This window comes from Terrabacter ginsenosidimutans (assembly GCF_039539425.1).
Lineage (GTDB): Bacteria > Actinomycetota > Actinomycetes > Actinomycetales > Dermatophilaceae > Terrabacter > Terrabacter ginsenosidimutans.
In genome coordinates, this window is record NZ_BAABDC010000006.1 from 168433 (window position 1) to 224855 (window position 56423).

The window sequence follows — 56423 nt, forward strand, 5'->3', positions numbered from 1 at the left end:
GGGTCGCGGCTCAAGGAATCGGCAGCATGCAGGTAGGCCCGCAGCCTGGGCCAGCTGGCGAAGCCGATGCTGCGCGCCACGACGAGCTGCGCATCGGAGAGGGCGAAGGTCGCCGGTTCCTCGGGAGCACCCTCTGGATGGTGCCGAGCCACGTGACCGAGCGCCTCGGGCTGCTGGGAGCGGACGGCCCGCTGGAGCCGACGGGCATCGCGCCGCAGGTGCTCGAGGTCGGGGTTGGCGGGCAGGGACAGGGCCATGACGGCCTCCTCTCGTCGTGCCCGCGTGCGCTGGTCGGGCCGAAAGGAGGTCGGACCGCGTGCTGCCGTGCCCCAGGGAGGCTGAGCCCCTTCCCGCGCACCGGAGGCGACCTGGACGCCACCGTCAGCGTACGCCCGCGGGCCGCGCCGGTGGGAGCACACCGCATACGCAGGCAGTGCCCGGTCCGTGCGGTGGCATCCACGGGCTGGGCGTCGTCGGCGTGGCGGAAAGGTCGGCGGCATAAGGTGAGCCGGTGGCTGAAGCACCTCTGGACCTCCCCCGCGTCTGGGTCGAGTTCACCGACCCCGCCGACACGAACCAGCGCTACCGCTGTGACCTGACGTGGCTCACGAGCAGCTGGACGTGCATCTTCGGCAGCGGCTGCCAGGGCATCTACGCCGGGCGGCCCGACGACGGCTGCTGCACGCTCGGGGCGCACTTCACCGAGAAGGCAGACTGGAAGCGCGTCGAGAAGGCCGTCGAGGAGCTCGGCGAGGACGAGTGGCAGTACCACCCCGTCGGCCGCGCCACGGGCAGCAAGGACGACTGGACCGAGAAGGAGGACGGGGCGCGCAAGACCAAGGTCGTGGACGGCGCCTGCATCTTCCTCAACCGCCCGGGCTTCCCCGCGGGCGCCGGCTGCGCACTGCACCAGCACGCCGTGCTGACGGGGGTCGAGCCGCACACGCTCAAGCCCGACGTGTGCTGGCAGCTGCCGATCCGGCGCACCTTCCGCACCGTCGAGCTGCCCGACGACACGAGCTACCTCGAGGTGACGATCACCGAGTACGACCGCCGCGGCTGGGGTCCCGGCGGCCACGACCTCGACTGGTACTGCTCCGGCAACCCCGAGGCGCACGTCGGCCGCGAGCCCGTCTACCGTTCGAACGCGCCGGAGCTGACCGAGCTCATGGGACCGCTGGCCTACGCCGAGCTGGCCATCCGTGCCGAGGCGCACCTCGCCCAGGTCAAGGCCGTCCGTGCGCGTGGCGTCCGCAAGCTGCTGCCGCTGCTCGTGCACCCGGCCACCATCGAGGCGCAGCGGTCATCGTGAGCGACGAGTCCGGGATCATCCCCTCCCCCAACATCTGGGAGACGCCCGACGTCTACGAGGTCGAGAACCGCGGCGTCGACCGCGCCCACGTCATCGAGGACGCGATGCGCGCCGTGCTCGACTGGTCGGGCCTCGACGTCGTCGACGTCGGCTGCGGCACCGGCTACCACCTGCCGTTCTTCGCGCGTGACGCCCGCTCGGTCGTCGGCGTCGAGCCGCACCCCCCGCTCGCTTCTCTTGCGGCACAACGCATCTCGGGTATGCCGTCCGTCTCGGTCCGCGAGGAGGGTGCCGCTGCGATCGGGGTGCCCGACGGCTCGTTCGACGTCGCGCACGCGCGGTGGGCGTACTTCTTCGGGCCCGGGTGCGAGCCGGGGCTCGCCGAGCTCGAACGCGTCATTCGGCCGGGGGGTGCGGCGTTCGTCGTCGACAACGACGCGACCCGCTCGACGTTCGGTCAGTGGTTCCGCAGGGCCCTGCCCGGCTACGACCCGCGCGCCGTCGAGCGCTTCTGGCAGCGGCAGGGCTGGGAGCGTGAGCGGCTCGACATCCGCTGGGACTTCGACTCGCGCGCGGACTTCGAGGCGGTCGTCGGCATCGAGTTCGCGCCCGAGCACGCCGACCTCATCCTCTCCGAGCACCCCGACGCCACCGGGGTCGACTACGCCGTCAACCTCTGGCACCGCCGCTTCTGACACCGTCGCTTCCGACACCGTCGCTTCCGACACGTCGAGAGGCCACTCGTGGTCATTTCTGCCCATGCCCCACGTCACGGATGGGCATCGCGGCCGACGCGGTGACCGCCCCGCCCTTCCTACGGTCGATCCAACGACCACCGGGAGGGACACCATGGAGACCATCGAGACCGTCATCATCGGCGCGGGACAGGCGGGGCTCGCCACGGCGCGCGAGCTCCGCGAGCGCGGCCACGAGTGCGTGCTGCTCGAGCGCAACCAGACCGTCGGCGACGGGTGGCGCCAGCAGTACGACTCGCTCCGGCTCTACTCGTCGGCGCGGCACGACGCGCTGCCCGGGCTGCCCTTCCCCGGCAACCCCAGGTCGTTCCCCGGCAAGGACGACGTCGCGGCCTACCTGCAGTCGTATGCCGCCCACTTCGGACTGCCGGTGCGCCTCGGCGTGCGCGTGGAGCGCCTCGCCGCCGGCCCCGACCGTGACGGCTTCGTCGTGTCGACGGACCACGGGGACATCGCGTGCCGCAACGTCGTCGTCGCGACGGGGACCTTCGGGCGCGCACCCCACGTCCCGGCCTTCGCGGCGGACCTCGATCCCGCGATCCTGCAGCTGCACTCGAGCGAGTACCGTCGCCCGAGCCAGCTGCGGGACGGGCCGGTGCTCGTCGTCGGCGCCTCCCACTCGGGCTGCGACATCGCCTACGAGCTGGCCGCGAGCCGCCCGACTGTCCTGGCCGGCCGCGACTGCGGCCAGATCCCGGTGCGCTGGGACACCCCGGCGGTGCACGTCGTCTTCCCGTTCCTGCTCTTCGCGTGGCAGCACGTGCTGACCCGCCGGACCCCCATGGGTCGCCGGATGATGGCCGAGATCCGCCACCACGGCGGGCCGATGCTCAGGGTCAAGAGAGCAGACCTCGCGTCCCGTGGCGTCGAGCGGCACGTGCAGCGGGTGGCAGGCGTGACCGACGGACGCCCGACCCTCGACGACGGCACGGTCGTCGACGCGGCCAACATCGTCTGGGCCACCGGCTTCGAGCAGCGTTTCGACTGGATCGACCTACCCGTCCTCGGGGAGGACGGGTGGCCCCGGGAGTACCGCGGGGTCTCCAGCGACGTCCCGGGTCTCTTCTTCTGCGGGCTCGCCTTCCAGTACGCGTTCGCCTCGATGGTGCTGCCGGGCGTCGGGCGCGACGCGGCCCACGTCGCCGGCCACGTCGCCAAGCGGTCGGCAGCCGCCGCGACGAGGCGGGACGACCCGGTCGCGACCAGCTGAAGAGCGCTTCGGGACGGGCCTGACCGGCGGAACCGACAGTCGGTCAGTCCCGGCGGCGCATGAGGTCGTGCTCGAAGGCGAACGCGGCTGCGGCGGTGCGGCTTCCGACGCCGAGCTTGGTGAAGATGTTGCTGAGGTGGCGGGCGACCGTGCGGTCGCTCAGCACGAGGATCGAGGCGATCTGAGCGTTGCTCCGGCCCTCGGCAACCAGCCCCAGCACCTCGATCTCGCGCTGGGTCAGTCCCGCGGGACGCGTCCCGGGTGACACCAGCTGGTCGAGCGCCTCGACGTCCAGCCGGGCCCCGACCGACGCGAGCACGTCCCGCGCCGAGGTGAGCGCCCGTTGGGCGGACTCGTGGTCACCGAGGCCGAGCAGCGCCCGCCCGCTCGTGGCCTGCGCGAGCGCCGCCTCGTAGGGCAGATCGAGGCGGACCCAGGCCTGGTGCGCCTTGCGCAGGTAGGGCAGGGCGCCCGAGGGGTCGCCCGCCGCGAGCTGGACACGCCCCCACGCGGTGGCTGCCGCCGCGGAGAGGATCTCGGACGCGAAGGCCTCTGCCAGCCCGTCGAGCTCGAGCGCGCAGTCGCGGGCGCCGTCGACGTCGTGCGAGGCGAGGAACACGTCCACGGCCGCCGGCAGGACGCGGCTGCGCCGCACGGACGGTCCTGGTTCGCCGAGGAGCCGTCGCACGGCAGCCACCGCGGCGGACGTCCTGCCGCGCGCCAGCCAGAGCAGCGCCGAGCCGGGCTGCGGGTCGTAGCCGTGCTCGGCGCTCAGCTGGTAGGCCGCGTCGGCGGCGTCGAGGTCGCCACGAAGGCGCAACAGGTCCCCGCGCTCGCACTCCGCCTGACCCACCGCGTCCGTGGCGCCGGCGAGCCGGTACCGCTCGATGGCTGCGGCGAGCTCGTCGAGTGCCGCGTCCCACGCGCCCCGCGCCCGCATGACCTGTGCGCGGTGCAGCGCGCACTGGCCGGTGAAGGTGACGAGTCCGGGCTGGTCGGCGCACCAGCGGTGCAGCAGCTGGGTCCACTCGACGACCCGGCGCAGGTCGGACACCTCCTGGCATCCCTCGATGGCCGTGCAGTAGACGTGCCCGAGCATGACCGGCGCGAGGACGTGGCTCGTCGCCTCGAGCATCGACTCGTCGAGCAGGGAGAGTCCGGCAGGGATCCGGTCGCCGTAGATGGCCATACGGCCCTGCGCACACAGGCCCGTGGCGAGCAGGTTCGGGTCGTCGTGGCGACGGCCGGCCTCGGTCGCCTCGACCGCACACGCGCCGGCCTCGGCGAACCGGCCCGAGCCGAGGTGCGAGAACATGCGGGCGAAGGCGATGTAGCCGGACTCGAGGCTGCCCGCGGGAAGGGACTCGACGAGCCGCTCCCCCCGCGCGAGCCACGCGGCGGACGCCGAGCGGTCGCCGCTCGTCCCACTGATCATCGCCAGGTGGAAGGCGCAGCGGGCCGCTCCCGCCGTGTCGCCCTCGGACACCCGAAGCTCGAACGCCCGCCGGTAGCGGTCGAGGGCGTCGTCGATGCGTCCGAGCAGATGGGCGGCCGCCGCAGACGAGGCGAGGTCCTCGGCCGTCAGTCCGTCGCGGCCGACCGCGGACCACCGCTCCAGGGCCGCCGACCAGTCACCGCGCTCGAACTCGGCCCTGGCACTCACCAGCTCGTCGACCACGCCCATGGCTCACCCTCCTGCCTCCGAAGGCTACGCCCGCCGGGAACCCCCGCCTGCCCCCTCAACCGTCGGTGAGGTCGAGGGCGATGTCGACGATGGGTGAGCTGTGCGTCAGGCCGCCGACCGACACGTAGTCGACACCGGTGGCGGCATAGTCCCGCACGACCTCGAGCGTGAGGCCGCCCGTGGCCTCGATCTCGACGGGTTCGCCTGCGGCGCGGAGCAGCCCGACCGTCTGACCCAGCACGTCGACCGGCATGTTGTCGCACATGATGAAACGCGCGCCCGCGTCGAAGGCCTCCTGCGCCTCCGCAGGCGTCGTCACCTCGACCTGCACGTCGACGTCGGGGAACCGCTCGCGCACGAGCGCGTACGCCGCTGCCACCGACCCGGCCGCGAGCTTGTGGTTGTCCTTGATCATCGCGACGTCGTAGAGGCCCATCCGCTTGTTCGTGCCGCCGCCGCAGCGCACGGCGTACTTCTCGAGCCAGCGCAGGCCCGGCGTCGTCTTCCGGGTGTCGAGGACCATGGCCGAGGTGCCCTCGAGCGCGTCGGCCCACCGTCGGGTGTGCGTGGCCACCCCGGAGAGCCGGCTCAGGATGTTGAGGATCGTCCGCTCGGCGACGAGGATCACCTGGGTCGGCCCGGTGAGCCGGGCGATGACGTCGCCGCGCTCGAGGCGCGCACCGTCATCGCTCACGACCTCGACCGTCGGCACCTCGCCGCCGACCTTCTCGGCGACCACGGCGAGGACGAGACCGATGACCGGCACACCGGCCACGACCCCGGGCGCCCGCGCCACGATCTCGGCCGTGCGCGTCTGGTCGGCGGGGATCGTGGCGAGCGTCGTCACGTCGACACCCTCCGGACCGAGGTCCTCGCGCAGCGCGACCGTGACGAGCTCGCGCGCCCACTCGTGCGGGAACCCGCTCAACCCGTCGCCACTCACTGCGTCTCCCCAGTCCGATTCGTCGATGTCGTATGCCGTGCAGCAGCTCTCGCGTTCGGCGCACCGTCCGCGCGGTCCTCGTCGAGGACGTCGAGCGGCACGGAGCCGTCGAGGTCGAGGCCGTCGAGGTTGGAGGGAGGCACCGGCACGACCCGCGCCTCGAGGATCCCGTCGCCGGAGCGTCGGAGGTGCACGTGGTGCAGGAAGTGCTCGTCGTCGCGAGCCGGGAAGTCCTCCCGCACGTGACCGCCACGGGTCTCGTCACGCAGCGCAGCGGCATACGTCAGCGCGCGGCCGAGGTGGAGCAGGTTGGTCGTCTCCCAGCTCTTGGGTCCGCCCTGCTTGTCTGCGTCGTCGGCGACGGCCCGGGCAGCCAGCTCGGCCAGGGTCTGCTGCGTCGCCGCGAGCGACGAGGCGGAGCGCACGGTGCCGGATCCCGCGGTCATGGCGCGCTGGACGTCGACGCGGCGCTTGCCGCGCACCAGCTCGGGCTCGCCCGCCGGCGCGACGGGCCTCGCCTCCGGCAGCTCACCGGCGGCGAGACGGGACGTGAGGTCGTCGGCGATGCGGCGCGCGAAGACGAGCCCCTCGAGGAGGGAGTTGCTCGCCAGGCGGTTGGCCCCGTGCACGCCGGTGCACGAGGTCTCGCCGCACGCGTAGAGGCCCTCGATCGAGGAGCGACCGCGCAGGTCGGTGCGCACACCACCGCTGGCGTAGTGCTGCGCGGGGGCGACCGGGAGCAGCTGCGTCGCCGGGTCGAACCCGAGCTCACGGCAGCGCTGGACGATCGAGGGGAAGCGCTGCTCGAGGAACTCGGCGCCGAGGTGACGGCAGTCGAGGTAGACGTGGTCGGTGCCCGTGTCGCGCATCCGGGCGATGATGGCGCGCGACACGACGTCGCGCGGTGCGAGGTCGGCGAGCGGGTGCTGGCCCTGCATGAAGCGCTCGCCCGCCTCGTCGACGAGGAAGGCGCCCTCGCCGCGCACGGCCTCGGAGATGAGGGGCTGCTGGCCGCGCGAGCCCTCGCCGAGCCACAGCACCGTCGGGTGGAACTGGACGAACTCGAGGTCGGCGAGCACGGCGCCGGCCCGCAGCGCGGCCGCCATGCCGTCTCCCGTCGCGACGGACGGATTGGTCGTCGAGGCGTAGATCTGGCCGAGGCCTCCGGTCGCGAGCACGACCGCCCGTGCGTGCGCCGCACCGACTCCGTCGACCTGGCCCTCGCCGATGACGTGGAGCGTCACCCCGCAGACTCGCTCGTCGGCGTCCGTGAGCAGGTCGACGACGAGCGCGTGCTCGATGACCTCGATCCCCGGGTCGTCGCGCACCCGGTCGAGCGCGGCGATGAGGGCGCGGCTGATCTCGCGTCCTGTGGCGTCGCCGCCGGCGTGCAGGATCCGGTCCCGGTGGTGGCCGCCCTCGCGGGTCAGGGACAGGCCACCGGTGTCGCCACGGTCGAACTCCGCTCCGAGTGCGATGAGGTCCCAGACGGCGTCCGTGCCCTCGCGCACGAGCGCCTCGACGGCGTCGACGTCGCACAGCCCGACGCCGGCGACGAGCGTGTCGTGGATGTGCTCGGCGGGGCTGTCCTCCGGCGACATGACGGCAGCGATGCCGCCCTGTGCCCAGGCCGTCGAGCCCTCGTCGAGCACCGTCTTCGTCACGAGCAGGACTCGGTCGACCCGACGGCGCAGCCGCAGCGCGGTCGTGAGCCCGGCGATGCCGGAACCGACGACGATGACGTCGGCGGTGGCCGTCCAGCCGGGCGGGGACGCGCGCAGCCACCGAGGGAGGGTCACGTCGGGGAGCCCGCTTGTCGGCATACGCCTGGCCTCTCAGTCCTGGTGGTCGTGCTGGTACGCGTGCTGGCGCTCGGTGACGGCGGAGGTCATGAGACCGAAACCGTCGGGCACGTCCCCTGCATCGTGCCCCACCTCGACCGTCCGGTTGTGCTCGTCGACGAAGACCACTCGCGGCTCGAAGGTGCGTGCCTCGGCATCGTCCATCGCGGCGTAGGCGATGATGATGACCGTGTCACCCGGCGAGATGAGCCGCGCGGCGGCGCCGTTGATGCAGACGATGCCCGTGCCGCGCTCGCCCTCGATGGCGTAGGTCGTCAGGCGGGTGCCGTTGTCGACGTCGACGACGTCGACCTGCTGGCCGGGCCAGAGGTCGGCCGCGTCGAGCAGGTCGCGGTCGATCGTCAGCGACCCGACGTAGTGCAGGTCGGCCTGCGTCACCGTCGCCCGGTGGATCTTCGAGTGGAGCATGAAACGCTGCACGTTGCGGTTTCCTCGATGCGTAGGAGAGCGTGGACTGCTCTGTGGGAGAGAGGAACTGGGCTCTCAGGGCTGCGTGAACGTCTCGAGCGCGCCGCCGCCGGGGCCGACGAGTACCGGCAGGTTGTCGATCAGACGGGTCGTACCCACTCGACCGGCCACCGCGAGCAGGGCCTCGCCGCGGTACCACTCCGGCACGTCCACGAGGGTGTCCGGGTGGACGAGCACGAGGTAGTCGACGAGGGCGAGCGGCTCGCGCACGAGCACCGCGCGGGCAGCGCGCCGGACCGCGGAGGGCCCCTCGGCGGCGGCGTCGGCTCCGGCCCGCAGCGCGGCCGAGAGGCACAGCGCGGTCTCGCGGTCGGACGGCGTCAGGTACGTGTTGCGGCTCGACATCGCCAGCCCGTCGGGCTCGCGCACCGTCGGCACCGCGACGACGCGCACCGGGAAGTCGAGGTCACGGCACATCCGGCGGATGAGGAGCAGCTGCTGGGCGTCCTTCTGCCCGAAGTAGGCCGCGCTGCAGCGCGTCAGGTGCATCAGCTTGCCGACGACGGTGAGCATCCCGTCGAAGTGCCCGGGACGGGCCTGCCCCTCGAGCACGTCGCCGAGCGGCCCGGCGGACACCCGCACACCGGGGTCGCCCTCGGGATAGACGACGTCGGGCGTCGGAGCGAAGACGAGGTCGACGCCTGCGGCGGTGCAGATCTCGAGGTCGGCGTCGAAGGTGCGCGGGTAGCGCGAGAGGTCCTCCTTGGGCCCGAACTGGAGCGGGTTGAGGAAGATTGTCACGACGACGTGGCGGTGGGCCTTGCGGGCCTGGTGGATCAGGGTGGCGTGGCCCTCGTGCAGGGCGCCCATCGTCATGACGACGGCGACGTCGCCGTCGTCGAGGGCCGACCGTGCCTCCCGCAGCTCCTCGCGGGTGCGCGCCACCACGGGCGTGGTGGGCGGGGTGATGGGCAGCGCGGTGGTGTCTGTCACGGTTGGTCCTCCTCGTGCGCGAGCAGCTCGAGCAGCGGGTCGGCGTCGGAGGCCCGGAGGCGTCCGCTGAGCAGGGCCCGCTGCGCCGTCGCGCGGGCCAGGGCGAGGTAGGTCGGCCGGATGTCCGGGGCGACCTTGCGCAGCATCGCGACGTGCCCGGCCACGGTACCGGCATCGCCGCGGGCCACCGGACCGGTGAGGGCTGCGTCACCCCGCTGCAGGGTGTTGGCCAGGGCCGCGGACAGCAGCGGCTCGAGGACGCGCGCCGGGTCGTCGACCCCGGCCTCGCCGAGCAGCTGCATCGACTGGGCGACGAGGGTGACGAGGTGGTTCGACCCGTGCGCGAGGGCTGCGTGGTACGTGACGCGGTCCTCCTCGGCGATCCACACCGGGTCGCCGCCCATCTCGATGACGAGCGCCTCGCCGACGGGTCGCGCGAGGTCGACGGTCGTCACGCCGAAGCAGCAGTCGTGGAGGCGCTCGAGGTCGAGCTCGGTGCCGGTGAACGTCATGGCCGGGTGGATCGCGAGCGGCACGATGTCGCTGTCGGCCGCGGCCTCGAACACCGAGATGCCGTGGGCGCCGGACGTGTGCAGGACGAGCTGGCCCGGCGTGAAGGTGCCGGTCGCGCTGAGCCCTGCGATGAGGTCTGCGAGCGCATCGTCGGGCACCGCGAGCACCACGAGGTGGGCGCCGGCGACGACGTCCGGGATCGGCTTGACGGGAACGCCCGGCAGCAGCGTGGCTGCCCGCTCGAGGCTCTCCTCGCTGACGGCGGAGACGCCGGTCACGACGTGCCCGGCGCGGGCCAGGGCAGCTCCGAGGACGGCTCCGACGCGCCCGGCGCCCACGACGCCGACGTCGAAGCGCGCGGGACGCTCGTGCGGGGTGCTCACCCACGGCACGCTATCGCCTACAGTCCGGAGGCGTGGATCCCGTTCCCTGGCGCGACGCGTGGCACGAGGCGTTGTATGCCGTCACCCTCGGTTTCTACGTCACGCGCGGCGGGCCGGCCACCCACTTCACGACGGCCACCCACGGCCCGACGGGTGCCACGCTCGCGCGGGCACTGCTCGAGCTCTGGGCCGCGGAGCACGGCACGGCCGCACCGTCGGTCGTCGTGGACGTCGGCGCGGGACGAGGCGAGCTCGCGACGCACCTCGCCCGGGCCGTCGCCGACGTCTCCGGCGAGGAGGTCGGCGGTGCCGGAGCGGTGACGGGGACCCGCGTGGTGGCGGTGGATGTCGTCGACCGTCCGGAAGGACTCGACGAGCGCGTCGAGTGGCTGCGCTCACCCGGAGGCTCCGGCCTGCCAGCAGCGCTGGCCGGACTGCGCGACGCCCTCGTCATCGCCCATGAGTGGCTCGACGTCGTGCCGTGCACCGTGGCCCAGGTCGACGCCAGCGGCACCGCCCGCGAGGTCCTCGTCGACCCACGCACCGGTGCGGAGTCCCTCGGCGGCGGCCTCACCGAGGCGGACCGCCGCTGGGCCGACGCCCACTGGCCCACGACCACCCCCGGAGACCGGATCGAGGTCGGCCGCGCCCGGGACGAGGCCTGGTCCGACCTCGTCTCGCGCGTCGCCTCCGGCACGCTGCTCGCGGTGGACTACGGCCACACGGCGACGGGGCGGCCGTCGGGAGGGACGCTCGCGGCATACGCCGACGGACGGCTGACCGTCCCCGTGCCCGACGGGTCGTGCGACGTCACGGCGCACGTCGCGATGGACACCCTCGACGCAGACCGCGTGCTCACCCAGCGCGAGGCGCTGCAGGCGCTGGGCCTGACCGGCGCCACCCCGCCGCACGCGCTGGCGAGCACCGACCCGCTCGCCTACGTCGCCGCGCTCGAGCGCGCGAGCACCGAGGCCCGACTGCTCGACCGGCACGGGTTCGGGGGCTTCTGGTGGGCGGTGAAGCGCGTCCGCGAGCACGACGTAACCTGATCGGCATGCGTCGTCTCGCCTCCGCGCTGCTCGCCCTCGGACTGCTCGTCGCCGCACCCGCGGCGGCCTTCGCGCACGACGTGCTCGAGCGCACGAACCCGGCCGACGGCACCACCGTCGCACGGCTGCCGGGGTCGGTGGTGCTCACCTTCTCCGAGGCGCCTCTCGCGATCGGTGCCCAGGTCGTCGTGACCGGCCCGTCGGGTCCCGTGTCGTCCGGCACCCCGACGATCGCGGGGCGTGACGTCACCCAGGCCATCGCCCCCACCGCGCCGGGCGGCGACTACACGGTGTCCTACCGCATCACCTCCGACGACGGGCACCCCGTCGCCGGCAGCTTCTCGTTCCACGCGACGATCGGCCTCGACGGGTCGACGGCCACCGCCGGCGCGGCCGTGCCCGTCAAGCCGGCCTCGACCTCGGACGACGCGCAGGGCTCTCTCCTCGTGCCGATCCTGCTCACCATCGTCGGCACCCTCGTGCTCCTCGGCGTCGGTGGCTTCCTCGTGCTGCGTGGCCGCGAGGCCGACCGCGGCTGACCCCTCGCCGGGCCCGTCAGTCCGACTCGGCGCTCGAGCCCGACGCCGGCAGTGGCTGGTTGAGGAACCACCGGTGGCCGAACGGGTCGTGGAAGACGGCGAGACGACCGATCGGTGGGTTGTCCTCGGGCGCACGGTCGAGGGTGGCACCGCCCTCCTGCACCCGGCGGCAGCACTCGTCGACGTCGGGCACCGTGAGGTGCAGCGTCACGGCGTTGCCGCGGCTCCGGTCGGGAGGCGCGACCCCGGCACTCTCGAACTCGTCGGACATCATCCACCGGGCGCCGTCGACGGCCAGCTCGCAGTGCCCGACATGGCCGTCGTCCATGACCATCGGCTCGACGGTGACCACGGCGCCGAGGTGCTCGCGGTACCACTCGATCGCGGCCAGGGAGTCGGCCACGCAGATGTAGGGGGTCAGCTCGCTCATCCCGTCCTCCCGGTCGATGCGCTCCGCCCGCGTCGATCCTTCACGTCGGTCGCTCAGGTCGATCGCTCGCGTCGATCGCTGCGGGCCACGGTGAGGTGCTCGTACCCACGCAGCACGAACGTCGGTCGCCGCACCGCCGCGACGACCTCGACCGGTCCGAGGCGTTCCAGCAGCGCGCGGGTCGAGATCTGCAGCTCCATCCGCGCCAGCGGCGCCCCGAGGCAGAAGTGGATGCCGGCGCCGAACGCGAGGTGCGGGTTCGGGTCTCGCTCGGCGACGAAGCGGTCGGGGTCGGCGAAGACGGCCGGGTCGCGGTTGGCGGCCCCGAGCAGTGCCGCGACCTTCTGGCCGCGCCGGACGGTGACGCCGTGCAGCTCGACGTCGGCCGTGGCGGTGCGCTCGAAGAGGTGCAGAGGCGAGTCGTGCCGCAGCATCTCCTCGACGAGACGGTCGACGACGGCCGGGTCGTCGAGGCCCGCGATGACCCCGTCGAGCTGTCGACGGTCGGCGAGCAGGGAGGCGAGACCGTTGCCGAAACCGTTGACGCTCGCCTCGTGCCCCGCGTTGAGCAGCAGCACGACCGTGGCGACGAGCTCGCGCGGCGAGAGCCGGTCGCCGCCGTCACGCTCCTGCACGAGGGAGGTGAGCAGGTCGTCCCCGGGCGACTCGGCCCGCTCGGCAGCCAGCCGCTCGACGTACGCCGCGAACTCCTCGCAGGCGCGCTGCGCGTCCTGCTGGGCGTGCTCGTCCGGGTCGACCTCGTACATCCGGACGATGGCCTGCGACCAGTCCCGCAGCACCTTCCAGTCCGCGATCGGTGCCCCGAGCAGCTCGCAGATGACGAGGACGGGCAGCGGCTCGGCATAGGCGGTGATGACGTCGACGCGCCCGTCGCCGTCGAGGGTGCTCTCCACGTCGTCGAGCAGCCCGGCCGCGATCTCCTCGACGCGCGGGCGCAGCCGCGCCACGTGCCCACGGGCGAACGCGCCGGCCACGAGTCGGCGCAGCCTCGTGTGCTTGGGCGGCTCCGAGTCGAGGATCGAGTCGGCGTGCAGCCAGTCGAACGTCGTCCACGCGTCGTCGCCGGTCGAGCGCGGGCGCAGGATGCGGCCGAGCCGACGGTCGCGCAGCACGTCGTTGGCGGCGGCGTGCGTCGTCGTCACCCACAGGCCGAGGTCCTCGTGCCACAGGACCGGCGCCTGCTCCCGGGCGGCTGCCAGTGAGGCGTAGGGGTCGGTCACGAAGGCGGGGTCGCGCAGGTCGAACAGGTCGGTCACCCCCACACTCTGCCCGACCGGGCGCGCCCCGGGGAGGGGCCACACGGCATACGACCACGGAGTGGGCCGTAGGCTCGGGCCCATGACGGAGACCACCGCCTCGGCGCCCGGCCGGCGTCAGGCCCTGACCGTCGGCATCGGCGCGGGCGGGCTCGCGACCGCCGACATGGTGCTCAACATCGGCCCGCAGCACCCGGCCACGCACGGCGTGCTGCGCCTGCGCATCGTCGTCGACGGCGAGCGGATCGTCAGCGCCGAGCCGATCGTCGGCTACATGCACCGCGGCGCCGAGAAGCTCTTCGAGGTCCGCGACTACCGCCAGATCATCGTGCTCGCCAACCGGCACGACTGGCTCAGCGCCTTCTCCAACGAGCTCGGCGTGGTGCTCGGTGTCGAGCAGATGCTGGGCATGGAGGTGCCCGAGCGGGCCGTGTGGGCGCGCACCGCGCTCGCCGAGCTCAACCGGGTGCTCAACCACCTGATGTTCCTCGGCAGCTACCCGCTCGAGCTCGGTGCGATCACGCCCGTCTTCCACGCCTTCCGCGAGCGGGAGGAGCTCCAGGCCGTCATGGAGGAGGTCTCGGGCGGCCGCATGCACTACATGTTCAACCGTGTCGGCGGTCTCAAGGAGGACCTCCCGGCCGGCTGGATGGGCCGCGTCGACAAGGCGATCGCCAACGTGCGGGTGCGCCTGCCCGACCTCGAGCGCCTCATCGTCGGCAACGAGATCCTCGAGGCACGCACGCGGGGCGTCGGGGTGCTGCCGTTGTCGACCGTCCAGGCGTACGGCGTGTCCGGCCCGATCGCGCGGGCCAGCGGCCTCGACGTCGACCTGCGCCGCGACGCGCCCTACCTCGCCTACGGCGAGCTGTTCGGCGACAAGGGTCCCGGTCGCGTGGTCACCCGCACGGCCGGCGACTGCCTGTCGCGACTCGAGGTGCTGCTCGAGCAGGTCCACGTCTCGCTCGACCTCGCGCAGGCCTGCCTGGACCGGCTCGTCCAGCTGCCGCAGGGCCCGATCAACGTCAAGCTCCCCAAGGTCCTCAAGGTGCCCGAGGGCGAGATCTACAGCGCGACCGAGAACCCGCTCGGCTTCAACGGCTACTACCTCGTCTCGCGCGGGGAGAAGACGCCGTGGCGGCTCAAGCTGCGCTCGGCGTCGTTCAACAACGTGTCGGTGCTCAGCGAGATGCTGCCCGGCCAGCTCATCGCCGACATGGTCGCCATCCTCGGCTCGATGTTCTTCGTCGTCGGGGACGTCGACAAGTGAGGCAGCAGGTGAGACGCGAGACCTGGCTCAGGGCGGTCGCCGTCGCAGCGATCACCGCGACGATCACCCTCGCGGCGGCCTGCTCCGACGAGGACACCGTCGACACCATCCCGCCGCCGTGGCCGACCCGCACCACGACGCCGGACGGACCTCCCCAACCGCCGTCGGTCAGCACGACGCCGTCACCGACGTCGACGGTCACCGTCGCCGGCACCACCTGAGCAAGAGCGGTTACTGGCCGGCCGCGACGCCTCGATGAGCGAGCGTTGATGATGATGCGGATGGTGCGGCGCCTGGTGTGGTCATCACCCCACCGGGCGCAGCATCATCCAGCACCTCATCGGTCAGCGAGGGACGGCGCCTGCGTCGTCGTCCTCGTCGTCGCGCGGGCGCAGCCGACACCAGGCCTGCACGACCATGCCCGTGACGGCGAGCAGCAGCGCCACGAAGGCGTGCAGCACGAACAGCCAGATGCGGTTCCGCAGGGAGTCGACGTCGGCGTCAGGCAGCAGGACGAGCGCGTTCGCGGTGTACCACCCGACGAGGACCGCGCCGGTCAGTGCGCCCGCCTGCCCCAGCACGAGCGTGCGGGCGGCCCGCAGGGGCGTGATGGCCTGGTCGGGCCGGCCGTCGCGGACCTTGCGCACCTGCCAGCCGGCGAGGAGCAGGCCGCCGCCGAGGAAGAGCATGGCCGCTGCACCGACCCAGCCGGGCTCGGGAACCGGGCTGCCGTTCGAGGACAGCCAGCGCAGCACGAGCCAGGCGACCACGGTCATGGCCAGTCCCGCGAGCACGAGCGTCGTGACGCGGATGCCGGAGTGTGGTCTCACTGGTGCTCCCATCGGGGACCGGGGCGTACGCCCGATCGGTCGAGGTCGGCCAGCAGGTCGACCACCGGGCGGATGCCCTGGGGTCCCTCCCCGACGCGCAGCGTGGCGCGCGGGTCGGCGTCGGCCCACGGCACGAGGACGAAGGCCCTCTCGTGCGCGCGCGGGTGCGGCAGGGTGAGCCGCGCGTCGTCGCTGGTGACCTCGCGATGGCCACCGGGGCGGCCGTACTGAATGAGGTCGAGGTCGAGCGTCCTTGCGCCCCAACGGATCTCGCGCGTCCGGCCGTGCTCCGCCTCGATGCGGTGCAGCTCGGCGAGCAGGTCGGCGGGGTGCAGCAGGGAGCGGCCGACGACGACGGCGTTGAGGTAGTCGGGCTGCTCGGGGCCGCCCACCGGGTCGGTGGCGACGATGTCGGACACCGCGGTGAGCGTCAGCCCCGGCAGCGCGGTGAGGGCGGCGACCGCGTCGGTGAGGGTCTGGCCCCGGTCGCCGAGGTTGGTGCCGAGCGCGATGACGATGTGGGCGGCGTTGGTGCGCGTGACCTGCACCTGCACGTCGGTGAACGGATGACCGACCGGCGCCTCGGGCTTGTGCACGACCACCTCGACGGCGTCGACGAGGTCGTGCCGCAGGACGTCATCGGCGACGACCTCGGCCAGTCGCTCGATGAGGTCGAAGGACGGGCCGGTGATGCGCGCGACGACGTCGGTCGCCACCTCGGCGTAGTTGACGGTGGCAGCGAGGGCATCGGTGCGGCCGGCCGGCTCGAGGTCGAGGGTCATGGTGACGTCGACGAGGAAGGTCTGGCCGTCGCGCTTCTCGACGTCCAGCACGCCGTGGTTGCCGCGGGCCGAGACGCCCTGCAGCACGATGCGGTCGGTCATCGGTCGAGGTCCTCCGGGTCTTCGGGTGCGTGCTCGAGGGCCGCCTGGACGACGGTGAGCGCGCGCACGGTGGAGGCGACGTCGTGGACGCGCACGCACCAGAGGCCCGCCATGGCCGCCATGACCGAGGTCGCGGTCGTCTCGACGTCACGATCGGCGGCAGGCCTCGGGGCGGACCCCTCGTCGCGCCCCAGCCTGCCGAGGAAGGTCTTGCGCGACGCACCGAGCAGGATCGGCTGGCCGAGCTCGTGCAGCGCGGGCAGCGCGGCCATGAGGGACCAGTTGTGGTCGGCGTTCTTGGCGAAGCCCAGGCCCGGGTCGAGCACGAGGTGGTCCTCGTCGATGCCGCCCTCGAGCAGGTCGTCGCGTCGCTGCGCGAGCTCGCGCAGCACGTCCTCGACGACGTCCTCGTAGACGGCGCGGGACTGCATCTCGGTGCTGTGCCCGCGCCAGTGCATGGCGATGAAGGGCAGCCGGTTCGCCGCGACCCAGGGCACCATCCCCGGGTCGGCCAGGCCGCCCGAGACGTCGTTGACGATGGTGGCCCCGGCGTCGACGGCGGCGCGTGCCACGGACGCCCGCATGGTGTCGACGGAGACGACGGCGCCCTCGGCGGCGAGGGCGGTCACGACGGGCAGGACGCGGCGCAGCTCCTCCTCGACGGAGGGCCGCTCGGCTCCGGGCCTCGTCGACTCCCCACCGACGTCGACGATGTCCGCGCCGGCCGCCACGACGTCACGGCCGTGGGCGATCGCAGCCTCCTGCTCGAACCACTGACCACCGTCGGAGAAGGAGTCCGGGGTGACGTTGACGACGCCCATGACGAGCGTGCGGTCGCGCACCGACAGGAGCGTGCTCGCATCGGGGGTGGTCCGCCGGCGGGGAGGTGGCGCAGTCATGGGCGCCATTGTGTCGCGGTAGGCGTCGCAGGTGCCGAGCAGGTCGGGCCGGCGGGGAGCGCGGTGGAGGGCAGCCCGATGGTCACTTGTTGCCCTCGAGCATCAGCGCCATGGCCTCTGCTCGAGTGGCCGGGTCACGCAGCTGGCCACGGACCGCCGAGGTGATCGTGCTGGCGCCGGGCTTGCGGATGCCGCGCATGGACATGCAGAGGTGCTCGGCCTGCACGACGACGATGACCCCCTGCACGCCGAGGTGCTCCACCATCGCGTCCGCGATCTGCGTCGTGAGGCGCTCCTGCACCTGGGGACGCCGGGCGAAGACCTCGACGAGACGTGCGAGCTTGGACAGCCCGGTGACCCGTCCGTCCTTGCTCGGGATGTAGCCGACGTGGGCCACCCCGTGGAAGGGGACCAGGTGGTGCTCGCACGTGCTGTAGAGCTCGATGTCCCGCACGATGACGAGCTCCTGGTGGTCGATCTCGAACGTCGTGCCGAGCACGTCGGCCGCCGTCATGTCGAGGCCCGCGTAGATCTCGGCGAACGAGCGGGCCACCCGGCCCGGGGTGTCGAGCAGGCCCTCACGGTCGGGGTCCTCACCGATGGCGAGGAGCAGCTCCCGCACGGCCGCCTCGGCGCGCGGCTGGTCGATCGCCACCGATCAGCTCTTCTCGTCGGGGTTGACGGGGCGGTCGTCCGGCACCTCGATGACCTTCTCCGCGGGGTGCTCCTCGGCGAGCGGGTGGGCGCCCACGGAGGCAGCCTCCTCGATCTTGTCCTCGATCTGCTTGTCGGCAGGCACCGGCGGCGGCAGGTGACCGTTCTGGCCACCCGTGCCGTTCTGGCCGTTCTGGGCGGCGATCTCCGCCGGCGTCAGCACCGGCGGGCGGTCGCTGAGCTGGCGGGCCTGCGACGACAGCCACGTCGGGCGCTCCGGCGCCTTGGTGACCGGCTTGAACAGCTCGGCCAGCTCGTGGACGTTGAGCGTCTCCTTCTCGAGCAGCTCGAGGACGAGGTGGTCGAGCAGGTCGCGGTTGGCGTTGAGAGCCGCATACGCCTCGTCGTGGGCCGCGTCGATGAGGGCGCGGACCTCCTCGTCGACGATGCGGGCGACCTCTTCGGAGTAGTCTCGCTGATGACCCATGTCGCGGCCGAGGAAGACCTCGCCGGTGCTCTGGCCGAGCTTGATGGCACCGACGCGCTCGGACATGCCGAACTCGGTCACCATCTTGCGGGCCATGCCGGTGGCCTTCTCGATGTCGTTGCTCGCGCCGGTGGTCGGCTCGTGGAAGACGATCTCCTCGGCGACGCGGCCACCGAGGGCGTAGGCGAGCTGGTCGAGGATCTCGTTGCGGGTCGTCGAGTACTTGTCGTCGATCGGCATGACCATCGTGTAGCCGAGCGCACGACCGCGCGGGAGGATCGTCACCTTGGTCACCGGGTCGGTGTGGTTGAGCGCCGCGGCGACGAGGGCGTGACCACCCTCGTGGTAGGCGGTGATCTTGCGCTCCTTGGCCGACATGATGCGGGTGCGCTTCTGGGGGCCGGCGATGACGCGGTCGATGGCCTCGTCGAGGGCCTCGTTGTCGATGACCTTCTTGTCGCTGCGGGCCGTGAGCAGGGCGGCCTCGTTGAGCACGTTGGCGAGGTCGGCACCGGTGAAGCCCGGCGTGCGGCGGGCGACGGCGAGCAGGTCGACGTCGGCCGTCACGGGCTTGCCCTGGGCGTGCACCTGCAGGATCTGGTGGCGGCCGAGCATGTCGGGGGCGTCGACCGCGATCTGGCGGTCGAAGCGGCCCGGACGCAGCAGGGCCGGGTCGAGGATGTCGGGGCGGTTGGTCGCCGCGATGAGGATGACGTTGGTCTTGACGTCGAAGCCGTCCATCTCGACGAGCAGCTGGTTGAGCGTCTGCTCGCGCTCGTCGTGACCGCCGCCCATGCCGGCGCCGCGGTGGCGTCCGACGGCGTCGATCTCGTCGACGAAGACGATGGCCGGGGCGTTGGCCTTGGCCTGCTCGAAGAGGTCGCGGACGCGGCTCGCGCCGACACCGACGAACATCTCGACGAAGTCCGAGCCGGAGATCGAGTAGAAGGGCACGCCGGCCTCGCCCGCGACGGCGCGGGCGAGCAGCGTCTTGCCCGTGCCGGGCTGTCCGTAGAGCAGGACACCCTTGGGGATCTTGGCGCCGACGGCGAGGAACTTCGCCGGTTCCTGGAGGAACTCCTTGATCTCCTGGAGCTCCTCGATGGCCTCGTCGCACCCGGCGACGTCGGCGAAGGTGACCTTCGGGGTGTCCTTCGTGGCGAGCTTCGCCCGGGACTTGCCGAACTGCATGACGCGGTTGCCGCCGCCCTGCATCTGCCCCATGAGGAACCAGAAGAGCGCGAGGATGACGATGATCGGCAGGATCGAGAAGAGCAGGGAGCCGAACCAGCTGGGCTGGTCGATCTGGTCGTCCACGCCCTGTGCCGGCGGCTTGTTGTTGAGCGCCTGGACCACCTGGCCGCCGCGCGCGTCGACGTAGAAGGCGTAGACCGACTTGGCGTCCTTCACCGTGCCGTCGGGCGAGGTGTAGGGCGTCTTGAGGGTCAGCTCCATGCGCTCGTTGTTGAGCAGCTTGGCCGACTCGACGTTGCCGTCGTTGATCTGCTTCATCGCAGCCGACGTGTCGATCCGGGGCGGGCCGGACTCGGAGAACATCATGCCGAAGACGAGCGCGCTGATGAGGACCAAGATCCACAGCAGTGGTGTGCGCAGTATCCGCTTAGCGTCCATGTACGTGCGGGACCTGTCGGGCCCCGGTCCTCCTGCTCGTCCGGTGAGTTTGTCCACCGGCACAACGTCCGGTGGGCTACCAGTGTTCCGCATGCGGCGGGCCGGTGACCAACCCGTCCGTCGAAGGGTGCGGTGACGCCCTCAGGAGGTCGTCGCCGCGCGGAGCGCCTCCAGGACGCGGCGGTCGATGCCGTCGGGGCTGAGGCGGGCCTCGTAGTTCGCGTTTCCGGCCCAGTCGGCGAGCGCCGTGGCCACGTCGGAGCCGGTGAACCCGGCCCGCGCCAGGCGCTCGCGCACCTCGTCGGCGAGGTCGCCCACGAGCGGCTCGACGTCCTCCGGCTTGCCGAAGTACATCTCCCAGTCCGACAGCAGGCGGCCGAGCTCGGTCACCGGGTCGGCGTGGTCGTCGACGCGGAGGTCGGCGAGCACTCCGCACGCGTCGTAGCCGGAACCCGGCTCCACGGCATACATGGCCGCGCTCTGGCGACCGCGTGAGTCGCCGCCCGCGGCGTCCCCGGCGACGAGCGCGGCGAGGAGGCGACGGGCGAGCGGCTGCCCCGCCGACGCGTGCCAGGCGCGCTCCATCTCCTCGACGACCTCGGGCCCGGTGAGGATGTTGCCCTGGATGGCGTATGCCGTGTCGCCGTCGTCGCTCGCGACGCCCCCGGCCCACGCGTTGCACTCCGAGCCGGTGAAGGTCGCGGCCGAGCCGAGGCCGACGACGCCGACCTGACGGGTCTCGCGCCCCTCGTCGAGCGCGGTCGCGGCGGCGAGGGCCTCCCCGGCGGGCTCCCCCGCGGCCAGGCGGCCGAGGAGCTCCTCGAGGTAGGCGACCCGGGCGAAGGACTGGGTCGCCACGGCGCCGACGCCGAGACGCGCACCGGGGACGACCGCGCCGACGGCGAGGAACTTGCTGGCGACGGCGATGCCGTGGGCGTCACCCTGGCGCGCGACGATCGAGAAGGTCATCGGTGGTCGCTCAGGCGTACACGTGCGGGGCGAGGGTGCCGACGCAACGCAGGTTGCGGTACTTCTCGTCGTAGTCGAGGCCGTAGCCGACCACGAACTCGTTGGGGATGTCGAAGCCGACGTACTTCACCGGGATGTCGACCTTGACGACGTCGGGCTTGCGCAGCAGCGTGCAGATCTCGACCGAGGCGGGGCTGCGCGACTCGAGGTTGGACTTGATCCACGAGAGCGTCAGGCCGGAGTCGATGATGTCCTCGACGATGAGCACGTGGCGGCCGCTGATGTCGGTGTCGAGGTCCTTGAGGATGCGCACGACGCCGGAGCTCTTCGTGCCGGAGCCGTAGGACGAGACGGCCATCCAGTCCATCGGCGCCGTGCCGGGCAGGGCCCGCATGAGGTCGGCCATGACGACGACGGCACCCTTGAGGACTCCGACGAGGAGGAACTCCTTGCCCTCGTAGTCCTTCCAGATGTCGGCGGCGAGCTCGGCGAGCCGGGCCTGGATCTGCTCCTCGGTGAGCAGGACCTTGGCCAGGTCGTCTCCCATGTGCTCGTGGTCCACGAAGGCTCCTCGATGTGTTGCGGTGCAGGGTCGTGCGGGCGGGATCCATTCAACCGCACCCGGCGGGTGGCCGACTCTCAGGCGTTGGCGGTCTCGCGCAGCGGGCTGAAGACGATCGCCCCGGCCGTGCGCGCGACGGCGATGCCGCCCGGCACGTGGAGCGGGCCCTGTCCGTGCCACGACGTCAGCAGGGCGTCGAGCGACTCGACGTGTGCGGCACTGACGTCGGCGAGCGGTGCGCCGGCCTCGGCGGCCAGCAGGCGCCAGACACGGGTGCGGATCGCTCGCGGCAGGGCAGCGAGGGCCTCGAGGTCGACCCCGTCACCGCCGGGTCCGGCAGGAAGGTCCGCCCGCGCCCGGACGGCGAGGGTCTCGAGGTAGTCGGCGTCCTCGCGGAGCAGGTCGGCGCTGCGCGCAAGGGCCGCAGCGAAGCCCGGCCCCAGGTCGGACTCGAGGGTCGCGAGCAGCCGCCGGGCGCGCACGCGCCGGAACGAGTCGTCGCTGTTGTGCGGGTCGACCCACGGCTCGATGCCGTAGGCGGCGCAGGCGGCCAGCGTCGTGGCCCGCGGCAGGGCGAGAAGGGGACGCACGAAGCGGTCCCGGCGCACCGGCATACCGCTGAGCGACCGGGCCCCCGAGCCGCGGGAGAGGCCGAGCAGCACCTGCTCGGCCTGGTCGTCGCGAGTGTGGCCGATGAGCACCATCGAGGCGCCCACGCGATCGGCGGCCTTCTCGATGGCGGCGTAGCGCGCCGAGCGGGCGTCTGCCTCGAGCCCGGCGCCGCTCGTGCGGACCTCGGCACGGACGACCTCGACGGGGTCGAGCCCGAGCTCTCGGCAGAGACCCGCGGCGTCTTCGGCCACCTCGGCGGAGCGCTCCTGCAGGCCGTGGTCGACGACGACGGCACCGGCCCGCACACCGGAGCGCGGCGCCTCGAAGGCCAGGGCCGCGGCGAGCGCGACCGAGTCCGGACCGCCCGAGCAGGCGACGAGCACGACGCCGCCCTCGGGCACGTCGGCGAGGTGCTCACGCACCGCGAGGCGGGTGGCGGCGACGGCGGGATCGGGACCGGGCATGTCTGCTGGACCTCGCATCGGCTCAGGCGTGGACCCGACGCACCCAGGCGTCCGGGTCGAGGATCTCGGCAGCCCGCGGCAACGTCTCGGGCGAGGACCAGACGGCGTTGAAACCGTCGCGGCCGACCTGGTCGGTGACGGCCCGGACGAAGACGGCGCCGTCACGGTACTGCCGCATCTTGGCCTCGAGACCGAGCAGCTTGCGCAGCAGCCGGTCGACACCGACCGAGCTGTTGCGGCGCTGGTCGAACTTGCGGCGGATCTCGTCGACGCTCGGGATGACCCGCGGCCCGACGGCGTCCATGACGACGTCGGCGTGCCCCTCGAGCAGCGACATGACCGCCGTCAGCTCGGCGATCTGCGCCTTCTGCTCCGGGGTCGCGAAGAGCTGGCCGATCCCCTCTCCCGAGCTCAGCACCTGGGGCAGGTTCTTCGTCAGCTGCTCGAACCGTCTGGAGAGGTCCTCGGGCGTCGGGGCGAGGTCCACCGCGAGCGCCTGGGTGCGCGAGACCATGTGGTCGCGCAGCCACGGCACTGCGGTGAACTGCACCCGGTGCGTCTCCTCGTGCATGGCGACCCAGCGGCGGAAGTCGGTCGGGTCGACCTCCATGCGCCGCTCGGCGGCCACGATGTTGGGAGCGACGAGGAGCAGGCGCGGCGTGCCACCGGGCGCGAGGTCGTACTGCCCGAGCACCTTGCTCGACAGGAACGCGAGCAGGCCGCCCATCTCGGCGCCGGTCACCTTGCCACCGATCGCGGCAGCCGTGGCGCTCGTCTGCGACTTCTTGCTCGCGTTGAGCTTGTCGACGACCGGGTCGAGCATCGACCTGAACGAGTCGACGTTGGCGCTGATCCAGCCCGCGCGGTCGACGACGAGCACGTCTGGGGCTCCGGCGGGCGCGGTCAGGGCGCTCGTCTCGGCGACCGGGTCGACGGCGCCCGCGGCCGCCGCGCGCAGGTCGGCCACGATCGTCGCGGCCTCGTCGCTCGTGACCTGGGGACCGGGATTGACGATCAACCGCCCGGTCCGCTTGGCGAACTCGTAGTCGACGGACGCGGCCGGGGCACCACCACCGGAGCGCTCAGGACGGCGGGCGTCCTCGGGGTCCAGGTGGGTCGTGTCGGTCATGCCAGCCCTTTCCGTGCCGTGAACGATGTCGACGTCGCGCGAGGTGTCTGGAGGGCCGTGCCCCTCGTCGGCGAGGTCGTGCACGTCGTCACGAAACCCGGTCCCCGAGCGGCCTGTCGGCCAGTCAGCGGCACCCGCACGAGGCGATCGCCGCCACCAGACGGTCCAACGCCGCCCGAGCGTCGTTGGTTCCCACTCCGGCGACCATACCCACGAAGACGAGCAGTCGACCGTCGTCGTCGACCACGCTTCCGGCGAGCGCGTTGGCGCCCGTGAGCGTGCCGGTCTTGGCGCGAGCCCGCCCCGCGGCGTCGTGGTCGGAGCCGGTGAACCGGCCGGCCAGGGTGCCGGTGAGGCCACCGATCGGGAGGCCGTCGAGAGCGCGCCGCAGCACCTGGTGCTTCCCGTCGTAGCCGAGCACGAGCACGTCGGACAGGAGCGAGGCCCGCACGCGGTTCTCGCGGGAGAGGCCGCTCGCGTCGGAGAGCGTCACCCCGGTCGTGTCGAGGCCGAGCGCGGCCACCTGCGACACGACCCACGCGCCCACGGCCGCGAAGTCGGTGCCCGCGCCGGAGCGGTAGGCGGCCTGGCGGGCCAGGATCTCGGTGAGTGCGTTGTCGCTGTCGGTCAGGGCCAGGGCCAGCTGCTCGCGGACGGGGGCCGACTGGACGCTGCCGAGGACCGCCCCGGGTCCGCTGGTCGGCGCCGCCGTCGCGGTGCCGGTGGCGTCCGGGCTGCCGGTGGCGCTCGCCTGCGAACCCTCCGACGCGGGAGCCGACGACGGCGCGGACGACGGCGCGGACGACGGCGACGGCATCGGCGATCCGGGGACGCCCGGTGCGCGACCGCGTGCGGCGACGGTGACGTCGACACCGCGGGCCTCGAGCTGCCGGGCGAAGGCGGCCCGCACCGACGCGACGGGGTCGGCCGGACCGGGCGCGCCACCCTTGGCGCGCTGGGTCGACAGGCCCAGCATGGCGACCGCGCCGGTGATGCCACTGCTGCGGAACGTCGAGGCCCACGTCGGGGCGGTCGTCGGACCGTCGGCATACGTCTCGTCGACGTAGAGCGTGACCCTGCGGGTGCCGGAGCCCTTGAGCGCCGCTGCGACCTGGTCGGCGAGGTCGCCGAGGCCGGCGCGCCCAGCCACCGCCTGGGGGTCGCCCCTGCCCGGGGCGAGCAGCGAGTCGCCGCCCGCCACGAGGACGACCTGCTCGGGCGTGTCGCCCTGTCGCACCACGGTGCGCAGCGTCGCGTCAGGCGCGAAGGTCCGGCCGATCGCCGCCGCGGAGAGCAGCTTGGTCGTCGAGGCCGGGATGCGCAGCTCGTCACCGCGCTGGTCGAGCAGGACCTCCCCGCTCTGGCCGTCGCGCACGACGATGGCCGAGTCGCGCAGGGCCGGCAGTGCCCGCACCGGCGCGAGGGCCTGCTCGATGCCGGCCGCCGACGCGGCGGCGGTGTCACCGGCCAGCGCCGGCAGAGGGGCATCGACCGACGTCGACAGGGTGGGCTGAGGCACAGGGGGCAGCGTGCGCTTCGCGACGTACTCTGTCGGCGCAGGCGGTGGCAGTGGACGCACCGTCAGCGGACCGGGCGCGGCGTCGGCGACGTCGAGGACTGCATACCCCAGCAGGATCGTCACGACCGACCAGACGGCGGCCATGCCGTAGGTGAGGCGGGGACCCCGTCGGCTCGGCTTCGCCCAACGCGCCATGCCGCGTCACCCCCGTCCGTCGTCCGCTGTTTCGCGCAAGGCCCGTCCTTGCTGACACACTGTCGCGGACGATTCTGTCAGCCGCAGGCGAGTGCTCCCGCACGCGCGCCGCACCCGAGCCGGCACCCGAAGACCGTGAAGAAGGGGAAGACGTGGAGTTCGACGTCACCATCGAGATCCCGCGCGGACAGCGCAACAAGTACGAGGTCGACCACGAGACCGGTCGGATCCGTCTCGACCGCTACCTCTTCACGCCGATGGCCTACCCCGCCGACTACGGCTACATCGAGGACTCCCTCGGCGAGGACGGCGACCCCCTGGACGCGCTCGTGCTGCTGCCCGAGCCGCTCTTCCCCGGCGTCGTCGTCGAGGCCCGTCCGATCGGCGTCTTCCACATGACCGACGAGGCCGGCGGCGACGACAAGGTGCTCTGCGTGCCGGTCGACCCGCGCAACGTCGACGTCAAGGACATCAGCGACGTCAACGAGTTCACCCTCAAGGAGATCCAGCACTTCTTCGAGCGCTACAAGGACCTCGAGCCCGGCAAGCACGTCGAGGGCTCCGACTGGGGCAACCGCGAGGCCGCCGAGAAGATCATCGGCGAGGCCCTCGAGCGCGCCAAGGAGCAGGGCGTCTCGACCGCCCGCTGGGCGATGCCGCAGGGGCACTGAACCCGGCGCTCGTCTCGACTGGACGTTGACGTATGCCGCGTGCCTGACCCCCGCCGCCCGCCCGGGCTGCGGGGGTCAGCCCGTTTCAGACTCCGGCACCGCGAGGTGAACCTTCGGGTGAGATGCGGGATGGAGCTGCGTCCGGTGGGGTGATCACCCCACCGGACGCAGTTCCATCCGTTGTTCCATCAGCCCGAGAAGGCGCTCACTGGGCCTCGGCGCCGTCTGCCGCCGCCACGGCCGTCGTCTCGCGCGTGGGCTCCGGCTGTGGGGTCAGATCCGGTGCGGGCACGTCCCGGGCGGGGCGCGGGCGCAGCACCAGAGCCGCGACGAGCAGGCCGACGAGGGTGAAGGTCGCCGACGTCAGGAAGGCCGGCTCCACCCCGGGGACGAACTGTCCCGGGACCGCCTGCGAGGCGTAGACGCTGACGATGGCCGCGAGGCCCACGGCGCCGCCGAGCTGCTGCGCGGTCTGGAGCAGGCCCGAGACGGTGCCGGCCTGGGCGCGGTCCACGCCGCCGAGCACGACGACCGTGACCGGCATGAAGACGAGCGCGGCCGAGACGCCGTTGAGCACGAGGGCACCGAGGAGGTGACCGGCATACGTGCTCGTCGTCGTGATGCTGCTCAGCCACACGAAGCTCGCGGTCAGGCCGAGGGTCCCGACGAGGAGCATCGGTCGCGGACCCACCTTGGCGACGAGGCGCGCGCTGACCCGCGAGGTCGCGAAGATCGCGAGGCTGAGCGGCAGGAAGGCGGCGCCGGTCGCGACCGGGCTGAAGCCCAGGACGAGCTGGAGGTACTGCGTGACGAGGAAGAACGTCGAGAACTGCGCGCCGACGACGAGCGCCATGAGCACGAGCGCGCCGCCGCGGGTGCGGTTGCGGACGAGCGCGAGCGGCAGGAGCGGCGAGGCGACGCGGCTCTCGGTCCGCACGAAGAGGCCCAGGAGGGCGACGCCGAGGACGAACGACGCGAGCGTCAGGGGTGCGGTCCAGCCGCGGTCGGCGGCGCTGATGAAGCCGTGCACGACGGCGACGGAGCCGAGCGTCGCGGTGACCGCGCCGACGACGTCGAAGCGACCGCGGATGCGGGGGGTCTCGGTGACGAAACGGCGGGCGAGCACGAGCACGACGGCGCCGATGGGCACGTTGACGAAGAGGGTCCAATGCCAGCTGACGAAGTCGGTGAGGATCCCGCCGAGGAGCAGTCCGATGGACGCGCCGGCGGAGGACACCGCCGTGAAGAGGGCGAGGCCGCGGTTGCGGGCCGCCTCGTTCGGGGCGCTCGTCGTGACGAGGGCGAGGACGCTCGGGGCGGCGAGCGCGGCGCCGACACCCTGGAGCGTGCGCGCGGCGATGAGCCAGGTGGGCGACGTGGCGAGTCCACCGAGGAGGCTCGCGACGGTGAAGATCGCGAGGCCGATCTCGAAGCTGCGCAGGCGCCCGAGGACGTCGCCGAGGCGGCCGCCGAGGAGCAGCAGACCGCCGAAGGCGAGGGTGTAGGCGTTGAGCACCCAGGAGAGGCCGGCCGGTGTGAACCCGAGGTCGGTCTGGATGTGCGGGAGCGCGACGTTCACGACGGTCGCGTCGAGCACGAGCATGAGCTGGGCGACGAGGACGACGCCGAGGCCGATGGCGCCGCGACGGGCGGCCGGGTCGGACGTGGCGTGCGCGACGGGTGCGGCGGGTTGTCGGGTGACGGGGGTGGTGGTCGACATGGGGGCCTCAGGCTTCGTGACGCTGGAACTGGGGACGCGGCGCCTCGACGGTGAGGGGGTCGCGGGTCATCGGGGTGAAGGCGCGGGCGCGGGTCCGGTTCGCACGGCCATCGGTCGCGGTCCGGACCGTCTTGGCGGCGGCGGTCTCCGGGCGGGCCACGAGGGGCGCGCGGTGCGTGGTGGCGAGGTGCGACAGGTGGACGCGGCGGGCCTGTCGGGTGGGCTGGAACGAGGTGGTCATGGGTGCCGGACTCCTCTGTGACGACGATCGGCGCTACGATTAGCGGAGAACCACTCCGGTTCTGCTCGACCAATATACGGAGACTGTCTCCGTTTTTGCAAGGAGGATTTCTCGTGACGCCTGCCGGAACCGGCAAGGCGACGCTCGATCCGTCGCCGGAACTCGTTGGCAGTCAAGGAGACTCAGCCGACGCACCTGCTCAGGAGAGCGCCGGGAAATCACCGCGACCGATGCGCGCCGACGCCAGGCGCAACTACGACAAGATCCTCGCGACAGCCCGCATCGTCTTCACCGAGCGCGGCACAGACTCCTCGCTCGACGAGATCGCCAAGCGGGCCGGCGTCGGCCCCGGCACGCTCTACCGCCACTTCCCCACCCGCGAGGCCCTCGTCGACGCCCTGATGCAGGACTGGACCGACCGGGTGTCCGCCGACGCCGATGCCGCGATCGCCACCGGCCTGCCGGCGCGGGAGATGCTGCTCGGCTGGTTCGAGCACTTCATCGACCACATCACGCTCCACCGCGGCGCGGCGAGCAAGATCTGCGCCGCCATGGACGACCCCGCCTCGCCGATGTATCGCAAGTGCCGCGTCATGAGTGACGCCAACCGCCGGGTCATCGACCACCTCGACGCGGACGGCGACCTACGCCCGGGCATCGACGCCGCCAACGTCATGCGCCTCGTCAGCGGTGTCGCGAGCGTCGCCGACACGAGCCACACCGAGATCGACGTGCGGCCCATGCTCGAGGTCGTCGTCGACGGGATTGTTCGCGACTGACCCGTGGTTGCAGGGGCATGACCGTCGACCTGCACATCTTCACCGAGCCCCAACAGGGCGCCACCTACGACGACCTGCTCGCCGTCGCACGCGCCGCCGAGGACCTCGGGTTCAGCGGCTTCTTCCGCTCCGACCACTACCTCCACATGGGTGGGGACGGCGGAGCCGGACCCACTGATGCCTGGACCACTCTGGCCGGACTCGCCCGCGACACCTCGACCATCCGGCTCGGCACCCTCGTCACGTCGGCGACCTTCCGCCTCCCGGGACCGCTCGCGGTGCAGGTGGCCGGCGTCGACCAGATGAGTGGTGGACGCGTCGAGCTGGGACTGGGCGCGGGCTGGTTCGAGGCCGAGCACACGGCATACGGCATCCCCTTCCCGCCGCTCGGCGAGCGATTCGACCGGCTCGAGGAGCAGCTCGCCGTCCTGACCGGGCTGTGGGGCACGGCACCCGGAGACACGTTCAGCCACAAGGGAACCCACTATCCCGTCGTCGACTCCCCCGCCCTCGCCAAGCCGGTCCAGGAAGGCGGCGTGCCGATCATCATCGGTGGCGGAGGCAGGCGACGGACCCCTGCGCTCGCCGTGAGGTATGCCGCCGAGTTCAACGCGCCGTTCGTGCCGGCCACCGAGGCCGGCCGGCTCTTCGATCGAGTCCACGACGTGGCCACCGAGGCCGGGCGCGACCCGTCGTCACTGACGATGTCGGCAGCCCAGGTCGTCTGCGTCGGGCGGGACGAGGCGATGCTGCGCCGCCGCGCCGACGCCATCGGACGCGACCTCGACGAACTGCGCTCGAACGGCCTGGCGGGCTCGCCCGCCGAGGTCGTCGACAAGATCGCGGGGTTCGAGGCGGCCGGCGCCGAGCGCATCTACCTCCAGGTCCTCGACCTCGCCGACCTCGACCACCTGGCCGACGTCGCCGAGGGCGTGCTGCCCCAGCTCCCCTGAGGCACTCGCGCTGCGACCCGTGGGGCCGAGCGCTCACTCGAGTGACGGAGGGGCCAACCACCACTCGAGTGAGCGCCCCGCCCCAGTCGAGTGAGCGCCCCGCCCCACCGTGCGGGGCGCTCCGACTTGATATGCATAGGTTGTCTATGTAACTTGGAGCGAGTGACCGAACCGACCACGCTGGGCAACGACCTGCTGCGCTCCGCGGCGCGACTCTCGCGCTGGGCCAGCCGGCACGCGTCGTTCGACGTGCCCTTCGCGCAGGCCCGGCTGCTCGCCCTGCTGGACGAGCTGGGGCCCTCCCGCGTCAGCGCCCTCGCGGCCGCCGATCACAGCAGCCAGCCGACGATCACCACGCAGCTCCAGCGCCTCGAGGCGTCGGGATGGGTACGCCGCGCGTCCGACCCCGACGACGCGCGCGCCACGGTGATCTCCCTCACCGACGAGGGTCACGCCGCGATCGAGAGCGTGCGCCGAGCCCGACTGGCCGTCCTGTCCCCCGCCCTGGACCAGCTCGACGGACCCGCGCTCGACCGCGTCCGGGTCGCCATCGACGTCATGAACGAGCTGCTCGCCGCGGCGGCGGACAACCTTGCCCCGCACCCCACCCGAAAGGACGGATGACCACCACCATGTGGCGCCAACCCAAGACCGTCTGGTCGATCGCCTTCGCCTGCGTGATCTCCTTCATGGGGATCGGCCTCGTCGACCCCATCCTCAAGCCGATCGCCGACGAGCTCGGCGCGGGACCGTCGCAGGTCTCACTGCTCTTCACGAGCTACCTCGCCGTCATGGGCATCGCGATGCTCGGCACCGGCTGGGTCAGCAGTCGTGTCGGCGCCAAGCGCACCCTGCTGCTCGGCCTCGCTCTCATCATCGTCGGCGCAGCCCTCGCCGGCAGCCAGGACACCGTCGGCGGCATCGTCGCCTTCCGCGCCCTGTGGGGTCTCGGCAACGCCCTGTTCATCGCCACCGCCCTCGCGACGATCGTCAACGCGGCCTCCGGCTCGGTGAAGCAGGCGATCATCCTCTACGAGGCTGCTCTCGGAGTCGGCATCGCGACCGGCCCGCTGCTGGGCGGCTGGCTCGGTGGCATCTCGTGGCGCTGGCCGTTCTACGGCGTCGCGGTCCTCATGGCGATCGCCTTCATCGCGACGCTGACGACGCTGCCCAAGACCCCGCCGGCCGAGACCCCGACCTCGCTCACAGCACCGCTGCGCGCGCTCGGCCACCGTGGCCTGCTCACCGTCGGCATCACGGCCCTGCTCTACAACTTCGGCTTCTTCACGCTGCTCGCCTTCACGCCGTTCCCGCTCGCCATGGGCGCGCACGAGATCGGGTTCATCTTCTTCGGCTGGGGCGTGCTCCTCGCGATCACGTCGGTCTTCGTGGCCCCGATGATCCAGCGCCGATTCGGCACCCTGGCCGGCATCGTCGGCGCCCTGCTCGGCTTCGCGGTCATCCTCGCCGCCATGGCGACGTGGACCGAGAACAAGACGGTGCTCGTCGTCGGCGTCATCCTCGCCGGAGCCTTCCTCGGCGTGAACAACACCCTCATCACCGAGACGGTCATGAAGGTCGCCCCGGTCGAGCGCGGCGTCGCGTCGGCGGCCTACTCCTTCGTCCGCTTCAGCGGCGGCGCCGTGGCCCCGTGGCTCGCCGGCAACCTCGGCGAGAAGTCGATCCACCTGCCGTTCTGGGTGGGCTCGGGCGCTGTCGTGCTCGCGGTCCTCGTGCTGCTGACGGCACGCCGCATCATCAGCGCGCTCGACGAGGCCCCCGGTCACGGGGCCGAGGCCGTCACCTCGCGCACCGAGGCCGAGGCCCTCACCGTCGGCGACGCCTGACCACCGCACGCACCACCCGTCGAAAGGCCACGAACCGGGCCGCCCAGTAGGGCGAGCTCCCCGTTCGTGGCCTTTCGACGGTTCAGCCGAGGAGGTCGTCGACGCCGACGTCGCCTCGTCGGCGGGGTCCGCCCCGGATGTCGTAGGACTCCACCAGCAGCTCGGCCAGCTCCCGCCGGTCGAGGCGGTCGAGCCGCGCCCAGGCGGTGACACGGAAGCGGAACGTGTCGATGCGGACGAACGTGTCGCGGCGGTCGGCGAGCGCCTGCTCGGTGTCCATCTCGCCCGTCCACACCTGGACGAGCTCGCGCCCGTCGTCGTCGAACCGCAGCCGAGCGAACGTATGCCGTCCGGCGTGCCAGGCGGGCGACCCGTCGTGGGCGACCCCGACCTCCGCGCCGGGCAGCCGCCCGGCCAGGGTGTCCACGTCCTCCCACGTCACCATCGCTCCTCCTCCGGAGCAGGCTAGACCGCCAGACGTGGCCTCTCGACGGTTGAGAGGCGGCCAGACGTGGCCTCTCGACGGTTGAGAGGCGGCCAGTCGTGGCCTCTCGACGGTTGGGAGGTTGAGCGGTTGGGAGGTTGGGCGGTCAGTGGAAGGTGACGGAGCGGCCGGCCTGCATGGCGGCGTAGGCGTCGGGGTCGGCCTCGAGCGCTGCGCGCCTGGCCTTGTGCCGGTACCGCAGGACCTGCACGATGCCGAGCGCCCACACGGGGTACTGCACCGTCATCGCGAGCCGGAACGAGTCGACGTCCCACGTCGACGGGCCCCCGGGAGCGACCCGGTCGAGCACGACACCGACCAGCGCGACCGCCGTGAGGGTCGCGATGAAGCCGCCGGTGTTGACGATGCCCGAGGCACTGCCGATCCGGGTCGGCGGGTTGAAGGTGCGGGCCAGGTCGAAGCCGATCATCGAGCCCGGTCCGCCGATGGCGATGAGGACCACGAGCACCACGAGCAGCCACAGCGGCGCCCGCCCGGGCCACACGAGCACGACCGTCCAGGCCGCGATCGCGGCGGCGACGATCCACAGCACGAGGGTGCTGCGCGAGAAGGGGTAGCGCATCGTCAGAGTGCCGATGACCGGGCTCGACACCACTGTCGTGACGACCATGAGCATGAGCAGGACGCTCGCCGTCGAGGCCGAGAGTCCTTGTCCTGCAACGAGGAACGGGAAGCCCCACAGCATCGTGAACATGTTGGCCGCGAACTGCGACGTGAAGTGCGACCACAGCCCGAGCCGGGTGCCGGGCACGAGCCAGGCGGCTCGCAGGGTGCGCGCGATCGCCCGCAGGCGCAGCTCGTCCCGGTGGTGGTCGGTGTAGGGGCTGTCCTTGACGACGACGACGAGCGCCACCCCGGACAGCACGCCGACCGACGCCGCCACGGCATACGACGGTGTCCACCCGAAGTGGTCGAGCGCGGCTGCCAGCGGTCCGGCCGCGGCGAGCGCGCCGAGCTGCCCCAGCACGCCGGTCAGCTGGGTCACCATGGGCGTGCGCCGCGGCGAGAACCACAGCGCCACGAGGCGCAGCACCGAGATGAAGACCATCGCGTCGCCGACGCCCAGCAGCACGCGGCAGAGCAGCGCGGCCTCGAACGAGTGCACGAAGGCGAAGCCGAGCTGCGCGACGGTGAGCAGCGAGAGGCCCAGGCCGAGCAGCTTCTTGGAGCCGTAGCGGTCGAGCAGCGCCCCGACGGGCAGCTGCATCGCCGCGTAGACGAAGACCTGCACGATGGTGAAGGTCGACAGCTGCGAGCTGCTGATGCCGAAGCGGTCGGCGGCCTCGAGCCCGGCGACGCCGAGCGACGTGCGGTGGAAGACGGCCAGGACGTAGACCGCGATGGCCGCCGCCCAGACAGCCCAGGCGCGCCGGCCGTCGAGGGGGTAGCGCTGGCCCGGCTGGGCCGGCTGGGTCGTGCTCGTCATCCGGTGGGTCGTGCTCCTCAGTTCGCGCCGGTCATCGGGATGCTCTTCGCGGGGGCCTTGGGCACGCAGTCGACGATCGCCTTGGCGACGGTCTTGCTCATGTCGGGCTGGAAGACGCTGGGGATGATGTAGTTCGGGTTGAGCTGCTCGTCGGTGACGACGGACGCGATGGCGTCGGCTGCCTTGATGAGCATCTCGGTCGTGACGTCGGTCGCGCGGGCGTCGAGCAGGCCGCGGAAGACCCCGGGGAACGCGAGGACGTTGTTGATCTGGTTCGGGTAGTCGCTGCGCCCCGACGCGACGACCGTGGCGCGCTGCGTCGCCTCGTAGATGTCGACCTCGGGGTCGGGGTTGGCGAGCGCGAAGACGATGCGCTGGTCGGCCATCTCGTCGATCCACTCGGGCGCCAGGATCCGCGGCGCGCTGACGCCGATGAAGACGTCGGCGCCCTGCAGACCGTCGCGCAGGGTGCCGGTGAGGCCGCGCGGGTTGGTCTTCTCGGCGAGCTCGCGCCAGGCGGGCGTCAGCGACTCGTCGGCCTTGTTGAGCAGGCCGGGGCGGTCCGAGACGGTGACGTCGATGGCGCCGGCGGCCAGCAGCAGCTGGACGATGGCCGAGCCGGCAGCGCCGCCGCCGGAGACGACGATGCGCGCGTCGGGCAGCTTCTTGTCGATGCAGCGCAGCGCGTTCTTCAGGGCCGCGAGCACGACGATGGCGGTGCCGTGCTGGTCGTCGTGGAAGACCGGGATCGAGAGGCGCTCGCGCAGCTTGGCCTCGATCTCGAAGCAGCGCGGTGCGGCGATGTCCTCGAGGTTGATGCCGCCGAAGCCGGGGGCGATGAGCTCGACGGTGCGCACGATCTCGTCGACGTCGGTCGTGTCGATGCAGATGGGCCACGCGTCGATGTCGGCGAAGCGCTTGAACAGCGCGGCCTTGCCCTCCATGACCGGCAGCGCCGCCATCGGGCCGATGTTGCCGAGGCCCAGCACGGCCGAGCCGTCGGTGACGACGGCGACCGAGTTGCCCTTGATCGTCAGCTTCGGCACGTCTTCCGGGTGCTCGAAGAGCGCCTGGCTGACGCGGCCGACGCCGGGTGTGTAGGCCATCGCGAGGTCCTGGCGGTTGCGCAGGTTGACCTTGGACTCGACCGAGATCTTGCCGCCGAGGTGCATGAGGAAGACGCGGTCGGAGACCTTGTGGACGCGCACGCCCTCGAGCGTCTCGACGGCGTCGACGACCTCCGTGGAGTGCTCCGCGTTGCTCGCCGAGCAGGTGAGGTCGATGACGAGGCGGTCCGGGTGGGAGTCGACGATGTCGAGGGCCGTCGTGATCCCGCCGCTCTCGGCGACCTTGACCGCGAGGGCACCGATGACCGCCGGGTCGGTTCCGGCGTGGATCCGCATCGTGATCGAGTAGGAGGCGGTGGTGGCGCGGGCACGTTGGATCGACTCAGTCACGCCCCCCATCGTCCCACGGTCCGGGAAACGCCCCGGACGACGTCCGAGGACCGATCAGTAACCTTTGTCCGCTCGCGCTCCGCGTGCTCGGGGACCGATCGCGTATGCCGTCACGCGCGGTCCGCGAGAGACCGCACCCGAGCGCTCGGGCGCGTTCCACCGGAGGAGCGGCCACGCGGCATACGACAATGGACCGGTGACGACACCCGGGACGCCGCCCGCGACTGCCGGCCGGACGGCCCTGACCCGGCCGCAGGGGCTGACGAGCGCCGAGGTGGCCGAGCGGGTCTCCCGCGGGGACGTCAACCGGCTGACCGAGCGCACGTCACGCTCGATCGGCGAGATCGTCCGCGCCAACGTGCTGACCCGCTTCAACGCGATCCTCGGCGCGCTCTTCGCGCTCGTCATGGTGACGGGCTCGTTCGCCGACGGACTCTTCGGGATCGTCCTCGTCGTCAACTCCGCCATCGGCATCGTGCAGGAGTACCTCGCGAAGCGGAAGCTCGACCGGCTGGCGCTGCTCAACGCCCCGACGACGCGTGTCGTGCGCGACGGCGAGGTGCGCGTCGTGCCGACGACCGACGTGGTGCAGGACGACCTCATCGAGCTGCGCACCGGCGACGAGGTGCCCGCCGACGGCACCCTCATCGCGAGCGCCGGGCTCGAGCTCGACGAGGCCAACCTCACGGGCGAGTCCGACCCGGTCGCGCATGACGAGGGCGACGCCATCATGTCCGGCACGAGCGTCGTCGCGGGATCCGGGCGCTACCACGCGAGCCAGGTCGGCGCCGACGCCTACGTCAACCGGATCGCTGCTGACGCACGGAAGTTCACGCGCACGCGCTCCGAGATCCAGGAGTCGATCAACACCCTGCTGACCTACATCACGTGGGTCATCGTGGGCGCCCTGCCCATCGCCATCTGGTCGCAGTGGCGCACAGTCGGCGACCAGGGCTGGCGCGAGGTCGTCATCCGCTCGGCGGCCGGGGTCGTCGGTCTCGTGCCCGAGGGTCTCGTGCTCCTCACGTCGGTGGCCTTCCTCCTGTCGGCCGTGCAGCTGACCCGGCGCAACGTGCTCGTGCAGCAGCTGCCGGCGGTGGAGGGTCTTGCACGCGTCGACGTCGTCTGCCTCGACAAGACGGGGACGCTGACCGTGGGCGAGATCGCCTTCGAGGACGCCCACCCGCTGGGAGGACAGGATGTCGACGAGATCCGGTGTGCGTTGGGGGCGCTGGCCGACGACCCGAACGCGAACGGCACGCTGACGGCGGTCGCTGCGGCCGTCGAGTCCCCGGGCTGGGAGCGCACGCAGACGATCCCGTTCAGCTCGTCGCGCAAGTGGAGCGCGGCGTGCTTCGCCGAGCGCTCGACGTGGGTGCTCGGCGCGCCCGAGGTGCTCCTCGCCGCCGACCCGCAACCGAGCCCCCCGGAGGTCCTCGAGTCGATCCGCGCGCAGGTCGCCGAGCTCGCGGCCTCGGGTCGTCGCGTCGTGCTCCTCGCCCGGAGCGACCAGCACCTCCCGGACGCCACGCTGCCCCCCGACCTCAGGCCGGCCGCCCTCGTGACCCTCACCGAGCAGGTGCGCCCCGACGCCGAGGAGACGCTCGCCTACTTCGCCGCGCAGGACGTCGCGATCAAGGTCATCTCCGGCGACAACCCCGTCACCGTGGCCGCCGTGGCGCGGTCGGTCGGGCTCGACGTCGGCGAGCCCGTCGACGCCCGAACCCTGCCCGATGACCAGGACGCCCTGCGGGCGGCCCTCGCCACGCACACCGTCTTCGGCCGTGTCACCCCGGAGCAGAAGCGCGCCTTCGTCCACGCCCTGCAGGCCGACGGCCACGTCGTCGCCATGACCGGTGACGGCGTCAACGACGCGCTCGCGCTCAAGGACGCCGACATCGGCGTCGCCATGGGCAACGGTGCCCAGGCGACGAAGGCCGTCGCCGAGCTCGTCCTGCTCGACGGGAGGTTCTCGCACCTGCCCGACGTGCTCGCGGAGGGGCGCCGCGTCATCGGCAACGTCGAGCGCGTCGCCAACCTCTTCGTGGCCAAGAACGCGATGAGCCTCGTCGCCATCCTCGCGGCCGCGCTCATCGCCGTCCCGTTCCCGTTCCTCCCCAGGCACCTGACGCTCGTGTCGGCCGTGACGATCGGCATCCCGGCGTTCTTCCTCGCACTCGGGCCCAACAAGCGCCGCTACCTCTCGGGCTTCCTCGGCCGCATCCTGCGTTTCGCCGTGCCGTCCGGTGCCGTCGCGGGGCTCGCGGTGATCGCGTCCTACCTCCTGGCCGGCAGCAGCTACGGCGTCCCGCCCGAGCAGTTCGCCGAACGGTGCACGGCCCCGGCCGACGCCAGGACGGTCGCCGACGTCGCGTGCTGGCAGCCCGGCAGCGGTGCCACCATCACGCTCCTGACCGTCTTCTTCTGGATCCTCGTCGTCCTCGCCCGGCCCTTCCGTCCGTGGAAGGCCGCCCTCGTGGCCGCCATGGTCGGGCTCGCCGTCACGGCGTTCCTCTGGCCCCCCGCCGCGCACTTCTTCAACCTCGACGCTCCCCTGCCGCTCATGTGGCAGTCGCTCGCCGTGGGGGCCGTGGGGGCCGGTCTCGTGGAGACGATCTACCGCCTCTCGCCGTCCGTCCGCGACGCCCACCACCTCCGCGACTGACACCCCGCTCAGGCAGGTCACGAATCGGCCCCAAGCCCCCCAAGATGGTCGGCCCGGTGGTAGTTTCCGCTGGCGCGCTGTCGCAGGGACGGCGCTCATCATCATGAACAGGGGGACCTGCCGTGCGGCGGTCTGTCATCTCGGGGCTCGCTGCAGCCCTCGTCCTCACCTCGGCCGGCGTCTGCGGCGCGGTGGCTGCCTCGGCCGCCCCCGCTGCTCCGGCGGCCACGACCGGTGTCGCCGACGGCGCCTTCGTGTCCCTCAAGCCGGCCCGGCTGCTCGACACCCGCGGCGGCTCGCTCGCGCGGCCGCTCAACGCCGGCGAGGTCTTCAACCTCAAGGTCAACGGTCGCGGCGGCCTGCCGTCGTCGGGCGTCATGGCCGTCGTGCTCAACCTGACGGTCACCGGTCCCACACGGGCCGGCAACATCGTGGCCTACCCCAAGGGTGCCGCGGTCCCCAACGCGTCGAGCCTCAACTTCGTGGCCGGTGACACCCGCGCCAACCTCGTGACCGTCCCGGTGAGCAGCGACGGCTGGGTCAGCATCCGCAACGCCGTGGGCCAGACGCACGTCATCGCCGACGTCCAGGGCTACTACGTCGGCTCGACGACGACGCCGCCCGCCGGCGCCGTCGACTACTTCCCGGACACCCCGTGGCGCGCCCTCGACACCCGCACCGACGCGGACGTCCACGCGCTCAAGCCGAACACCTACGTCGTCCAGTCGGTCGACTACGGCACGGAGACACCGAACATCAGCGCTCTCGCGATCAACGTCACGGCGGTGCGACCCGTGGCCAAGGGCTACCTCAACGCCTGGAACGGCGACGAGAACGCGATCCCCAACACCTCGAACCTCAACTTCGCGGCGGGCCAGACCACCTCCAACATGGTGCTCGTCCCGGTCACGCACAGCACGGGCACGAGTGGCCAGGCGCTCGTCGACTTCGCCGTCGGCAACGCGAGCACCGGCGACGTCGACGTCATCATCGACGTCGTCGGCGTCTACTCCAAGGGCGACGGCCTCCGCTTCCGCAGCGCCGGTTCCCCGAAGCGCATCGTCGACACCCGTACGGGTGTCGGGACCACGACGCTGGGCGCCGCCACGACGCGCACCGTCACGGCCCCGAGCACCGTCGCCAACTCGAGCACCATCGCTCTCGTGACCAACACGACCGCGGTCAAGCCGACGGCTGCCACCTACCTCACCCTGTGGGAGACGGGCACGACCCGTTCGGCGGCCAGCAACCTCAACCCCGCCGCCGGCCAGACGGTCGCCAACATGGCCATGGTCGGGCTGAGCCAGAACTACCAGTTCAACATCTACAACAACGCCGGCACGACCGACGTCATCGTCGACGTCGCCGGTCGCTTCGACATCTCGCCGAACTTCTCGGGGGCTCCGGGCACGGCAGCCACCTTCTCGGCGCAGAAGGCACCCAAGGCGACCTCGTCCGAGACGGCGCCGCTTCGCTGACGGACCTGTCGCGGTCTCTCGCAAAGGCCGACGCGACGCACGCACGGGCGGGCATCCCCGACAGGGGGGTGCCCGCCCGTGCCCGTTGCCGCCGTCCCACGGCCGGCGGGCGGGGGCGCCCGGCACGTCGCCGACCCCGTAGAATCGAGGGGCACAGGGATCCGGCGTGACCTGATGGGCGGGTAGGCACGCACCCGCGTCGCGCACCCCGCGACCAGATCCGGAGCCGCCCTCGTGTCACCCATCGACTCGTACCGCCACCTCTTCGGCCTCACCGGCCGCACGTACATCGTCGTCTCCTTCCTCGCCCGTATGCCGCTCGCGATGAGTCAGCTGGGCACCCTCCTGCTCGTGTCGTCCGCCACCGGCAGCTACGGCGCCGGAGGCTTCTGCGCCGGCGCGCTCGCCGTGGCCAACGCCGTCGGTGCGCCGTTCTGGGGTGCACGCGCCGACCGGCTGGGGCAGCGGCGCGTCGTCGCCGTCCAGTCCATCGGAGGTGCGCTGGGGATCGCCGGCATCCTCGTGGTCGTGGCAGCCGGGCTCCCTTGGGGCGTGGCCGCGGTCGCGAGTGCGGTGGCGGGTCTGCTTCTGCCGCAGATCGGCCCGCTGGCGCGCGTGCGATGGCGCCCGATCACCGCGGCCACGGGGTCGCGCCAGCACCGTCTCGTCGACGCGGCCTTCTCGTACGAGGGGGCGGCCGACGAGGCGTCCTTCGTCCTCGGCCCGGCGCTCATCGGGCTCGGCGTGTCGGTCGCGAGCCCGACGGCTGCCCTGGCCCTCGCGGCAGGCGGCCTCGCCGTCTTCGGCACATGGTTCGCGCTGCACGAGACCGCGGCCGTCACGCACGCGGCCACCTCGGGCGCGACCGGGGCCGTGGGCCGCCTCCTGACACCGGCCCTCGTCGTCCTCGGCGTCGCACAGCTGCTCGTGGGCACGGTCTTCGGCTCCGTCCAGACCGGCACCTCGGTGCTCGCCACCGCGGCAGGATCGCCCGGCCTGACCGGTTACCTGCACGCCCTGCTCGGCGTGGGCAGCGTCCTCGCCGGGCTCGCGGTCGCAGGTCTGCCCGCCCGTTTCGCGCTCTCGACGCGGCTGCGCTGGTTCTCCGCGGGGCTGCTCGTGCTGTCGGCGCCCCTGCTGCTCGTCGGCTCGCTCCTCGCCCTCGTGCCCGTGCTGCTCGTCCTCGGCTGCACGGTCGCGCCCTACATGATCACGACGTTCACCCTCGGTGAGCGCGTGACGCCGCCGTCACGAACGGGGGCGGCCATGACGGTGCTCGCCGCCGCCACGGGGCTGGGCTACGCGATCGGGGCCGCCCTGGCCGGTCGGCTCGCCGACTGGGGTGGACACACGCCGGCGTATGCCGTCACCGTCGGCGCCGGGGCCGCCGCGGTGCTCGTGTCATGGGGGTCCCGACGGGTCCTCGAACGGGCCGAGACGCGGCCGGAGACGGTCCGGGTCGACTGAACGCGGGGGCTGCCCGCGGAGCCGGAGGTCAGCGCGACAGGCGCAGGCGCATCGCCGGCCACGCGGTAGCGACGAAGCCGAGCTCCTCGTAGAGGCTTGCCCCGTCGCCCGTGGCGAAGAGCTCGACGACGGTCGCGTCGGTCTCGTCGCGCAGCCAGTCGAGGACCCCGACGACGCACTCTCGCGCCAGACCCTGCCGTCGGGCCTCGGGGCGGGTCGCGACGTTGTTGACCAGTCCCCAGACGCCGTTCGGGTTCACCGGCGACGGGGTCTCGAAACGGAGCCCGCCCATGGCCCCGGCGACGATGCGCCCTCCGGGGTCCTCGGCGACGACGACGCAGGCATGGGGCCCGTCGAGGGCGCTCTCGAACCACCGGGTGGCGGCTCGTCGCCAGCCCGGCTCGTCGACCCCGGCCACCCCCATGGCCGCGAACATCAGGGCCCGCAGCTCGACGACCGCCTCGGCATCGGCACCCGTGGCCCGTCGGGTCGTCCACCCGGGGGTCGCGCCCTGGCTCGTGCCCGGGGGCGTGCGTGCGGTCACCTGGGCGCACCGACGGTGAAGGCCGGCGCGAACGGCACGTCGGCGGCGGCATACCTCGTCTCGACGGCGCGGGCGAGCTGTGTGGCCGCATCGGCCAGCTCGGGCAGGGCGTTCCCGGTCGAGGCGGTTCGCAGGAAGCGGAGCACGCGGTCGGGCATCCGCGGCGTCGGCTTGACCGGGTTGGCGCGGGCGGGGCCGGCGTCGACGAGGCCCGCAAGGCACCAGCTTCCGGCAAGCCAGGCCCAGGCCTCCGTCGCGAGCTCGAGATCGTGGTCGAAGTCCGTCCCGAGCACCTCGGGCCAGCTCTGCGCCACCGTGCCGCGCCACCGCTCGAGCGCCAGGTCGGCGGCGGCCGCCTCGAGCGACCAGGCACACCAGCACGTGGGCCACGGCACGCGGAGGTAGGCGGCGTCCCACGCGATCGGTCGCCACAGCGCGAACTCGAAGTCGAGCAGAGCGATCCCGGAGTCGCCGAGGTCGCGGACGAGGTTGTTGTCGGGACACATGTCGGCCGCCGAGAGGCTGCTCGCCTCGACGCGGAACCGGGACGGCACCGAGGTCAGCACGTCGAACGTCCCGGCCGGCAGGGCCACGTCGAGGTGGGTGGCCAGGCGAGCCCACTCAGAGGCGGCCGTCGCCAGGTGGCCGGGGAGGGGGTCGAGCTCGACCGGCCCGGGTGACCGGGCCAGCACTCCGGACGCGAAGGCGTCGCGCACCTCCCGCCCCGACCGGTGCAGCCCCGCCACGGCAGCGGCCCAGCCGGACAACGTGGCGGTGGCGAGGTCGGCGTCCGAGCCGAGCAGGACCTCCGCCAGGTGCCGGCCCCCGCCGAGATCCTCCATGACGACCAGACGCGGTTCGGCGCACTCCGCGACGAGCGCCGGGGTCTGCCCGAACGCGGCCAGGGCCTCGAGCGCGGAGGCCTCACGCGCATACGCCTCGACGCCATCGTCCCCGAGATAGCGCTTCACGACGACCGTGCCGCCCTGGTCGTCGGCGACACGCACGACGAGGGTGCGGTGGCTGCCCGGGAAGGGGGGCCCGACAGGTGTCAGGGGGGTCCCGACCAGCGTCGAGGCCACCTCGAGGGTCTCGACCAGGAGGTCCGGACCGGCGTTCACAGGCGTCGTGCTCACCGGGTCACTGTGCCAGACCACCGGGTCGGCGGCCTGCTGCCAGGGCTCTCGGCCGAAGGCGGTCGGATAACGCCCATACGGACCAATCCAACTTTCTCGCCCCAAATTCACCGAAAACCCGTACAGGCGGCCAGAGCTTGATTACTGTCACATCTGTAACACCCCCACGGCTGGCACGCACCCCCCCATCCGCACCAGCCTCGAAGGAGCCCGTTCTGCGCGCGCAGACGGGCTCCTTCGCCGTGTGGGGCAGGTCGAGACATCTCCCCGTCTCCCGAGCCTGCCGGCGGCTGTGCTGTCGGACGAGCGTGGGCCTGCCAGTGGTGAGCCACTGCATCAGGACCTTCGCCCCTTGGCCCGGCCTCCTTGTCTCCGTGAGGCTGGCTGGGACCGACAGGAGGCGTGCCATGGCCCAGAGCACCGTCAGCCGGCGCGAGCGGCACACGAGTCCGTCTCACAGCGACGACAGGCCGGCGACGCCCGCGCTCCGGCCGCTGCCACGTCGGACTGCCTGGGCGGCAGTCGGACGGTGCGTCGGCGCCAGCGTGGGGATGCTGGTGCGCCGTCAGGTGCGCTTCCCCCGGGCGGAGGTCGGCACCCGGATCGTGTTCGCTGACCGCACCACGAGCCGGGTCTACCGGGACACGAGGGTGGCTCGTCGCACCGTGGACCCGTGCTTCCTCGCCGTGAGCTTCCGACTCCGATCCGTCCGTGGCCGCGGCCACGCGTGGTTCCGGGCCGAGAGCTGGCTCAACACCCCGCTCTTCGTCGGCTTCCCCGGCTTCGCCTCCAAGCTGTGGCTGGCCCACGACGAGCTCGGTCGCTACCGCGGTCTCTACGAGTGGGACGGTGCTTCTCGCGCGGAGCGGTACGCGCGCTCGCTGTGGCACGTGCTGGCGCTGGTGAGCGAACCGGGCTCGATCGACTACCGAATCGTGCCGGGACTGCGACGCGCTGACGTCCTGGCCGACCCAGGCGTGCTCGGTCCGTGGTTCCCGGACGAGGGAGGTGCCTGGTGGCGCGTGGTCGCGGTGGGCTGAGCCAGGGCACCGACGTCCTCGTCGTGGGGGCAGGCCCGACGGGACTGACCACCGCCCTGCAGGCCCGCGCCAACGGTGCCGCGGTCCGGATCGTCGAGCGCAGGCCCGAGCCCTTCCGTCCGTCTCGGGCGATGATCATGCACTCACGGACCCTCGAGGTCCTGCGGCCGCTGGGAGTCGTGGGGGACCTGTTGGACCGGGCGGACCGCGCCCCTCGCGCCCAGCTGCACCTGGGCGCTCGCACGGTCGCCGCGCAGCTGGGGGACGTGGGACTGCGCGACACGGCATACCCCCACCTGACGCTCGTGCGGCAGGCGGACGTGGAGGACGTCCTCGCCGGTGCCCTCGAGGCAATCGGCGTTCCCGTGGAGCGGGACGCGGAGCTGGTCGAGGCCTCCTGGACGGACGCGGGGGTGCGCGCGCTGCTGCGCGCCGACGGCGAGGTCGGCGAGGTGGCATGCCGCTACCTCGCGGGGTGTGACGGGGCGGACAGCCTCGTGCGCCGGCTCACGGGCGTCGGCTGGCAGGGTGGGCAGTACGGCCAGGAGGTGGTGCTCGCGGACGTGGAGCTCGACGGAGGGCTCGCGCCCGGGATGCTGCACGTCGCCGCCGGACGGCACGGACTCGTCTTCCTCTTCGCCCTCGGCGAGGGGGCGACGTGGCGCCTGCTCGGTACGCGCCCGGCGGGGCCCGACGGCGAGGGAGCCTTCGGACAGCCGGCGGGCGACGTGTCCGTCGTGGAGGTCCAGCGGCTGCTCGACGACTCGGGGATCGGAGTGCGGGTCACCGAGCAGGTCTGGTCGGCGCGCGTGCCGCTGCAGCACCGGATCGCGAGCTCGTTCCGGCAGGGGCCGGCCTTCCTCGCGGGCGACGCCGCGCACGCCGGCTCACCGGCGGGCGGCCAGGGCATGAACACCGGCATCGTGGACGCGGTCAACCTGGGGTGGAAGATCGCCGTCGCCAGTCGAGGAGGTCGGGGCACCGGGGCCGGGGCAGGCGGCGAGCACGCCGCGCTGCTCGGCTCCTACGACCTCGAGCGGCGTCCTGCCGCCGCACAGGTGCTCGCGCTGACCCACCTGATCTTCTTCGCCGAGGCCTCCACGCACCTGCTGCCCGCCTTCGTCCGGGGGACCGTCCTCCCGCTCGCGGCTCCTGCGCTGCCGGTGCTGCTCCGGCAGCGCCCGCTCATGGCGGCGGTCGTGGCGCTGCTGTCACAGCGATGGGTGCGCTACCGGACCAGCCCACTGTCCGTCGTGGGAGCGCCCACGAGCCGGGGAGCCCGCCCCGGCGACCGCCTGCCGGACCGGACGGTCACCTGCGAAGGACGGCCAGGGCGTCTGCACGACCTGACCGCACAGCCGGGGCTGCACGTGCTGCTCGAGCGTGACACGGTCGCGCCGGAGCTCCACCTCGCGGCCCCGCCGGTCGCGGTCCACCGCATCGACAGCTGGCCGGGGAGCGGGCTCGTCGTGGTGCGGCCCGACGGCCACGTCGGCTACCGGACAGGCCGCCTGGACGGCGGCGACCTGTCGAGGTGGCTCCGTCTGGTCTGCTCCTGAGGTCTCGCCGTCGCGGCCCAGCGCCCTCCTGTGGGAGGCGGCCCCGAAGATCGGGTCGGGGCATCTGATGCCTCCGCTGGAAACGGAAAGGCCCCCGACTCTGACGAGACGGGGGCCTGACCTGTGGTGTTGCGTGGAGCCGCTTATCGGAATCGAACCGATGACCTATTCATTACGAGTGAATCGCTCTGGCCGACTGAGCTAAAGCGGCTGGCCGTGCCACCCGCGACGAGCGCGACCGGACACGGAGGTTGAGTATACGCACGACCCCTGCCGGAGAAAAATCGCGCCCTGCCCACCGTTTCCCGGCGCTCCGGCGCTCCCGGGAGGACGCCGTCGCGAGGCAGGGAATGCCGCACCGACCCCTCCGCCTTGACCCTGTGGAGCCCGCGAAGACGAGCGGCCACGAACCAGGAGGACCAGATGACCGACCCGAGCACCCCGACGATGCGCGCCATGACCTACGAGACCTACGGCGGACCGGAGGTCCTCGCCCTGACGGAGCAGCCGCGGCCCAAGGTCGGACCCGGCGAGGTGCTCGTGCGCGTGCGATCGGCCTCGGTCAACCCCGTCGACTGGAAGCTCATGTCGGGTGGTCTCGATGCCGTCATGGACGTGCGGTTCCCGGTCGTGCCGGGCTGGGACGTCTCGGGTGTCGTCGAGGCCGTCGGCTTCGACACCCCCGAGTTCGCTCCCGGCGACGAGGTGCTCGCCTATGCGCGCAAGGACTACGTCCACGGCGGCACGTTCGCCGAGCTGGTCACCGTGCCCGTCCGCGCCCTGGCCGCCAAGCCGGCCTCGATGTCGTGGGACGAGGCGGCCGGCCTCCCGCTCGCCGGCCTCACGGCGCTGCGCCTGCTGAAGCGCCTCGAGGTCGGTGCGGGAGACACCGTCCTCGTGCATGCCGCTGCCGGCGGTGTTGGCTCCCTCGCGGTGCAGATCGCCCGGACGCTCGGAGCCCGGGTCATCGGGACCGCGTCCGAGCGCAACCACGAGCGACTCCGTGAGCTCGGCGCCGAGCCGGTGGCCTACGGCGACGGGGTGGTCGAGCGCGTCCGTGCGCTGGCCCCCCAGGGCATGGACGCCGTCGCGGACTTCGTCGGGGACGTGCTCGACGTGACCACGGCCGTGCTCGCCGAGGGCGGACGGCACGCGTCGATCGCCGACGGGTCGGTGACCGAAGCCGGCGGACACTACGTCTGGGTGCGCCCCGACGGCGCCGAGCTGGCCCACCTCGCGACGCTCGTCGAGCGCGGCGACCTGACGGTCCCCGTCGCGCAGACCTTCCCGCTCGAGCAGCTGGCCGACGCCTTCCGGCTGAGCCAGGAGGGCCACACGGCCGGCAAGATCGTGCTCCGCGTCTCCACGGACTGAGCCACCCGGCATACGGCCCCCTACCGCGTCGGGGTGGGCGCCTTCCCTGCCCGGGGAAGGCGCCCACCCGACGAATGGGCGTCGCGCGTCAGGCCGGGCAGGTCTCACCGTTGCGGGGGGCGAGACTGCGCACGAGGTAGTCGTCGACGATCGAGTCCGCGCAGTCGTTGTCGTTCGCGTAGACGCCGTGACCGTCGGCGTCGACGAGCACGAAACGCGAGCCGAAGATGCCGCGCCCCATCTCGCGCGTGCCGTCGGGCGGCGTCGTCAGGTCACGCTCGTTGGCGAGCACGAGCACCGGCGAGGCGGCGTCGACCGTGAGGATGAGGTTGGAGCGCTGAGTGCCGACCCACCCCGTGCAGGAGTCCGTCTGGACGCCGTAGAGGTGCGCATAGACCGGGTGCGCGTCGAGCACGGACCGGCTGGGCTGCAGCTGGTCGGTCGCGTCGAGCGGCCAGTCGGCGCAGTGGATCGGCAGGTGGCTGGACTCGAACCCGCCGACGTACGACCCGTCGTCATCGCGCCTGACGGAGTCCATCGCGGCCCAGACGAGGTCGGTCCCGTCGCCCTCTTCGAGCGCCACGTGCAGGGCGTCGCCGACGTCGCCCCACGAGTCCTGATAGAGGAGCACGGCGTCGAGCGCCGTCACGGCCCACCCCTCGGTGAGGAGCGGGATGCCATCGGCGTCGCTCGGCAGGGGCTTCCGGTCGAGTCCGTCGAGGAACGCGAGCAGCTTCGTGCGGGCGGCGTCGACGTCGTCACCGAGGGCGCACTCCCCCGCGTCGACGCAGTCCTTCAGGAACGCGTCGAGCCCCTCCTCGACCGTCTCCGCCTCGTCGCGCGCCCACCGGTCGACGTCGTCCTGGGAGGCCGACTCCATCGGGACGTAGTCGGGCGACACCGCCGAGTCGATGACCATGAGGCCGATCCGGTCGGGGAACTGCGCCCCGTAGAGCGCGCCGATGAGCGTGCCGTAGCTGATGCCGAAGTAGTTGAGGTGGGTGTCGCCGACGGCGTCGCGCATGATGTCGAGGTCGCGGGCGACCTGCTCCGAACCCATGTTGCGGGCGAGAGCGCCGCCGCGGGACAGGCACCCCTCAAGACGGGCGGTGCGCGACGCCACGGCCGCAGCCTTCTCGGCCTTCGTGTCAGGGGTCGGGTCGGCGGCATACATCGCATCGAGGTCGCGACCCCGCAGGCAGGGGAAGCCGCCCGACTCGCCGACGCCGCGCGGGTCGAAGCCGACGACGTCCCAGACCTCGCGCACGTCGGCGGAGAAGAAGTCCCGCGCCTCCTTCGCGAAGTCGAGGCCGGAGGCGCCCGGGCCGCCCGGGTTGATGAAGAGCGTGCCCTTGCGCTGCTTCGGCTTGCCGGCCGGCACCTTGCGCAGCGCGATCTCGACCGTCTCGCCGCGCGGGTCGAGGTAGTCGACCGGGACGCGCACCGTGCCGCACCGGTCGGAGCTCCCCGGGGCGCCGTCCTGGCATGCCAGCCAGCTGATCGTCTGGTCGTAGAAGACGTCGAGTCCCGGGGCGGGCTTCGAGGTCGGCGTGCCGAGCTCGACCCGGTCACGGGGCGAGGTGTCACCGTCCGTGCCAGCAGCCCGCTCCGGAACCGCGTCCGTCCCGCTGGACGCGGTCGGGTCGCCCGGGCCGACCTCGGGCACACGTGAGGGGCCGGTGGCCAGCAGGAGGAGGGTCGCGAGGATCGCGACGGAGATGAAGGGCGCGAGCAGTCGGCTCAGCAGGTCGTGCCGTCGGCCGGCGCCGTTCCCCTGAGCAGGTACCCGTCCACGGCGGAGTCCACGCACGAGTTGCCAGCGTAGTAGGTGCCGTGCCCGTCATGGTCCGAAGTGAGAAGAACGCCCGATGCGAGGTCCTTGGCCAGCTGCTTGGTGCCCCCGATGGGAGTCGCCGGGTCGCGCTCGTTGCCGATGACGAGGATCGGACCGGCACCCTGGGCGAGCGTCGTTCCCTTCGGGGTGCGCCCGGCGGTCGGCCAGGTGCGGCAGTTGTCGTAGAGCTCGCCGGTCATCCGCGCCCACAGCGGGTGGGCGGCCTGCGCCTTCTTCTGCTCGGCCCCGAGCGACGCGTCGGTCGTGGAGCGCGGCCAGTCCGCACACCGCACCGGGATCATCGCCTGCAGGTAGGTGCTCGGGGCGTAGTCGCCGGTGATGCCCCGCTCGACGACCGACATGCCCTTGGCGAGGAGGATGTCGCCCTTGCCAATGAGGGCCTGGGCGAGGCCCTTGTTGAGCGTCGGCCACGAGGTGTCGGAGTAGAGGCACATGAAGATCGAGAAGCCCACCCACCCCTCGCCGATCGTCGTCAGGCCCGGCTTGCTCGTCGTGAGGCCCTTCTTCTCGACGGCGTCGAGCAGGTCGACGATCTTCTGCCGCGCCCCTGCCTTGTCGCTGCCGAGCGCGCAGTCGCTGCGGGCGACGCACCAGTCGATGAAGGCGTCGATGGAGGACTCGAACCCCTGGATGTCGTAGGTCATCTCCTGCTGCTCGGTCTGGTTCGGCGACATCGCCGAGTCGAGCACCATCCGGCCGACCCTCTCGGGGAACGTGTCGGCATAGATGGCGCCGAGGAACGTGCCGTAGGAACCGCCGAAGAAGTTGAGCTTGCTGTCACCGAGCAGCACCCGCATGACGTCCATGTCGCGCGCCACCTCGGTGGTGCTCATGTGCATGGCGCGCGCGCCGCCCCGGGCGGCGCACCGCTTGGTCACGCCGTCGACGTCGGCGAGCAGCGTCGAGCGTTCGGCGGCCGAGTCGGGTGTCGGGTCGGCACTGAACAGCAGGTCCATGTCGGAGTTGGTCAGGCACCGCACGGGGCTCGACGCACCGATGCCGCGCGGGTCGAAACCGACGACGTCGTAGGCCGCGCGCACCGCAGGTGAGAAGACGAACGAGGCGTACTGGGCGTACTCGACGCCCGAGCCGCCGGGGCCGCCGGGGTTGATGACGAGGGATCCGACGCGCTTGGACGGGTCGGTGGCCGGCGCCTTGCGCAGGGCGAGGGTGAAGCGGTCACCGGTGGGCTTGGCGTAGTCGACCGGCACCTCCATGGTCGCGCACCGGTGCTTCGCGTTGTCGGGGCACGGGGTCCAGTCGAGCTTCTGGGTGTAGAAGTCCGCGAGGGCGGCCGGATAGCCCTGCGCTGCGGGGCTGCCGGGGGTCGGGGTGCCGGCAGTGGGGCCGCCGGGCGCCGTCGGGCCCGATGACGTGACGGGAGTCCGCGGCTGAGGCTGCGCGACGGGCGGCGGGTTGCCGATGCGCCAGACGGCGAGGACGACCACCGCGACGACCGCGACCACGGCGACGGCTGCGAGCGCCGGCCGCAGCCACGACCGGGTCGCCCTCGACCCGCCGGGACCCGTGGGAGCCGGCGACGAGGGCCGCGGGTGGGAGGGCGGCGGGTAGGACGGCGGCAGGGCCGCATACCCCGTCGGTGCGTCCGGCAGGTCGTCGGGACGCGGTTCCTCGTTCAGCACTTGAGTCCGTCCTTGGGGACGCGCCCCTGCACGTAGTAGGCGTCGATGGCGCTGTCGACGCACGTGTTGCTCCGACCGTAGGCGGTGTGCCCGTCACCGTCGAAGGACACGAGGACGGCGTTGTCGAGCTGGTCGCGCAGCCGCTCGGACCACTCGTAGATCGTCGCGGGGTCGCGCGTCGTGCCGACGACGACGATGGGGTCGCTGCCGGGAGCGCTGACCTTGTGGGGGCCGACGGCGGACTTGACCGGCCACACACCGCACGGCAGCGCACCCCAGGCGAGGTTGGCGCCCCACGTCGGCGCCTTGACGGAGAAGTCCTTGGCGTACTTCTCGTAGGCGGACAGGTCGGGGCTGTCGGGCCGGTCGAGGCAGTTGACGGCGAAGATCGACTCCATGAGGTTGCCGTCGTAGCCGCCGCCGGGGCGCCGGTCGGCGTAGGCGTCGGCCAGCTGCATGAGGCTCTGGCCGTTGCCGGCCTTGGCCTCCTTGAGGGCATCGGTCAGGATGCCCCAGGCGCCCTGGTCGTAGAGCGCGACGGCGACGCCGAGACGGGCCCAGCCCTCGGTGAGCAGCGGGGCGCTGGGGTCGCCGGTGGGCAGGGGCTTCTGGTCGACCTCGCGGAAGAAGTCGTCGAGGCCCTTGAGGGCGGCCTCGGGCGTCGAGCCGAGGGGGCAGTCCTCGGTGACGCAGTCCTCGACGTAGGCCTGCGTCGCGATCTGGAAGCCGCGGGCCTGGCCCTCGCCGAGCTCGGCGCTCGTCAGGTCGGGCGGGACGACGCCGTCGAGGACGACGCGGCCGACCCGCTTGGGGAAGAGGTCGGCGTAGGTGGAGCCGAGGAACGTGCCGTAGGACTTGCCGAGGTAGTTCAGCTGCGTGTCGCCGACGGCCGCGCGAAGGATGTCCATGTCGCGCGCGGCGTCGGCCGTCGAGAGGTGCTTGACGAGCTCGGGGTTGTCCTTCTGGCAGCCGTCGGCCATGGCCTTGGCCTGCGTCATCAGGGCCTGCTCCTCGGCGGCGTCGTCGGGCGTCGGGTCGGCGGCGAGGAAGCGGTCGAGGGCCTTGTCGTCGAGGCAGTCGATCGGGTCGGAGCTCGCGACGCCGCGCGGGTCGAAGCCGACGAGGTCGTAGTAGCGGCGCACCTCGGGGCCGCCGATCGTCTCGGCGCCTCGCCGGACGTAGTCGATGCCGGACGCCCCCGGGCCCCCCGGGTTGACGAGGAGCGAGCCCAGGCGCTTGGACTGGTCGCGGGCCTTGACCCGGGCGACCTTGATCGTCAGGTCCTTGGACGCGTCGGGCGCCGCGTGGTCGAGCGGGACCCGGAGGTCGGCGCACTCGAGGCTGCCGCACTTCTTCCAGTCGAGCTTCTGCGCGTAGTAGGGGGCGAGCGCCTGCGTGGGGGGCACCGTCGCGGCGGGGATGCCCGTCTTCGACCCGGGTGCCACGGGGGCCTCGGTCGTCGTGCAGGCCGCAGCCGTCAGCACGAGCGCCAGGGCCGCCGAGGCAGCGGTGAGGGCGCGGGTGATGGCGGCAGGCCGTGTCGTCATGCCCGAAACCGTAACGGGTCGACCTGTACGCAGCCTCCTCGAGCGTGGTGTGACCATGCCGAGCCGGTATGCCGTGTGGCCCGGTGCGGGAGGCAGCTCAGACGCCGAGGTCGCGGGGCACCCGCAGCTGCAGGGCCATGGCCTCGAGCGCGAGGAGCGGGGGCACGTTGGCGTTGATGCGGTCCCGGGCCTCGTGGATGGCGTCCATCGCCCCGAGCAGCTGCTCGGGCGTGAAGACGCCGGCGAGGGCCCGCACCTTGTCGACGGCATCGGGGTTGACGAGGTCGACGTCGGAGCGAAGGCGGAGCACGAGCGCGTCGCGGTAGATCGACGTGAGGTCGACGAGGGCCCGGTCGACGACGTCTCGAGCCGAGCGGGTGGCGCGGGTCTTCTGCTCCCGCTCGAGAGCGGCCACCTGCGAGCGGATGTGGGGCGGCTGCGTGCGCGCGGTCGGGTCGGCGCCCAAGGTCTCCATCAGTCGGGCGCGCTCGGCGGCGTCGCGCTCGGCGCTGGAGGCCGTGGACTCCTCGTCGGCGATCTGGGCGAGGTCGGCCGCCGCGCCGATGGCGTCGCCGACGCCGAGGATCTTCGTGGCCATCGCGATGACGTCGCGGCGGCGGATGCGGGCCTGCTCGTCGCGGGCGAGCCGGCGGGCGAGGCCGATGTGCGACTGGGCGGCGCGGGCGGCATACAGCGCCATGGCGGGGTCGACGCCGTCGCGGCGCTGGAGCAGGTCGGCGACGGCCTCGACCGGAGGCGTGCGCAGGCGCACGTGGCGCGAGCGCGACCGGATCGTCACGATGACGTCCTCGAGGCTCGGGGCGCAGAGCATCCAGACGGTGCGCGGGGTCGGCTCCTCGAGCGCCTTGAGCAGCGCGTCCGCCGGCGCGTCGGTGTAGGCGGTGAGTCGGTCGGCGTCCTCGATGATGATGATGCGCCAGCGGCCCACGGACGGGCGCAGGGCGGCCTCCTGCACGAGCGCGCGGGCCTCGGCGACCTTGATCGACAGGCCCTCGGTGGCGACGACCTTGACGTCGGCGTGGCTGCCGTCGAGAGCGGTGCGGCACTCGCGGCACTGCCCGCACCCGCCCTCGGGACACTGCAGCGCCGCCGCGAACGCGCGAGCCGCCGTCGAGCGGCCGGACCCGGGCGGGCCCGTGAAGAGCCAGGCGTGCGTCATGGCCGACTCGTCGCTCACCGCACGCGACAGCGTCTCGACGGTGGGCTCCTGCCCGACGAGGTCGTCCCAGACGGTCATGGGCGCGCCGCCACGATGCGGTCGACGCCGTCGACGACGGCGGCCCGGAGCCGCTCGACGCTCTCGGTGGCGTCGAGCACGAGGTAGCGCCCGGGATCGGCGGCCGCGAGCTCGAGGTAGCCGCGGCGGACCGCGGCGTGGAAGGCGTCGGCCTCGGACTCGAGGCGGTCGTGGACGTCGCCGCGACGCTCGCGGCCCACCTCGGGCGAGACGTCGAGGACGATGGTGAGGTCGGGCAGGAGGCCACCGACGGCCCAGTGCTGCAGCGCGGTGATCTCGTCGCGACCGAGCTCGCGGCCGGCACCCTGGTAGGTGATGGAGCTGTCGACGTAGCGGTCGGTGATGACGACGTGCCCCTGCGCCAGGGCGGGCTTGATGAGCTGGTCGACGTGGTGCGCCTTGTCGGCCGCGAAGAGCAGCGCCTCGGCCCGGGCGGCGACGTGGTCGCCGTGGAGCACGAGCTCGCGGATCTGCGCGCCGAGCGGCGTGCCACCGGGCTGGCGGGTCACGACGACCTCGCGCCCGCGCTGCTCGAGGAGCTCGGTGAGCAGCCGCACCTGGGTGGACTTGCCGGCGCCGTCGCCGCCCTCGAAGCACACGAAGAGCCCGGGGGCAGTGCCCGTGCGATGGGTCGCGGCCGCGAGGTTCTCCGTCACACGTCGACCCTATGCGACCGCGAGGACACCCCGGCTCCGGCGCCTCAGCGGCGGGCGAGCAGCTCCTCGGCGATCTGGACCGCGTTGAGGGCCGCGCCCTTGCGGAGGTTGTCGCCGACGACGAAGAGCACGAGGCCCTTGCCCTCGGGCGCTGCCTGGTCGGCGCGCACGCGCCCGACGAAGACCTCGTCGCGGCCGGCGGCCTCGAGCGGGTTGGGCACGTCGGTGACGATGACTCCCGGCGCGTTCTTGAGCAGGTCGAGCGCCTCGTCGGGCGAGATGTCCTCGGCGAACTCGGCGTGGATGGCCAGGCTGTGACCGGTGAAGACGGGGACGCGCACGCACGTGCCCGAGACGCGCAGGTCGGGGGCGTGCAGGATCTTGCGCGACTCGTTGCGCAGCTTCTGCTCCTCGTCCGTCTCGAGCGAGCCGTCGTCGACGATCGACCCGGCGAGGGGCACGACGTTGAACCCGACCGGGACGGCATACAGCTGGGCGTCGGGGACGGCCACCGCACGCCCGTCGAGCGCGAGCCCCGTGGGGTCGCCTGCGGCATACGCACCCTTGAGCTGGCGGTCCAGCTCCTGCACGCCGGCGCCGCCCGAGCCGCTCACGGCCTGGTAGCTGCTCACGTGCAGGCGCACGAGGCCGGCCCTGTCGTGGAGCGGCTTGAGCGCAGGCATCGCGGCCATCGTCGTGCAGTTGGGGTTGGCGACGATGCCCTTGGGGATGTCGTCGAGGTCGGCGGCGTTGACCTCGGAGACGACGAGCGGCACCTCCGGGTCCTTGCGCCACGCGCTCGAGTTGTCGATGACGGTCGCACCGGCTGCAGCCACCCTGGGCGCGAGCTCCCTCGACGCCGCGCCGCCGTTGGAGAAGAGCGCGATGTCGATGCCGGAGAAGTCGGCGGTCGCCGAGTCCTCGACGACGACGTCCTCGCCCTTGAACGGCAGCGTCGTTCCCGCAGATCGCGCCGACGCGAAGAACCGCACCTGCGTGACCGGGAAGTCGCGCTCCTCGAGGAGGGCACGCATGACCCCGCCGACCTGACCCGTTGCACCGAAGACTCCGACTCGCATGCGGCAAGGCTACGGCGTGCGCCGACCCAGCCCTGCGCCCGTTCAGCTGGTGGGCGCCGGCGGCAAGGCTGGACAGCACCTGAGAATCCGCTGTTCTGCCTCGTCCCCGGCCGACCGGGAGCACCCTCGATAGAGGGGCCGGAGGCCCCCTCGGGGGCAACCGAGACAATCCAAAGGGGGAGTCGCATGAGCCGACTCAGTATTCGTGGCGTCTGCGCCACGGCAGGCGTGGCAACGCTTCTCGTCTCTGGAGCAGGTGCCGCCGGCGCCGGAGGCAACGGGGCCACCACCTTCACCGACAACCAGCACTCCGTCATCGACGTCTTCCACGACATGAACCCGTGCACCGGCGACCCCGGGACGGTCAGCGCCGTGGAGAACCAGATCTTCCACGGCACCATCAACAAGACGGGCTCGTGGTTCACGGGCACCGTCGAGGGCAAGTTCACGTTCACGCCGGACGATCCCTCGAAGGTCACCTACACGGGACACTTCGCCACGTGGTTCGGTGACGAGAACAACCTGCGCAACGGCGTCGAGCACAGCACGTTCAACGTCAACGCCACCGGCACGGACGGGTCGCACCTGCAGTTCCACGACAACGCCCAGGCCACCCTCAACGCGAACGGGACCGTGACGGTGTCGTTCGACCACATGTCCTGCGCCTGACGAGCGTCCGACACGTCCACCTCACCGGGCCGAGCGGCTTCGTCCGCTCGGCCCGGTGCACCGGTCGTCCCGACCACAGGGTCGGTCCTGGGTCGGCCCCGCCTCAGCCCCCGTGCCGGTCCTGGTACCGGTCGGCGTTGGCGCGGATCGCGTCGCGGACGTAGGCCGCGAGGCCGGGTGCGATGTCCTCGTACGTCTTGGTGAAGCGGGGGTCGGCCACGTACATGTCGGCGAGCCCCCGGTGGAAGGCGTGGTCGAGGTCGTAGAAGCGCTCGTGGATGTGGAGGCGGTGCTGCTCTGCGGCGTCCATGGCCGCCTTGCCCCTCGCGGGCTCCCCCGAGGCCAGCGCCGCGACGAACGCCGCGTTGACGGCGTCCATCTCCGCCTTGACCTGCGCCCAGTCGGCCTTGGTGTAGCGCTTCGTGCGCGACTGCGACTGCTTCCAGGCGTCGGTCTCACCCCAGCGCTCCTGCGCCTCCTGCTGGTACTCGTCCTCGAAACCGTCGCCGAAGAGCTCCTTGAGGTCCTCGGGCGTGGCGGGCTGGTCGTTCATCTCTCTCTCCAGTGCTCGGTCGATGGCCGAGACGAGCTCGCGCAGCTCGTCCAGCCGGGACATGACCGTCGCGCGTTGACGGCGCAGGTGGTCGACCGCGTCCTCCTCGCCGTCGAGCAGGGTCGCGATCTCCTCCAGCGGCAGCTCCAGCCGTCGGTAGACCACGACCTGCTGCAGCCGCGCGAGGTCCCCGTCCGTGTAGAGCCGGTAGCCCGCGAGCGCTCGCTCGGGACGAGCAGCCCGATCTCGTCGTAGTGGTGCAGCGTGCGCACCGTCACGCCGAAGAGCTCGGCGACCTGCCCCACCGTCCAGGTGGTCATCTCCTGCGTCCTTCCGGTCATGTGGTCGAGCCTGCCGCCTCACGCGGCGTGAGGGTCAAGTCTGTTCCGGGACAGGGCCTCCCGCGGCCTCGGCGGCGTCAGGTCTTCGCCGGCCGGGAGCGGACCGCGGCGCCGACGCCTCCACCGTAGGCCGCCCCTAGAGTGAGCGCGTGCACCGTCGCCTCGCGCTCGTCCGCCGTCCGTCTCCTCGACTCGCGGACGGGATCGTGACGCACATCGAGCGGTCCGGGGCGGTCGACGGCGCGCTCGCCCTGCGGCAGTGGCAGGAGTATGTCGACGTGCTGCGCCGGCGGGGCTGGTCGGTCGTCGAGGCAGCCCCTGCCGACGACTGTCCGGACGGCGTCTTCATCGAGGACCAGGTCGTCGTGCACGGCGATGTCGCCGTGCTGTGCCGGTCCGGCGCCCCCGCGCGACGCGGCGAGCGCGCCGGCGTCCGCGAGGCGGTGGAGGCGCAGGGCTACCGCACCGTCGAGGTCGAGGAGCCGGGGACCCTCGA

Annotated in this window: 53 protein-coding genes, 1 tRNA gene and 1 pseudogene (2 of these 55 only partly in view); 20 read left to right on the plus strand and 35 right to left on the minus strand. The window is 72.4% G+C overall.

The annotated features are described in order from the left end of the window. Window positions 1–257: the start of an ankyrin repeat domain-containing protein gene (locus tag ABD831_RS17270; RefSeq protein ID WP_344949451.1), read on the minus strand. It extends 1108 nt beyond the left edge of the window; 257 of the gene's 1365 nt are visible here — the first part of the coding sequence; its start codon is at window positions 255–257; its stop codon lies beyond the left edge, outside the window. 254 nt (window positions 258–511) lie between these two features. Here ABD831_RS17270 and ABD831_RS17275 point away from each other — a divergent pair, with 254 nt between their 5' ends. From ABD831_RS17275 to ABD831_RS17285, 3 genes are all read left to right on the plus strand, one after another. After that, complete coding sequence (locus tag ABD831_RS17275; RefSeq protein WP_142179044.1) at window positions 512–1312, plus strand: DUF3109 family protein; 801 nt, start codon at window positions 512–514, stop codon at window positions 1310–1312. Next, entirely contained in the window at window positions 1309–2007 is a 699-nt protein-coding gene (locus ABD831_RS17280; RefSeq protein ID WP_344949455.1) for a class I SAM-dependent methyltransferase, read from the plus strand. Before ABD831_RS17275 ends, ABD831_RS17280 begins: the two co-directional genes overlap by 4 nt. A gap of 154 nt (window positions 2008–2161) precedes the next feature. Then, window positions 2162–3277 (plus strand): flavin-containing monooxygenase, encoded by a 1116-nt coding sequence (locus ABD831_RS17285; protein WP_344949458.1) that lies wholly within the window; start codon window positions 2162–2164, stop codon window positions 3275–3277. Between the two features lie 43 nt (window positions 3278–3320). Here the strand turns inward: ABD831_RS17285 and ABD831_RS17290 are convergent, their stop codons facing one another. The 6 genes from ABD831_RS17290 to ABD831_RS17315 form a co-directional block, all read right to left on the minus strand. Beyond that, the gene (locus ABD831_RS17290; protein WP_344949460.1) at window positions 3321–4961 is read right to left on the minus strand and encodes a LuxR C-terminal-related transcriptional regulator; all 1641 of its coding nucleotides are present in this window, start codon (window positions 4959–4961) and stop codon (window positions 3321–3323) included. 55 nt (window positions 4962–5016) lie between these two features. Further along, window positions 5017–5889: a carboxylating nicotinate-nucleotide diphosphorylase gene (gene nadC / locus ABD831_RS17295; RefSeq protein ID WP_344949463.1), complete on the minus strand. Its 873-nt coding sequence runs from the start codon at window positions 5887–5889 to the stop codon at window positions 5017–5019. A gap of 11 nt (window positions 5890–5900) precedes the next feature. Next, the gene (locus ABD831_RS17300) at window positions 5901–7727 is read right to left on the minus strand and encodes an L-aspartate oxidase (protein ID WP_344949465.1); all 1827 of its coding nucleotides are present in this window, start codon (window positions 7725–7727) and stop codon (window positions 5901–5903) included. Window positions 7728–7739: 12 nt separating this feature from the next. Continuing rightward, window positions 7740–8186 carry an aspartate 1-decarboxylase gene (gene panD / locus ABD831_RS17305; RefSeq protein ID WP_344949468.1) on the minus strand — a complete coding sequence of 149 codons (447 nt, stop codon included), beginning with the start codon at window positions 8184–8186 and terminating at the stop codon, window positions 7740–7742. A 63-nt stretch (window positions 8187–8249) separates the two neighbouring features. Then, entirely contained in the window at window positions 8250–9167 is a 918-nt protein-coding gene (gene panC, locus ABD831_RS17310) for a pantoate--beta-alanine ligase (RefSeq protein ID WP_344949471.1), read from the minus strand. Further along, a complete protein-coding gene (locus ABD831_RS17315; RefSeq protein WP_344949474.1) occupies window positions 9164–10072 on the minus strand; it encodes a Rossmann-like and DUF2520 domain-containing protein in 909 nt (302 codons plus the stop codon). Before ABD831_RS17315 ends, panC begins: the two co-directional genes overlap by 4 nt. 23 nt (window positions 10073–10095) lie before the next feature. Between ABD831_RS17315 and ABD831_RS17320 the strand changes: the two genes are divergently transcribed. Next, the gene (locus ABD831_RS17320) at window positions 10096–11112 is read left to right on the plus strand and encodes an SAM-dependent methyltransferase (RefSeq protein ID WP_344949477.1); all 1017 of its coding nucleotides are present in this window, start codon (window positions 10096–10098) and stop codon (window positions 11110–11112) included. A 5-nt stretch (window positions 11113–11117) separates the two neighbouring features. Further along, complete coding sequence (locus ABD831_RS17325; RefSeq protein WP_344949480.1) at window positions 11118–11651, plus strand: copper resistance CopC family protein; 534 nt, start codon at window positions 11118–11120, stop codon at window positions 11649–11651. Between the two features lie 16 nt (window positions 11652–11667). On the opposite strand, the gene ABD831_RS17330 is transcribed toward ABD831_RS17325, so the two are convergent. Together ABD831_RS17330 and ABD831_RS17335 are read right to left on the minus strand one after the other, a co-directional pair. Then, window positions 11668–12081, minus strand: coding sequence for a VOC family protein (locus ABD831_RS17330; RefSeq protein ID WP_344949483.1), 414 nt, complete (start codon window positions 12079–12081; stop codon window positions 11668–11670). A gap of 53 nt (window positions 12082–12134) precedes the next feature. After that, the gene (locus ABD831_RS17335; protein ID WP_344949486.1) at window positions 12135–13358 is read right to left on the minus strand and encodes a cytochrome P450; all 1224 of its coding nucleotides are present in this window, start codon (window positions 13356–13358) and stop codon (window positions 12135–12137) included. 82 nt (window positions 13359–13440) lie between these two features. On the opposite strand from ABD831_RS17335, the gene ABD831_RS17340 reads away from it, so the two are divergent. Together ABD831_RS17340 and ABD831_RS17345 are read left to right on the plus strand one after the other, a co-directional pair. Then, window positions 13441–14628: an NADH-quinone oxidoreductase subunit D-related protein gene (locus tag ABD831_RS17340; protein ID WP_142179053.1), complete on the plus strand. Its 1188-nt coding sequence runs from the start codon at window positions 13441–13443 to the stop codon at window positions 14626–14628. A gap of 8 nt (window positions 14629–14636) precedes the next feature. Further along, window positions 14637–14849: a hypothetical protein gene (locus tag ABD831_RS17345; protein WP_142179054.1), complete on the plus strand. Its 213-nt coding sequence runs from the start codon at window positions 14637–14639 to the stop codon at window positions 14847–14849. Between the two features lie 123 nt (window positions 14850–14972). On the opposite strand, the gene ABD831_RS17350 is transcribed toward ABD831_RS17345, so the two are convergent. The 10 genes from ABD831_RS17350 to ABD831_RS17395 all read right to left on the minus strand — a co-directional run bounded on the left by ABD831_RS17350 (window position 14973) and on the right by ABD831_RS17395 (window position 25464). Then, complete coding sequence (locus tag ABD831_RS17350) at window positions 14973–15458, minus strand: DUF3180 domain-containing protein (protein ID WP_344949495.1); 486 nt, start codon at window positions 15456–15458, stop codon at window positions 14973–14975. Beyond that, the gene (gene folK / locus ABD831_RS17355; RefSeq protein WP_344949498.1) at window positions 15455–16342 is read right to left on the minus strand and encodes a 2-amino-4-hydroxy-6-hydroxymethyldihydropteridine diphosphokinase; all 888 of its coding nucleotides are present in this window, start codon (window positions 16340–16342) and stop codon (window positions 15455–15457) included. The genes ABD831_RS17350 and folK overlap by 4 nt, the downstream gene beginning before the upstream one ends. Then, window positions 16339–17241, minus strand: a complete 903-nt coding sequence (folP, locus tag ABD831_RS17360) for a dihydropteroate synthase (protein ID WP_344949501.1) — start codon at window positions 17239–17241, stop codon at window positions 16339–16341. Before folP ends, folK begins: the two co-directional genes overlap by 4 nt. Window positions 17242–17323: 82 nt before the next feature. Next, the gene (folE, locus tag ABD831_RS17365; RefSeq protein ID WP_142179057.1) at window positions 17324–17896 is read right to left on the minus strand and encodes a GTP cyclohydrolase I FolE; all 573 of its coding nucleotides are present in this window, start codon (window positions 17894–17896) and stop codon (window positions 17324–17326) included. 3 nt (window positions 17897–17899) lie between these two features. Next, entirely contained in the window at window positions 17900–20014 is a 2115-nt protein-coding gene (gene ftsH, locus ABD831_RS17370) for an ATP-dependent zinc metalloprotease FtsH (protein ID WP_142179058.1), read from the minus strand. Between the two features lie 141 nt (window positions 20015–20155). Continuing rightward, window positions 20156–20983 carry a DUF1028 domain-containing protein gene (locus ABD831_RS17375; RefSeq protein ID WP_344949507.1) on the minus strand — a complete coding sequence of 276 codons (828 nt, stop codon included), beginning with the start codon at window positions 20981–20983 and terminating at the stop codon, window positions 20156–20158. Between the two features lie 10 nt (window positions 20984–20993). Beyond that, window positions 20994–21545 (minus strand): hypoxanthine phosphoribosyltransferase, encoded by a 552-nt coding sequence (gene hpt / locus ABD831_RS17380; RefSeq protein WP_142179060.1) that lies wholly within the window; start codon window positions 21543–21545, stop codon window positions 20994–20996. 77 nt (window positions 21546–21622) lie between these two features. Then, window positions 21623–22621, minus strand: coding sequence for a tRNA lysidine(34) synthetase TilS (tilS, locus tag ABD831_RS17385; RefSeq protein WP_344949511.1), 999 nt, complete (start codon window positions 22619–22621; stop codon window positions 21623–21625). 22 nt (window positions 22622–22643) lie between these two features. Further along, window positions 22644–23750: a zinc-dependent metalloprotease gene (locus ABD831_RS17390; protein WP_344949514.1), complete on the minus strand. Its 1107-nt coding sequence runs from the start codon at window positions 23748–23750 to the stop codon at window positions 22644–22646. A gap of 124 nt (window positions 23751–23874) precedes the next feature. After that, window positions 23875–25464, minus strand: a complete 1590-nt coding sequence (locus tag ABD831_RS17395) for a D-alanyl-D-alanine carboxypeptidase/D-alanyl-D-alanine-endopeptidase (RefSeq protein WP_344949517.1) — start codon at window positions 25462–25464, stop codon at window positions 23875–23877. A 152-nt stretch (window positions 25465–25616) separates the two neighbouring features. Here ABD831_RS17395 and ABD831_RS17400 point away from each other — a divergent pair, with 152 nt between their 5' ends. Beyond that, window positions 25617–26135, plus strand: a complete 519-nt coding sequence (locus ABD831_RS17400) for an inorganic diphosphatase (protein ID WP_142179064.1) — start codon at window positions 25617–25619, stop codon at window positions 26133–26135. Window positions 26136–26340: 205 nt separating this feature from the next. Here ABD831_RS17400 and ABD831_RS17405 read toward each other — a convergent pair whose 3' ends face one another. Continuing rightward, window positions 26341–27855: an MFS transporter gene (locus ABD831_RS17405; protein ID WP_344949521.1), complete on the minus strand. Its 1515-nt coding sequence runs from the start codon at window positions 27853–27855 to the stop codon at window positions 26341–26343. Window positions 27856–27862: 7 nt separating this feature from the next. After that, entirely contained in the window at window positions 27863–28096 is a 234-nt protein-coding gene (locus tag ABD831_RS17410) for a hypothetical protein (protein ID WP_344949524.1), read from the minus strand. A gap of 230 nt (window positions 28097–28326) precedes the next feature. Here ABD831_RS17410 and ABD831_RS17415 point away from each other — a divergent pair, with 230 nt between their 5' ends. The 4 genes from ABD831_RS17415 to ABD831_RS17430 all read left to right on the plus strand — a co-directional run bounded on the left by ABD831_RS17415 (window position 28327) and on the right by ABD831_RS17430 (window position 31675). After that, window positions 28327–28875 carry a TetR family transcriptional regulator gene (locus ABD831_RS17415; protein ID WP_142179067.1) on the plus strand — a complete coding sequence of 183 codons (549 nt, stop codon included), beginning with the start codon at window positions 28327–28329 and terminating at the stop codon, window positions 28873–28875. A gap of 17 nt (window positions 28876–28892) precedes the next feature. After that, a complete protein-coding gene (locus ABD831_RS17420; protein ID WP_344949528.1) occupies window positions 28893–29828 on the plus strand; it encodes an LLM class F420-dependent oxidoreductase in 936 nt (311 codons plus the stop codon). Between the two features lie 162 nt (window positions 29829–29990). Then, window positions 29991–30452 (plus strand): MarR family winged helix-turn-helix transcriptional regulator, encoded by a 462-nt coding sequence (locus tag ABD831_RS17425; RefSeq protein ID WP_344949530.1) that lies wholly within the window; start codon window positions 29991–29993, stop codon window positions 30450–30452. Then, complete coding sequence (locus ABD831_RS17430) at window positions 30449–31675, plus strand: MFS transporter (protein ID WP_344949533.1); 1227 nt, start codon at window positions 30449–30451, stop codon at window positions 31673–31675. Before ABD831_RS17425 ends, ABD831_RS17430 begins: the two co-directional genes overlap by 4 nt. A gap of 82 nt (window positions 31676–31757) precedes the next feature. Here the strand turns inward: ABD831_RS17430 and ABD831_RS17435 are convergent, their stop codons facing one another. The 3 genes from ABD831_RS17435 to ABD831_RS17445 all read right to left on the minus strand — a co-directional run bounded on the left by ABD831_RS17435 (window position 31758) and on the right by ABD831_RS17445 (window position 35072). Beyond that, the gene (locus ABD831_RS17435) at window positions 31758–32120 is read right to left on the minus strand and encodes an MmcQ/YjbR family DNA-binding protein (RefSeq protein ID WP_344949536.1); all 363 of its coding nucleotides are present in this window, start codon (window positions 32118–32120) and stop codon (window positions 31758–31760) included. 145 nt (window positions 32121–32265) lie between these two features. Further along, window positions 32266–33606: an MFS transporter gene (locus ABD831_RS17440; RefSeq protein WP_344949539.1), complete on the minus strand. Its 1341-nt coding sequence runs from the start codon at window positions 33604–33606 to the stop codon at window positions 32266–32268. 17 nt (window positions 33607–33623) lie between these two features. Beyond that, complete coding sequence (locus tag ABD831_RS17445) at window positions 33624–35072, minus strand: NAD-dependent malic enzyme (protein ID WP_344949542.1); 1449 nt, start codon at window positions 35070–35072, stop codon at window positions 33624–33626. A gap of 187 nt (window positions 35073–35259) precedes the next feature. Between ABD831_RS17445 and ABD831_RS17450 the strand changes: the two genes are divergently transcribed. From ABD831_RS17450 to ABD831_RS17460, 3 genes are all read left to right on the plus strand, one after another. After that, on the plus strand, window positions 35260–37728 hold the full coding sequence (locus ABD831_RS17450; RefSeq protein WP_344949545.1) for an HAD-IC family P-type ATPase: 2469 nt from the start codon (window positions 35260–35262) through the stop codon (window positions 37726–37728). A gap of 122 nt (window positions 37729–37850) precedes the next feature. Then, window positions 37851–39206 carry a hypothetical protein gene (locus ABD831_RS17455; RefSeq protein WP_344949548.1) on the plus strand — a complete coding sequence of 452 codons (1356 nt, stop codon included), beginning with the start codon at window positions 37851–37853 and terminating at the stop codon, window positions 39204–39206. Window positions 39207–39440: 234 nt separating this feature from the next. Continuing rightward, the gene (locus ABD831_RS17460) at window positions 39441–40673 is read left to right on the plus strand and encodes an MFS transporter (RefSeq protein ID WP_344949551.1); all 1233 of its coding nucleotides are present in this window, start codon (window positions 39441–39443) and stop codon (window positions 40671–40673) included. 28 nt (window positions 40674–40701) lie between these two features. On the opposite strand, the gene ABD831_RS17465 is transcribed toward ABD831_RS17460, so the two are convergent. Together ABD831_RS17465 and ABD831_RS17470 are read right to left on the minus strand one after the other, a co-directional pair. Next, window positions 40702–41217 (minus strand): GNAT family N-acetyltransferase, encoded by a 516-nt coding sequence (locus tag ABD831_RS17465; protein WP_344949554.1) that lies wholly within the window; start codon window positions 41215–41217, stop codon window positions 40702–40704. After that, window positions 41214–42353: a phosphotransferase gene (locus tag ABD831_RS17470; protein WP_344949557.1), complete on the minus strand. Its 1140-nt coding sequence runs from the start codon at window positions 42351–42353 to the stop codon at window positions 41214–41216. Before ABD831_RS17470 ends, ABD831_RS17465 begins: the two co-directional genes overlap by 4 nt. A 407-nt stretch (window positions 42354–42760) precedes the next feature. Here ABD831_RS17470 and ABD831_RS17475 point away from each other — a divergent pair, with 407 nt between their 5' ends. Beyond that, window positions 42761–43393 (plus strand): hypothetical protein, encoded by a 633-nt coding sequence (locus ABD831_RS17475; protein WP_344949560.1) that lies wholly within the window; start codon window positions 42761–42763, stop codon window positions 43391–43393. Continuing rightward, entirely contained in the window at window positions 43369–44952 is a 1584-nt protein-coding gene (locus tag ABD831_RS17480) for an FAD-dependent monooxygenase (RefSeq protein WP_344949563.1), read from the plus strand. The genes ABD831_RS17475 and ABD831_RS17480 overlap by 25 nt, the downstream gene beginning before the upstream one ends. 134 nt (window positions 44953–45086) lie before the next feature. Here the strand turns inward: ABD831_RS17480 and ABD831_RS17485 are convergent. Continuing rightward, window positions 45087–45163, minus strand: a tRNA-Thr gene (locus ABD831_RS17485). Window positions 45164–45399: 236 nt separating this feature from the next. Between ABD831_RS17485 and ABD831_RS17490 the strand changes: the two genes are divergently transcribed. Continuing rightward, a complete protein-coding gene (locus ABD831_RS17490) occupies window positions 45400–46326 on the plus strand; it encodes an NADP-dependent oxidoreductase (RefSeq protein ID WP_344949671.1) in 927 nt (308 codons plus the stop codon). Window positions 46327–46414: 88 nt separating this feature from the next. Here ABD831_RS17490 and ABD831_RS17495 read toward each other — a convergent pair whose 3' ends face one another. The 6 genes from ABD831_RS17495 to ABD831_RS17520 all read right to left on the minus strand — a co-directional run bounded on the left by ABD831_RS17495 (window position 46415) and on the right by ABD831_RS17520 (window position 54364). Then, window positions 46415–48136 carry an alpha/beta hydrolase gene (locus ABD831_RS17495; protein ID WP_344949566.1) on the minus strand — a complete coding sequence of 574 codons (1722 nt, stop codon included), beginning with the start codon at window positions 48134–48136 and terminating at the stop codon, window positions 46415–46417. Further along, window positions 48067–49824, minus strand: a complete 1758-nt coding sequence (locus ABD831_RS17500; RefSeq protein ID WP_344949568.1) for an alpha/beta hydrolase — start codon at window positions 49822–49824, stop codon at window positions 48067–48069. Before ABD831_RS17500 ends, ABD831_RS17495 begins: the two co-directional genes overlap by 70 nt. Beyond that, window positions 49818–51371, minus strand: coding sequence for an alpha/beta hydrolase (locus tag ABD831_RS17505; protein WP_344949571.1), 1554 nt, complete (start codon window positions 51369–51371; stop codon window positions 49818–49820). Before ABD831_RS17505 ends, ABD831_RS17500 begins: the two co-directional genes overlap by 7 nt. 97 nt (window positions 51372–51468) lie before the next feature. After that, on the minus strand, window positions 51469–52629 hold the full coding sequence (locus tag ABD831_RS17510) for a DNA polymerase III subunit delta' (RefSeq protein ID WP_344949574.1): 1161 nt from the start codon (window positions 52627–52629) through the stop codon (window positions 51469–51471). Continuing rightward, window positions 52626–53285 carry a dTMP kinase gene (tmk, locus tag ABD831_RS17515; protein ID WP_344949577.1) on the minus strand — a complete coding sequence of 220 codons (660 nt, stop codon included), beginning with the start codon at window positions 53283–53285 and terminating at the stop codon, window positions 52626–52628. The genes ABD831_RS17510 and tmk overlap by 4 nt, the downstream gene beginning before the upstream one ends. A 44-nt stretch (window positions 53286–53329) precedes the next feature. Continuing rightward, the gene (locus ABD831_RS17520; protein WP_344949580.1) at window positions 53330–54364 is read right to left on the minus strand and encodes an aspartate-semialdehyde dehydrogenase; all 1035 of its coding nucleotides are present in this window, start codon (window positions 54362–54364) and stop codon (window positions 53330–53332) included. 186 nt (window positions 54365–54550) lie between these two features. On the opposite strand from ABD831_RS17520, the gene ABD831_RS17525 reads away from it, so the two are divergent. Next, window positions 54551–55033 carry a hypothetical protein gene (locus ABD831_RS17525; RefSeq protein ID WP_344949583.1) on the plus strand — a complete coding sequence of 161 codons (483 nt, stop codon included), beginning with the start codon at window positions 54551–54553 and terminating at the stop codon, window positions 55031–55033. A gap of 103 nt (window positions 55034–55136) precedes the next feature. Here the strand turns inward: ABD831_RS17525 and ABD831_RS17530 are convergent, their stop codons facing one another. Together ABD831_RS17530 and ABD831_RS17535 are read right to left on the minus strand one after the other, a co-directional pair. Next, window positions 55137–55751 carry a MerR family transcriptional regulator gene (locus tag ABD831_RS17530; RefSeq protein WP_344949585.1) on the minus strand — a complete coding sequence of 205 codons (615 nt, stop codon included), beginning with the start codon at window positions 55749–55751 and terminating at the stop codon, window positions 55137–55139. Window positions 55752–55837: 86 nt separating this feature from the next. Beyond that, a pseudogene (locus tag ABD831_RS17535) lies at window positions 55838–55927 on the minus strand (MerR family DNA-binding transcriptional regulator); the annotation flags it as partial. A 149-nt stretch (window positions 55928–56076) separates the two neighbouring features. On the opposite strand from ABD831_RS17535, the gene ddaH reads away from it, so the two are divergent. Continuing rightward, on the plus strand, window positions 56077–56423 hold the 5' end (the start) of the coding sequence (gene ddaH / locus ABD831_RS17540) for a dimethylargininase (protein ID WP_344949588.1). The gene runs 424 nt beyond the window's last position; 347 of the gene's 771 nt are visible here — the first part of the coding sequence; its start codon is at window positions 56077–56079; the stop codon falls past the right edge of the window.

Excerpts from the sequence above, each read along its gene's own strand:
- ABD831_RS17525 (WP_344949583.1), top strand. The coding sequence starts at position 54,551 with ATGAGCCGACTCAGTATTCGTGGCGTCTGCGCCACGGCAGGCGTGGCA.
- ABD831_RS17375 (WP_344949507.1), bottom strand. The coding sequence starts at position 20,983 with ATGACCTTCTCGATCGTCGCGCGCCAGGGTGACGCCCACGGCATCGCC.
- ABD831_RS17390 (WP_344949514.1), bottom strand. The coding sequence starts at position 23,750 with ATGACCGACACGACCCACCTGGACCCCGAGGACGCCCGCCGTCCTGAG.
- tilS (WP_344949511.1), bottom strand. The coding sequence starts at position 22,621 with ATGCCCGGTCCCGATCCCGCCGTCGCCGCCACCCGCCTCGCGGTGCGT.
- ABD831_RS17405 (WP_344949521.1), bottom strand. The coding sequence starts at position 27,855 with ATGTCGACCACCACCCCCGTCACCCGACAACCCGCCGCACCCGTCGCG.
- ABD831_RS17285 (WP_344949458.1), top strand. The coding sequence starts at position 2,162 with ATGGAGACCATCGAGACCGTCATCATCGGCGCGGGACAGGCGGGGCTC.
- folK (WP_344949498.1), bottom strand. The coding sequence starts at position 16,342 with ATGACCGACCGCATCGTGCTGCAGGGCGTCTCGGCCCGCGGCAACCAC.
- ABD831_RS17420 (WP_344949528.1), top strand. The coding sequence starts at position 28,893 with ATGACCGTCGACCTGCACATCTTCACCGAGCCCCAACAGGGCGCCACC.
- ABD831_RS17510 (WP_344949574.1), bottom strand. The coding sequence starts at position 52,629 with ATGACCGTCTGGGACGACCTCGTCGGGCAGGAGCCCACCGTCGAGACG.
- ABD831_RS17435 (WP_344949536.1), bottom strand. The coding sequence starts at position 32,120 with ATGGTGACGTGGGAGGACGTGGACACCCTGGCCGGGCGGCTGCCCGGC.
- ABD831_RS17300 (WP_344949465.1), bottom strand. The coding sequence starts at position 7,727 with ATGCCGACAAGCGGGCTCCCCGACGTGACCCTCCCTCGGTGGCTGCGC.
- ABD831_RS17430 (WP_344949533.1), top strand. The coding sequence starts at position 30,449 with ATGACCACCACCATGTGGCGCCAACCCAAGACCGTCTGGTCGATCGCC.
- ABD831_RS17505 (WP_344949571.1), bottom strand. The coding sequence starts at position 51,371 with ATGACGACACGGCCTGCCGCCATCACCCGCGCCCTCACCGCTGCCTCG.
- ABD831_RS17395 (WP_344949517.1), bottom strand. The coding sequence starts at position 25,464 with ATGGCGCGTTGGGCGAAGCCGAGCCGACGGGGTCCCCGCCTCACCTAC.
- ABD831_RS17490 (WP_344949671.1), top strand. The coding sequence starts at position 45,400 with ATGCGCGCCATGACCTACGAGACCTACGGCGGACCGGAGGTCCTCGCC.
- ABD831_RS17340 (WP_142179053.1), top strand. The coding sequence starts at position 13,441 with ATGACGGAGACCACCGCCTCGGCGCCCGGCCGGCGTCAGGCCCTGACC.
- ftsH (WP_142179058.1), bottom strand. The coding sequence starts at position 20,014 with ATGGACGCTAAGCGGATACTGCGCACACCACTGCTGTGGATCTTGGTC.
- ABD831_RS17415 (WP_142179067.1), top strand. The coding sequence starts at position 28,327 with ATGCGCGCCGACGCCAGGCGCAACTACGACAAGATCCTCGCGACAGCC.
- ABD831_RS17445 (WP_344949542.1), bottom strand. The coding sequence starts at position 35,072 with ATGGGGGGCGTGACTGAGTCGATCCAACGTGCCCGCGCCACCACCGCC.
- ABD831_RS17440 (WP_344949539.1), bottom strand. The coding sequence starts at position 33,606 with ATGACGAGCACGACCCAGCCGGCCCAGCCGGGCCAGCGCTACCCCCTC.
- folP (WP_344949501.1), bottom strand. The coding sequence starts at position 17,241 with ATGACTGCGCCACCTCCCCGCCGGCGGACCACCCCCGATGCGAGCACG.
- ABD831_RS17475 (WP_344949560.1), top strand. The coding sequence starts at position 42,761 with ATGGCCCAGAGCACCGTCAGCCGGCGCGAGCGGCACACGAGTCCGTCT.
- ABD831_RS17325 (WP_344949480.1), top strand. The coding sequence starts at position 11,118 with ATGCGTCGTCTCGCCTCCGCGCTGCTCGCCCTCGGACTGCTCGTCGCC.
- ABD831_RS17330 (WP_344949483.1), bottom strand. The coding sequence starts at position 12,081 with ATGAGCGAGCTGACCCCCTACATCTGCGTGGCCGACTCCCTGGCCGCG.
- ABD831_RS17290 (WP_344949460.1), bottom strand. The coding sequence starts at position 4,961 with ATGGGCGTGGTCGACGAGCTGGTGAGTGCCAGGGCCGAGTTCGAGCGC.
- ABD831_RS17520 (WP_344949580.1), bottom strand. The coding sequence starts at position 54,364 with ATGCGAGTCGGAGTCTTCGGTGCAACGGGTCAGGTCGGCGGGGTCATG.
- ABD831_RS17410 (WP_344949524.1), bottom strand. The coding sequence starts at position 28,096 with ATGACCACCTCGTTCCAGCCCACCCGACAGGCCCGCCGCGTCCACCTG.